This is a genomic window from Bacillus cereus group sp. MYBK14-1 (genome assembly GCF_051916885.1).
Lineage (GTDB): Bacteria > Bacillota > Bacilli > Bacillales > Bacillaceae_G > Bacillus_A > Bacillus_A cereus.
The window spans coordinates 402177-459847 of the sequence record NZ_JBQAHM010000001.1; the positions used below are offsets into that span (position 1 = coordinate 402177).

The following is a 57671-nucleotide window of genomic DNA, read 5'->3' on the forward strand; positions in this document are numbered from 1 at the left end:
TTCCCTGTCTCAATCGATCATTTCTCATTAACCCTTCGCATACAAATCCGGCACTTTCATAACTCTTTTTAGCTTTTGTATTATCTTCATCTACACGTAACCAAATTTTCTCCAATTCAAACTGAGAAAAACCTATTTGTAACATGCTGTTTAGAGCTGCCATTCCAAATCCTTTACCCCAATAGTCTTTATTTCCAATCGCAATTCCTAGTTCAGCATTTTTATTTGTTTTATCAAAATTTTTAAGGTCTACCCATCCAATATGTATACCTGTCTCAGTAACGATTGCCCTTTGTTCATAACCATTTTTTCGGCTTATACAAGCTTCAATCCAGTTTCTCGTATCTCCACGAGTGAACGGAGGATATTGATCTGGTAAAACTAAATGCTTTGTTACATCTCTATCTAATGACCATTGATAGCGATCTTCTACATCATCTAGTGTCAATTCTCTTAATTGAACATATGGTACATTCATTTTTTTCTCCTCTCTTTATTTACCAATAGAAAATCCTTCGAACACTCTTCCACCATACTGTTCTAACGTCTTTTCTATAAAATGAATTAATTCATTTTTCCCTCCCGTTTTATAAAAATGATCAAAAGCGGCTACAAATTTGTTTGCATATTGCTCATCATATCTTTTTAGCACTCTAATAAACCATTTTGAACTCCCAAGCCACTTACCATTTACTCTTAATACATATTCATGTACTAAATCGGCTAATAAATTAGCGATAAACAATTCTTCTTCTCTTTTTGTTGCACCAATAAAGTCATCTAAAGTATCCGTAATAAAATATCGCTTCTGCTTAATCGTTTCTTCGGTCCATTTAGCTGGTCCTTTATGTAGTAAATCATTCGCTTCTTTTTTTAATTTCTCAACAATTTCCTGTTCCCCTTTTAAGGCAATCCCTTCTGAAACTAATTGTGGTAACGACGGCCTCCCTCGATCACAATCCATTTTGAAAAAGGTTTTATATGTTTCGAAATTATGAACAAACACCTCAACAGGCCATCCATTACTATAGAAAGATTCTCTATAACAAGAAGTTAAACTTTGATCGACTATTACAATGTCAAGGTCAGATGTTTTCGTCGCTTCTCCTCGTGCAACGCTTCCGCCGAGTAAAGCTACATCACAATTCGGAAATTGTAATGTAATTATGTTTTGTGCTGCTTCAATTGGTTTCATAACCGATCCTCTTTTCTTATTTCACTTTCTTTTTTTCAGCTCTTTCTCTCGCTTTTTTTATATAGCTTTCTGCATCTGGTGTTTTACATGATGTTGCACCATGATCAACCTCTATTTTTCCAATTTCACTTGCAATTTCAATCGCTTGTCGCTCTAAGTCTTCATTACGAATTCCTATTGCGATTAAAGCACTATTCATCGCTTCTTTTTTTCTATTTTTTTCATTATGTATATTTTCTTTAATCTCTTCTAAGTACGGAGAGAAGAAATCATCATGTAGCGTTTTATTTTTAATCGCTATATTTGCTAATAAAGACCAGCCAGCTCTTCCAATCCATTCATCATTAGACTTTGTCCACTCTTCCATTCTTTCTATTGCAATTGGCGAAGTACATATAGATGTCATCAGAACATCCATTAAACAGTAATAATCAACATCCTGAATCCAACTATTAAGCTGTTCTGTCGTTATTTTTTTCGGGTCTAAAATATAAGTTGCTAATGTCATTGCGTCCATATTTTTCGTTTCCCACAATTCAACTGCTAAATCGTGATCTTTTTTTATCTTCTTTTTTAACAATTTTAAATTCGCAAAACTAACTCCAAATAACGGCTCTTTCGCTCCGTGGTTTTTATACGTTTTTCGATTTTGTTCTGTTCCATATTCCTCTAGTTGCTGCATTACTTCCTCAAGTAACATATACCCACCTCTTTATCTTTTATGTTGACTGTATATATGTATGTACGATATATTCTACATCACTTTTTGTTTTTCCTATATATATTTTTAAAATACGGTATGTGAAATTTCTAAACATTGCACAGCTATACCATCAAAAAACTGTACATGTTAAACATACAGTTTTTTGATGGTATCAATTTTGCGTAGAATAAGATATAAACTACGAAAGAACTTTTAATGGTCCTCTCAATCACCTATTTTTTCAACTGAATTTTTTACATCTGACCACTCTTCTATTGACCCTGCGTCCGGAAAAACTGTAACTACATTAAAATTCGCACCTTTTTCTTTCCCAATTTGTTTAGCTGCTAATAAATTCGCTGCCGCAGAAGTTCCTATTTTTATACCAGTATCTTTGTAAAAACGTGCCATTTCATACAGGGTATCTTCATATGAATAAGTCCATTGTTTTTCTATCAAATTTTCTTCCTGTTCTATGAAATGTTGTTTCCTTCCTAAGCCGAACCCACCTGATCCAGCATATTTCTTTAAATCATTTGGTGGTTGTTCCGAACCATAAGGCAATTCAGCAGGCATTACTAAATGTAGTTCAACATTTTTTGTATAATTCTTTATTGCTGTATAGACTCCCATTAGAGTTCCACCAGTACCAGCAGATGCTACCCATGCATGTATTGGTTTTCCAATCATTTGTGCAATAATTTCTCGCCCTGTACCTTCTATATGACTTACTAGATTTGCATTATTATAATGTTGGAATAAAAAATATAATTCTGGCTTTTGTTTGCTAATCTCTATTGTTTTCTCAATTACTGCGTAGAACCCTTTACATTTATCAACTAAGATTACGTTAGCACCATAACGATCAAGTTCATTTAATAGAGATTTATCGGTTCCAGAACTTAAAACTAACGTGCATTGAATCCCTAAATAATTACAAATACACCCAATTGACCTCGCTAAGCTTCCACCACTATACTCTAAAATATTTTGTTTTTTGTCCGCTTCTTGTAAATATTTATTAATCATTCCAAGTGCTGCCCTATCCTTAATCGATCCTGTAGGGTTATGCCATTCACATTTAGCATAGATAGAAAGATCCTTCGTTTCTTTGCATTCTAATTTCACGAGCGGTGTATTTCCAACATGTTTAGAAAACGCTTCAAAATGGTTTACTATCATACTTTTATACCTCCTTCATAAATTATGTTTACTACATTTGTTCTTAGCCAAAATACTTTCTACATTTTAATAACTCTCTCAATAAAAATTTCTTATATAAAAATCCCTACAAACACTGTAGGGATTTATGTCTAAATCATTTTGTTACACTCTATTTCATATGAAAATAGTTTTCTTATTCAGATGCATTCATAAGCACAATTCTCCAACCGTCTGGATCCTCTATTGTGGTTCCTTTCTCTATCCAATACGGGTTTTCAGGTTCTACCTCATGATAGCCCATATTACTTAATCGATTCACTATCTTTTCAATTTCATCTTTAATAGGCATATAAAAAACTAGTAAATTATCTTTTGTCGGTGCCGGACATGGACTTCCATTAACATGTGTAGTAAACTCCAAATGATACTCTTCATCTGGTAAGCCAAACATAACCCCATCATATCCTTCATGATTGTGAAATTCCCCTATACGTTTTAAACCTAATCCTGTTTCATAAAAACTTATCACTTCTTCAAATTTATCTGTTGGTCTTGCAATTCTAAATTGAACCCAATTCTTCATGCAAATCTCCTCCTTTTCATTTTCCAAAGCTTTATAGTAATTAGTATAGGTTACATATATTCCCTTTAACATCCCTCATTAGTGTGAACTTCCTAAGTTGAAAGACCTATTAGTTAATAAACAATAGGACTTTAGTATAAAATTCATATAAAATTAGTTATATAAATATAGAGATGAATTACAAGCTATTACGTATGAAATAGTTCTCCTTGCAGGGCCTTTATATACCGATCAGCAGATCTTTGTACAGCTTTATTCGCATCTTCCACCACACCATGAAATGCATTATATAGTCGACTAAATTGGATATCTTTTACCTTCTCTGCCATATCTCTAACTTTATTCGCTGGTAATGGAATGAGATTGGGATAACTATACATAAAACTTACCCATTTCCGATCCGAAACTACTTGTATAATATCACCTGATAACAAAATACCTTTCCCTTCATTACCGTCTTTCCAATGTATAACTGTTCCACCCTTAAAATGGCCTCCTAAGCGATGCAATGTAAGTTCTTCCGATAATATCAGATGCTCCCCAGACCAAAATTTAATTTGCTTACTCGGACGAACCACCCACTCTTTATCATCTTCATGAATATAAATAGGTACATTGAATGTTTCCGCCCATTTAACTTGTGTAGAGTAATAATGTGGATGAGAAAGTGCTATTGCTTGAATACCACCTAAATCATATATACGTTGTATCGTTTTATCATCTAAATAACTAATGCAATCCCACATAACATTTAGAGTTTTACTTTGTATTAAAAATGCTGTTTGTCCAATCGCAAATTTAAGTTTAGTAGTAATGCTATACAAACCGCTTTCTTCTTTTATTATTTCGTTTTTGTATAAATTGCTATTTTGCATCGTTTCTAATGTTGTCCATGACTGCCCAATTGGATTAACATATTGTCTTTCCTCATTACAAATTTTACAGCGAGAAGGTGCTTCTTCATTTTCGGGATACTGTACTCCACATGTAGTGCAAATATAATTATCCATATTCCCACTCCTTTTTTCATGTAATTGTTTCTTTACCAATATTTTAATAAAAAACAAAAATATTCGAATCAATAATTGGAACGAAAATGAAATGATACGAAAGTATGATTTGGTGATTGAAAGTTTAAATAATAAAGTTTAAATTCATCCTATTTTTCAAAACTGCAATTGATATAAAATCTTGCATACTTTTGAGTAAACTTTTTTACACTTGTAAAAAAGTTTTTTTGCATTTCCCTACCTATAATTGCTAATATAGTAGAGTAGAACTTTTATAGAGAGAAGGAAAATTATGCACAATGGAATTCGAATGACAACTTTAGTAAAAAGGGCTATGTTAGTTTGTGCGGGGGTATTATTCACATACGAAGTGGCTTTTGGATCAGTACATACTGCTCTAGCTAGTACAGAGGATGAAGCAAAATCTGTTCAACTTGTAAGTGAGATTCAAACATCTCTTGCTCCGAAAGAAGCTCCAAAACATTATAACGGGCAAGTTAGAAAAGTCGCTTATTTAACATTTGATGACGGTCCTGGAAAATACACAGCTGAGCTTTTAGATATGTTAAAGAAAGAAAATGCAAAAGCAACATTCTTCCTAATTGGTTCAAACGTAAAAGCTTTCCCTGATCTTGTAAAACGCGAAGATGCTGAAGGTCACTACGTTGGGATGCACAGTATGACTCATAACTACAAGAAACTTTACACTGAAGGTCATTACGTAGATGAAATGAAGGAAGACCAAGGCTTAATCGCTGGTGTTTTAGGTAAATCACCAGTATTAACTCGTCCATCTTACGGCTCTATGCCAGGATTAAACGAAGCTCTTCGCAACAAAGTTGTAGAAAATGGCTTAAAAGTTTGGGATTGGACAATTGATTCTTTAGACTGGAAATATAACAAAATGCAAGTTGATGCTGCATCTGCTAAAATTGTAGAAAACGTGTTACATGGTGCTACAAATCCAACAGAAGTTATCCTTATGCATGATATTCATCCACAATCAGTAAAAGCAGTTCCTGGAATTATTAAAGGACTGAAAGAAAAAGGATATGAATTAGAAGCATATAATGAGAACGAACACTTCCCATTAAACTTCTGGCATGATAATCGTATGTAATGAAAAGACTTGATTTCCTTTAGCTGGGAATCAAGTCTTTTTATCATTTTGGGAATTACTCCTCGTATATTCGACTCAAACTCCCCCTTCTCTAATATCAATAAAAATTCAAAATCACATGTTATACTATAATTTAGTTTAAATAAGTAGGTGTCATATGATCGTATATACAGTACAAACTGAAGAAGCATGGAAACAATTTAAGAAACTTGGTTATTTAGAAGGTAATAAAGAATTCATCGATCCAGACGATGTATATTCATATGACTGGATGGTGCGCGTCGCTAAAACAAGATTGCCTCATTACGAAGGTAACTATCCTATTTGGGTCTGGGAAGCAAATAATTACCCAAATCGAAATCATAAAGCTTGGGGTAGAACAAATTCAAAAATGGTAATTTTAACACTAGATGTACCGAAAGAATGGGTACTATGGAGCTATTTTGACTATTGGTGCTGTGCTATGACTGATGGATCAACATATTTACATACAAAAAATAAGTGTACTTTAGATGAATGGTATACATATATGGATAAAGAATACGGGATAATATTTGATTTTGACTATTTATTATCTCATCCTGATTGGTGTCTAGGTAAAGAGGATTCGTTAGAAAAACAAGGTGTTATCGGCAAAATACCCCTTTCCTTCGTGAAAAAAGTAAGACGTTTTCGTGCTAAGACAGATAAGTCTATTAGTAAAATCCGAAGTGATAACTGGGATAATAGAAAAGAAAACCGCATTAAAAAGATGAATCGAAAATTAAGAAAGCGAAACGATAAACAAAAAAGAATACAAAAGCGACTTATACGAAATTAAAACATATATCAAAATACAGTAAGAAATTATGGATTGAATATACAAATTCAATCCTATTTTTTATATTATCAACACTTTAGCACATATTACTCTTAAGGAGTGATGTGTATATGGATTTTCTTTCAGCCGAATATTTGTCCGCCCTACTTGCCATCATTGTAATTGATTTAGTGTTAGCCGGTGATAATGCCATTGTAATTGGATTAGCAGCAAGAAGATTACCGAAAGATCAGCAAAAGAAAGTTATTATATGGGGAACTATCGGGGCAATCGCGATTAGAGCCCTCGCTACCTTAGTTGTTGTTTGGTTGTTAAAAATACCAGGGCTACTTCTAATTGGTGGTGTACTCCTTATATGGATTGCTTATAAATTAATTGCTGAAGGCAAAGATCATGATATTAAGGCCGAAGAAGGATTTTGGTCTGCTATTAAAACCATTATTATTGCTGATGCGTTAATGGGCATCGATAATGTACTCGCTGTTGCAGGAGCTGCCCATGGTAACTTTTCTTTAGTAATCATCGGATTATTAGTGTCTATTCCAGTAGTCGTATGGGGCAGTACATTGATTTTAAAATGGGTAGATCGTTTTCCTGTCATCATTACGATTGGAGCAGCCGTTTTAGCTTATACTGCCGCGAAAATGATTGTAGATGAGAAATGGTTCGCTGGATTTTTCGAAAGTAACCCTTTCGTTAAATGGGCATTTATCATTATTATCATCATCGGTGTAGTTTTCTTCGGAAAGGCTAAACAAAAAGCAACAGCTGGTTCTGTCTCATAATGATGGTATATTTACAAATAAAAGGCGCTATTCATATGAATAGCGCCTTTTATTATTTATTTAGCTTCCCCTTCCGGAGTCGTTTTTACCTTCGTTTTGTTTTTATCGCGGTTGTTATAGTTATACTTCGAACGATCTACTGGAGTGAATCCTTCCGGTGTGTAGAATCGTAATAAGTCACCATTCACGACTTGGTCAGAGTATTTTAGTGAGTTTTGAACCATTTGTTCATTTTTCTTTATTTCATCTGTAAATTCTACAGGTTTTCCAGTAGTTGTATCATAGTATTTGCCGTTTAGTGCAGTAACTGTTGGGCTTACGTAGTTACCGTTACGGAACGCAACGACTTGTTTATGATCTGGTGATAATAAATCAGAACCGAATTGAACATAATTCTTTGTATCTGTACCTAGTAAGTGTAATAGCGTTGGAAGAACGTCAATTTCACCACCGTATTGATGTTGTACGCCACCTTTCACTCCTGGTACACGAACGATTAATGGTACACGTTGTAACTGTGCATTTTCAAATGAGTTCATTTCTTTACCCATTACTTTTGACATTGCTGCGTTATGATTATCTGAAATACCGTAATGGTCTCCGTACATAACAATAATTGAGTTATCATATAAACCAGATTGTTTCAAGTAATCGATGAAGCCTTTTACAGATTCATCTAAATAGCGTGCTGTTTGGAAGTACGTATCTACTGATGAATCACCTGTTGTTGCTGGTTCAATCGTTGCTTCTGCCTTATCGATTGGATAAGGGAAATGGTTCGATAACGTAATAAACTTCGTATAGAACGGTTGTTTCAACGTTTGTAATAACGGAATAGATTCATTAAAGAACGGTTTATCTTTTAACCCGTAGTTTACTACGTCTTTTTCATTCATATCGTAGTATGACGCATCAAAGAATTTATTAAAACCAAATGATTTATAAATATCGTCACGGTTCCAGAATGTTTTGTAGTTACCGTGGAATACTGCTGATGTGTATCCTTGTTGTCCTAAAATAGCTGGTGCTGATTGATACGTATTATGAGATTTCGTTGTAAAGACAGAACCTTGCGGTAAACCAAACATTGAATTCTCTAACATAAACTCCGCATCAGATGTTTTCCCTTGTCCTGTTTGATGGAAGAAGTTATCAAAATAAAGTGTATTCGCATCTTTTGTAAATGAGTTTAAGAACGGTGTAACTTCTTGACCATTTAATTTGTAATCAATTAAGAAGTTTTGGAATGACTCTAAATGAATGTAAATTACGTTCATTCCCTTTCCTTTACCGAAATACTCAGGATTTGGACTTGCATAAGTTGATGTTAAATAATTTCGTACTTCTGTCATATTATCACCATCAGCTAATGCTCGTTCTGTCGATGCTTTCGCACTTTGAATTCCATCATAAATTGTGTAGTTGTATGCACCTAAATATTTCACAATATAATTACGGTCAAACGTTCTTGTTAATAATTCAGGACGGTCAGACTCTGCAAGACCTAAGTTAACACTGAATAATAAAATACCTGCTACAAATACTAGAGATAATTTATGCTTCGCAACACGAATTGGTTTTGGATTTGCAAATTTTGTTGCGACTAACACAATTAATATAATCGTGTCTAAGAAGTATAATGGATCATAAAGATGTAGCAACGCAAGAATACTACCACCTAAATCTCCAAAGTTATTCGTTTGTGTTAATGTCGGGAACGTAATAAAGTCACTGAAAAAGCGATAGTATACTACGTTTGCGTATAAAAGAATCGACAATAACAAATTAATGATAATTAACCAAATATAAGATCGTTTCCCTTTTGCAAATAATGCAAGTCCTAAAAATAGAACTGCTGAACTAAGCGGGTTAAAAAACAGCAAGAATTTTTGAATTGTGTTTGAAATTCCTAAATTGAATTCCGTTACATAAGCTGCATATGTTTTGAGCCACAATAAAATAACGGCAAACAGAAAGAATCCAAAATGATTGCTTAACACACTTTTGCTCTTTAATAAGAACTGTTTCATTTCTCCACCTCTTTTGATCATCCAAGGCTTATTTTTTTATAAGTCTGTCTCTCTATTCAAATTTTCTTCTTCAAATAGATTATCTTTATTTAACTATATGAAGAATATTAGTAATTATAATTTGAAGCTAGTATTTATTCAACTATTTCTTTCTAGACATTTTGACCTTGGTTTCTATTTAACAAAATAAATTTGTAACATTTCCTGTTTTCTCCCAAGATTCATCCACTAATTATGACACCCCATACTATATACCTTTATAAACTCATTCGCAAACTATTCTATCTCCAAATTTGGTACATATTTCACATGACAAAATAATACGATTTGATTATATTACTCCACTTACATTTCCCTTCTTCAACTAACTCTTTAAATCTTAAAGTCATTACATCCCTTCATACATGAAAAAATTCTCCTGTTCATTAATATTATATTTGAATAATTATTCATTTGACCGACCAGCGATGTTACGTTTTCTCGACAAAAAAACTCGCTCTAAAAAGAGCGAGTTTTTTCATTATATATTATTGACCTTTGTACATTGCATCTACTTGTTTTTGAAGTTCCTCATTTTCTAAGAACTCATCATAAGTAGCCTCTTTATCGATTACACCGTTTGGTGTTACTTCGATAATGCGGTTTGCAATTGTTTGCACGAACTGATGGTCATGAGATGTGAATAAGATTGTACCTTTGAATGCAATTAAACCGTTATTTAATGCTGTGATTGACTCAAGGTCTAAGTGGTTCGTTGGATCGTCAAGTGTGATTACGTTCGCACCACTTAACATCATTTTAGATAACATACAACGAACTTTTTCGCCTCCAGATAATACAGAAACGTTCTTCTTAACTTCTTCACCTGAGAATAACATACGGCCTAAGAAACCACGTAAGAAGCTTTCAGACTCATCTTGTGGAGAGAATTGACGTAACCATTCAACTAAGTTGTAATCACTGTTCTCAAAGTACTTAGAGTTATCTCTTGGGAAGTAAGATTGAGAGGTTGTAACACCCCATTTGAATGAACCGCTATCCGGCTCCATTTCACCCATAAGAATTTTAAATAATGTTGTCATCGCAATATCGTTACGGCCGATAAATGCAACTTTATCACCTTTATTTAAAGTGAAGTACACATTATCTAACACTTTTTCACCATCAATTGTTTTAGAAAGACCTTCAACAGTTAATAAGTCATTTCCTACTTCACGCTCAGGTGTGAAGCCAACGAATGGGTAACGACGTGATGACGGTCTAATATCATCTAATGTAATTTTGTCTAATAATTTTTTACGAGAAGTTGCTTGTTTCGCTTTAGAAGCGTTTGAACTAAAGCGTGCAATGAAGTTTTGTAACTCTTTTACTTTCTCTTCTTTTTTCTTATTAGCATCTTGTGTTAATTTTAAAGCTAATTGGCTTGACTCATACCAGAAGTCATAGTTACCAACATAAAGTTGAATTTTACCGAAATCAAGGTCAGCCATGTGCGTACATACTTTATTTAAGAAGTGACGGTCATGGGATACTACGATAACTGTGTTTTCAAAGTTCATTAAGAAGTTTTCTAACCATTGAATCGCTTTTAAGTCCAAGTGGTTGGTAGGCTCATCTAATAATAGAATGTCAGGTTGACCGAATAAAGCTTGAGCAAGTAATACTTTTACTTTCTCTGCCCCAGTTAATTCTGACAATTTCTTATCATGAAGATCTTCACCAATACCTAAACCTTTAAGAAGAATTGCAGCTTCTGACTCAGCTTCCCAACCGTTAAGCTCAGCGAACTCACCTTCAAGTTCAGCAGCGCGCATTCCATCTTCATCACTAAAGTCTTCTTTCATGTAAATAGCATTTTTCTCTTGCATTACTTTGTAAAGTTGCGTGTGACCCATAATTACTGTTTCTAATACTGGGAACTCTTCATATTCGAAGTGGTTCTGTTTTAATACTGCTAGACGCTCACCTGGCGTAATATGTATGTCACCTGTTGATGGTTCAATTTCTCCAGATAAAATCTTTAGGAATGTAGATTTACCAGCACCGTTTGCTCCGATTAAACCGTAGCAGTTACCTGGCGTGAATTTTATGTTAACATCTTCAAATAATTTGCGATCCGCGAAACGCAAACTAACGTTACTTACTGTAATCATTTGTGTCCTCCTACTAATACCGCTTATTTCAGCGTTTTCTCACCGATTGTCTTAAAAAATCGCATATTACGACTCAATTATTGTAGACTATAGCTATTATATAGTAGAAGCTGGATGAATAGCAACGGTTGATTGCTATTCCTTTCTTTCCAAACTCGAATAAAACCTTTGTTTTTAATTAGATTAAAGTTACATACACGTTTTAAAGAGGATTCATTTTGAAAAAACATTTATAATTGGAGCATTATGTTTATCAATTGAAATAACACAATAATTTGTATGCATTTCGCATTATAAATAGCAAACTAAAACGCTCAGAAAATATTCTGAGCGTTTTCATTTCCTTCTCCAACTAAAGCACCAGGTAGTGTAAAAAGCTATTTCACCATTTGTATTGTTAACTTATCTTTTAACATTGACCTATATGAGTCAATTTCATATTTTGTATTATTGATTTTTTCTTTTTTCATTTTTAACATATCGAATATTTCTAACTCTAAATTCCTTCTAGCTTCAAGAACTTTTATCGCTCCTTCTACCCCTGAATGGTTATGTTCTTTCCCATAGCCTTGGTTCGTATAATAGTCGACAATTCCTGTGGACCATTCTGGATTTCTTTCTTTTAATGCCTTCCTAAATGAAAATTCAAGATCATCTTGTTCTACATAGAATAACATTGGATTTAAATTCTCTATGATTTTTGCAACTTTCATTACATAATTTATTATTTTTTCTTTTTGTTCACCGTATTTAATCATCCCAATTGTTAATGGATTTTGTATGAAACAACATTCAAAAATATAAACCTTATTATCTTCTAGAGCAATTTCAGCAAAGTCATTCCATTTGTCAGCAATTAATTCAACATTTTTATCGAATGGTAATTCATATATATCGTTTTTAAAAATATCATTACATAATTGGTCCGAAAACTGGTCACCAAACTCATTTTTTATCTTTCTGTATGGTAATAAATAATTGCTTCCTTTTTTTAAAACTCTTTTAAGAAGCACTTCTTTAAAATCTCCACTGTTAGATACTAATCTATCGAATTCAAATTTATTAAAACAAGATACACCATCATAGTCGGCGGGGTGATTCAAATTCCCCTCTAAAAATAGTTCAACTTCAATTATATTTTGGCTTAGAATTTCATTTATTAGCTTTGCAGTGGTCGATTTTCCGAATCCAGGTAAACCTTCTACTATTATTAGTTTTGTATTCATATTTATAAATCCCTTCCTTCAAAGTATTTAACCAAGATTTAAAAAATTACTTACTCCACTGCAATCACTCCTTCAAAATACGATATTCAACATTTCCTTTGAAAAATCCTTCTTAAAGTAACCTGACCGTTAGTTTAAGAACATTTTTTCACAATCTCTATCATTATTTTAACATAAATTTCCATTTACCTTTTAAAAAAGATAGTCCACCATTATTTGAGTGAACTATCTAAAGTAAATTATATTTTTTAAATCAAATACTTTGTCAGTAATCCCCAATCGTTGCGCTGGTGTTTTTACTGTTTTCTTTTTCTCTTCCTTTGCAATTTAACTATATAAAAGTACTTAAACAATGCAATAACAATTAAAAAAGGGATGCTAAATCATATGTGATTTACATCCCTAATTTGTGTGTTATTTTATATGTTCTCTCCCATAACTGAAACAGTTACTTTTAAAAGGGGATTCTTTTATTTTCTTTCACTTAATTTCTTTGCATAATTCTTCATTTTACTCGTTAACCCTATTAACGCCGGTAATAATATCGGCATCACAATTAAAGCTAATAGAAGAAGTGCAACGCCAACTACGGATGCTACTTGTATAAGCGTTAATACACCTGAAGGGATTAATGCAGCAAATGTACCACCTAAAATAAGTGCCGCTGATAATACGACTCCTCCGATATGACGAGAAGCAGTTACAATTTTCGTCGCTGGGTCCCCTTCTAACTCATTGTATCTCATCATTACAAAAATACTATAATCCACTCCTAAAGCGACAATCATTATGAAACTAAAGAATGGAACATTCCAGCTTAATGAATCTACATGTAAAATATGCGTACTAATTTGTTCACTTATCCCTAATGATGCAAAGTAAGCTAATAGTAACGATCCAATAATAAAGATGGTGTTTAATAATGAACGTGTAATCACAATTAATACAATCGCAATTCCAATTAACATAATTGTAGCTGTACGTAAGAAATCTTGCCCAGTTACTTCTTTTAAATCAACGTTTCTAGCTGTCGTTCCTCCGATTGCTGTTTTCGCATGATTTAATTCCGACCCCTTCAAAGTACCATCTATTGTGTTATTGATTTCTTGAATAATTGGCATCGCTTCTTTTGAATACGGATTTACGTCTAAAATGATTGTCATTTTAGCAGTCTTTCTATCATGTGACATGTACGTATTCAAAGCTTTTTGGAAATCTTCTCCCTCCAAAACTTCTTTTGGAATATAGAATTTCTCAGAGCTTTTTGATTCGTTCAGTTCTCCTAAATATTTCTGAGCATCCCCTAGGCCATTACTTACCTTTTCAAGGCCTTCTGTACTTTTAGTTAGTCCGGATTGTAATTGACCCATCTGTTCTTGCAAGTCTTTCAGTCCGGTTAATAGCTGACCTTGCCCATCGTTTATTTTCGTTAATCCGGTTTGTAACTCAGATGACTTGTTCGCAATTTGTTTTGAACCTGAAGCACCTTCATTTAATCCATTTTTAAGATCAGCTGCTCCTTTTTGTAACTTAGTAACTCCATTGTTCATTTCTTTTAAGCCATTATCCACTTTCAATAACGATTGATTCGCTTCTTTAAATGATCCCATCGCCGCATTATGCTGCGCTTTCAATTTATTTAATTCATTTGAAAGCCCACCTAATTGCTTTTGAGCCTCTTTAGCAATTCCTATCGTCTGCAGAATGTTAGGATCATTTGCTAATTCTGGTTTCGTTTGAATGAAATTGGTCATTAACATTTCAATTTGTTCATAACCTTTCTTCGCACCGTCAATCGCTTGAGAAATACTTCCGAAGTATTGATCGTAAGAACTTAAACCTTTTTCTAACTGTGTATAGCCAGCATGAAGTTGTGAAGTTGCTTGAGATAATACACTTATATTTTCATTTACTGAAGTTAACCCACTCTCAATTTGCCGCGCACCTTGTGCTCCGTCATTTATGCCATTGGATAGTTGATTTAAAGCTGTTCCTAATGCTGATACACCACTTTTCGCTTCATTTGTTCCATCAATTAACTTTTGAACGTTCGCAAGACTATTTGAGTCCTTATTACCCATCTTATCTTTCGCAGTAGTTAATCCATCATTAATTTCCTTTATACCACCATTGGCATCTCCTAAACCTGTATTTAGTTCACCCGCTTGTTTATTTATATATAGTTCTTTAATCCTATCACCAGTTGGACGTGTCGGTGAATATACTTCTGAAACACCTTTTACTTTCAAAATCTTATCAGTTAGTTCATCTAAAGTTTGAAGCGAACTCGCCTCATCTAACTTGTTATTCGATTGAATGACTAACGTACTTGGTGAAGAAAAACCAGGTGGAAAATGTTCTTCTATTACGTTAATCCCCATTTTCGACTCATATTTATTGTCTACTTCAAATAAATCGTTGTAATTAAGTGTATTAGAATATTTTAATATAAAAGGAATTGATATCACGAATACAATAATTAAAGCTACAAATGGTCTCACTACTGAGTTTTTCGCAAAGAATCCCCATAGACGACTGTCTTCATGACCTTTAAATGTTTTAACGGGATAAAACATCCCTTTTCCTAAAAGCACCATAAAAAACGGATTTAACGTAGTTAATACTAGTAATAAAACTGCGACACCAATTGCTACCGCTGAAGTAGATTGATATAGTTTAAAACTCGCTAAAGCAAGAGATGCAAAACCAATTAGTACTGCTATCCCGCTATATAAAACGGTTTTCCCTGCCGATTTAAATGTTTCTTTCGTAGCCAAAAATGCGTTTTCTTGTTTACTTAATTCTTCTTTAAATCTCGTAAATAATAAAATGTTATAGTCTGTTCCAACCCCAAACAGGACAACAACAACAAACACTTGTGTAAAGTTAGAAAATGGAAAATTAAATTGATCTACTAAATGAGCAATAATCCCCATTGAAACTAAATATGATACCCCAACAGTAAGAAGAGAAACAATTGGAACAATAGGTGAACGGAATACAATGATTAATATTACAAGAATGAAAATGATTGAAATAACTTCAGTCTTTTTCACTCCCTCTTGAGAAGATGTAAGGAAATCTCCTGCTATTAAATCACTTCCTGTTAAGTACGTTGTTACCCCTTTCGTTTTCACTTTATTATGAAGGTTATTTGTAACTTTCGATATTTCACCATGCTTTTTATCTATCGATATTTGCGTTAAAATAGTCGTATTATCTTTAGAAACTAATTGTTTCTCTAATTCTTTATTATCTAAATGTGAAACAACTTCTTTAATTCCTAATTGTTCTTTTTCATTTTGCAAAGCGTTGATTGTTTTTATTATTTCCTCTTTTTGCTCAGTCGTTAAAGCTGTTTTACTGTCACTATTAAAAACAACTATAATGTCATACTTTTCTGTCCCGTCTTTATCCATTTCTTTTATCATTTTGTCAGCAATACTACTTTGTTCTGTATTAGGAATCGTAATGTGCCCTTTTTCTTTCACTAATTTATCCATATTAGGCATCGTTACGATCATTGTAATGGTAATAACTATCCATAATAGAAAAGATAAACTTCTCCAATTTTTCAGCTTGCTCATTTGCATCATCTCCCGCGATTAAAATTTACGTTAGTTACGGAATGAATATTCATTCCTATTATTCTATTACATTATTTGTAAACTCTATTAAACTAGTCTTTCCGGAATGAATATTCATTCCTTTAGTTGCACAAATACCCTCTCCTACTCTCATTTTTTAATTCTATTTAGGAATGAATATTCATTCCTGTCCTTATAAAGCTATAGAATCAAATGATTCTAATAGCGTTCCAAGAGCTTTCTTCCAATTCTTTTACTAACTCTTTCGAGTATTCTAATTGCCCTGTTGCAATTACTTTCGTTAATTTTTCTAACGGTTGATATACAATAATAATTAAAGCAACTGGAGGCAATGGACGAAGCAAACCTTTTGCGATTCCATCTTCAATAATATTCATAAAGAAGCCTATAAAATCGTCAAATATTTTCTTACTCTGCTCATCAAGAAAATAACTATCACAGTGAGAATTTGTAAATAAAAAAGCATCCACATTGTTTCTCGCAAATTCAAATAAACGGTTATACGTATGACTAAACTGTTCACGAATATTTGCTTCAACAGGAAAATCCGTTTTTATCATTTCAGAAAGCTGTAACATACTTTTTGAAAATAATGAGTTAACAAGCGCCTCTTTATTTTCAAAATAGCGATAAATAGTACCCGCACCGACATTTGCTTTTTCAGCGATCATTGGAATTGTCGTACCATCGTAACCACGCTCTGCAAAAAGTTGCATCGCAGCATCAAAAATATCCTCTTGTTTGTTTTTAGCCATTTTTTCCACCTCTATTTTCAGGAATGAAAATTCATTCCGTTTTTAATTATAAATTACAGGGAATAAAAGTCAAGTGCGTGACAACGTATAGTTGCGATTCTATTCTCTTGTATGTGAATAAAATTATATCAGCGATTTTCAGGATATATCAACTTACCGACAAAAATTAATACAATGAGATGGAGCTATCCCAAAATTTTGTTCGAAACAACTCCATCTTATATGCAAATTAAAAGAAATCATAAATAAACGGCTTGCGCACTGGTACTACATTCTCAAATGCCCGTATTTCCTCTTCGCTTCCGCTAATTAATTCTAATTCATTTAGTTCTAATGGGCGTTTGTATCCAAGCAGTATTGTAGATAGTGCATTTATATCTAGGTTGATCCCTTTATCCATTGGTTCTTCTATAATTGCTATTTCATAATTTGCAAGTCTCACCGATACATTATTCCACGGTGCAAATGAATCTGTAATATGTAAAATGACTTCTTGTTGTACATTGTTCCAGTTTAACTCATACTGTTTTAAGAACTGCTCTACATCTACAATTCTTCCCATAAAATATGGTTTTATTTCTGTTTTCACACGTGGTTCTTGCAATGTATATAACAACTGTTCGTTTTCACTTACTGTCATTTCAAGCTCTTTAATCATAGAATCATGCTGGCAAATAAAATTCCATAGACCATTTCGTGCTTCATTATGCAGTGGAACAAATTCATCTACTGTCATTTTATAGTTTTCTATTTTATATAACATATAGCCGGCTGCAGTTTTATTTTCATCGTAATAAATTGCTAATGTTAAATCCTCATAAACAGCTTGTAACCACCATTTTTCATTGCGAACTAGCATACCAGAAAAACGTTCTGCAAATGTTTCATAAAGCTTCTCGACCTCTTCTGGGTGATTTTCTTTATTGAAACGTTTCACAGTACCATTCACTTGTTTTTTCATAACTAAATCACTCTTTGTCAAATGACATACGAGAAGATTCGCACAAAGTTCCCAGCCGTATTTACGGTAAAATGTAACAGCAAATGGGTGTAACATAGAGACTGTAAAGCCATCTTTTTTCATTTTTTGAAGTGAATGTTGAAGTAGCTCTTTTACATACCCACTTCTTCTGTACTCTGGATACGTCGCTACTCCTGCAACGCCACCCATTTTAAATTTTTCTTTACCTATGTAAATATGAAACGGGATGAGGTGTAGTTTTGCAGCTAAGTCCTCACCTTCCATAATACCGTATACTTCATGACTTTCCTTCATTTTTGTAAGTTGTTGCTGCATTCGTTCTTCTTCTACTTTATATTGAAAAGCGTATTCTGATAAGCGTAGTGCTTCTCTAAATTTATCTTCTTTTAATCGTATAACGTTCATATGTTTCTCCCCCCTCCTTTATTTGAATTGTACCATAATTTAAAATATTACAGTGCGGTGAATGAAATTATAATGACTTAACGACACAAATTCAATATAAAAAAGCAGATACATCCTGTATCTGCTTCTCATTACTTTATCCCGCTTTAACGGGCAGTAAGACCCCCACCTCAAAATTCAGCGAAAGCAAAGAATTTAGGTAGGGGATCAACTGCCCGTAAAAGTCCGATTGGTTCAACTAATAATCAGTGGGGGATGAAGCCCCCCCACTGATTAAAGTTTCACTTTATTTAGCTAACTTTTGAAGTTCTTCGAAGAATGCAGGATATGATACACCTACTGCTTCTGCATCTTCAATAATTGTTTTTCCTTCTGCCAGGCAACCAGCAATTGCAAGCATCATTCCGATACGGTGATCACCATAACTATTTACTGTATTGCCTTTTAGAGCTGATTTTCCGTAAATGATCATACCGTCATCAGTTGCTTCTATGCGAGCTCCTAGTTTCGTTAATTCAGCAACGACTGTATCAATACGGTTTGTTTCTTTTACTTTTAATTCGTGTGCATCTTTAATTACTGTAATTCCTTCTGCTTGCGTTGCCGCTAATGCGATTACAGGAATCTCATCGATTAATCTAGGGATAATATCTCCGCCAATTTCAATTCCTTTTAATGAAGATGTTTCGATTGTAATATTTGCAGCTGGTTCCGATGCCCCTTCGTTAATTAGATCTACAGTGAACATAGCACCCATTTTTTCTAAAACATCAATAATACCGGTACGGGTTGGATTCATCCCTACATTTTGTAATACTAGTTTACTATTTGGGATGATTGCACCTGCTACTAAGAAAAATGCTGCTGATGATACGTCACCTGGCACTTGAATGTCTGTTGCTGTTAATTTTTGTCCACCTGACAGCTTCACTGTTTTCCCTTCGCGAGTTACTTTAACACCAAATGCTTCAAGCATTCTTTCCGTATGGTCGCGGGAAATATGTGGTTCTGTAACAGCTGTTACACCTTCTGCACGAAGACCTGCAAGTAAAATAGCTGACTTTACTTGTGCACTTGCAACAGGAGAAATATATTCAATTGCTTTTAAATCTCCGCCACGTATTGTTAACGGTGTAAATGTTCCTTCTTCTCGGCCGTCTATGTTTGCGCCCATTTGTTTTAATGGGTTTGTTACACGCTTCATCGGTCTTTTTGCGATAGATTCATCACCTTGTACGCAAGAGAAAAATGGTGTGTTAGCTAATATACCTGACATTAATCGGATTGTTGTACCAGAATTACCAACATCTAATACAGCTTTCGGTTCTTGTAAACCTTCTAATCCTTTACCAACTACAGTAACCTCATCACCGTTTTGCGTAATTTCTACTCCCATTTCTTTAAAACATGAAATCGTACTTAAACAGTCTGCACCGGGCAAGAAACCTTTAATTGTTGTTTTCCCTTCTGCAATAGAACCGAACATAACAGCACGGTGTGAAATGGATTTATCACCTGGGATTGTAATATTGCCATTCAATCCGTTATTAACAGGTTGTATTGTTCTTTCTTTCACGTTTTTCACCTTCTCATTTAAATTGTTTCATAAGTTTGGTATTCTTCTTCTCCAAGCGCTAGTTTTGCTTTCATACGATCTTCTTCCCTTTGGAAGCTAATACGTAATACCCCAAGCAGTCCTTCACGCGCTTCTAATATTTGCAAGTTCGTAATACTAATTTCCTCGCGCGCCAAAATACTCGTAATATGAGCCAATGCCCCCACCTTATCTAATACATCGACGTATAAGTCGTGATAGGCAGGAATTGCCCCTCTCTTTCTTACTGGTAAAGAATCACGGTATTCTTTCGCATCTGCAAAATAGTTTTGAATCTCGCATGCATCTCCGGTAGAAACTGTTTTATATAAATCTTCCATTTCAGAGATCCACTCTTTTAATAATACCATTAAATGCTCACGATTTTGCTTTACAATATCACTCCACATTTTCGGACTACTAGATGCGATACGTGTAATGTCTTTAAACCCTCCAGCAGCTAGCTGATGAATGAGCGGATTATCTCCTGCATGTTTCTCTACTTGCTTCACTAAACCTGCTGCGATAAGGTGCGGGAAATGACTAACGATCCCTGTTACATAATCATGTTCTTCTGTATTTAAAACAAGGAAATGTGACCCCGTTCCTTTTAACCAATCTTTTAACTCTTCCACATGTTCATTTGGCACATGATGCATCGGTGTTAAAATGTAAAATGCATTTTCAAATAAATGCGCTTTTGCACTTTCAACTCCCGTTTTATGAGAACCTGCCATTGGATGTCCACCAATGAAAGATACTTCCTTTGAAAATAAAGTTTCTGCTTCATTCATAATCGTGCCTTTTGTACTACCAACATCAGTCACTATAACATCTTCTCGTAAACGGAATGACGCAAGTTTGTGTAATAGCTTCTTCGTTTCTTCAACTGGAGAAGCAAAAACAATTAAATGTGCCTTTTCACATGCAAGCTGTAAATCAACTGCTATTTCATCTACTACGTGTAATTCTTTTGCACGCTCTACCTGTTCTTGAAATATATCATAACCTGTTATCGTTACATCGTGCTCTTTCTTAATTGCTAATGCGAGAGAGCCTCCGATTAAACCAGTTCCAATTAATACTACCTTTTTACGCATTTTCCTCATCTCGAGACTTTCTTTTTTTATTTTCAAAGTGTTGTTGTAACACTGAAATCACCCCTTCATTTTGCTCCCTTGTTCCGACTGTAATACGGATACCATTCGGGAACGGACGAATAATAAATCCTGCGTGTGCACAAGCTTCATAAATCTCTCCAGCATTCTCAACTGGCAAGAAGATGAAATTTGTTTGCGATGGATAAAATGGAATATCATTTTCCCTACAAAAGCTCTCGTATTGTTGTAATCCTTCTATATTCACACGAACTATTTCTTCAATAAACTCGTCATCACCAAAAGCAATCGTCGCTGCTTTTTGCGCTAATGAAGATACGTTAAATGGCAAACGAACGACATTTAATTTTTCGATTAACTCTTCCTGTCCAACCGCATATCCAACGCGGAAAGAAGCTAATCCGTACGCTTTAGAAAATGTTCTAAGTACAAGAATATTTTTATGTTTTTCTAAAAGCGGTAATGTCTCTGGGAAATCTTTTGCTGTTACGTATTCATAGTACGCTTCATCAATGACAATTAACGTATTTTCACTAATACCTTCAATGAATTGAGTCAATTTTCGGTCATTCACATATGTGCCTGTTGGATTGTTCGGGTTACAAATCCATACAATTTTTGTATCGTTATCTACTACTGAAGAAATTTCTTCTAAGTCGTATACACCGTTATTTAACGCAATTTCCTTCACTTCGCAACCTTCTATAATGGCATGATGACGATACTGTGGGAATGTTGCACCTGCTGTTACAATGTTATCTCCCGCTCGTAATACGGCGCGGCTTATTATTTGAATGATTTCATCTAAACCACTACCACAAAGTACTTGTTCCATTTTCACATGTAACTTATCTGCGATTGTTTGACGGAGCGTTGTAGCACCTCCGTCAGGATATAAAGCATGTTCCAACCACGATTTTTGCAACTCATCTAAAACACGTGACGAACAGCCGAATGGATTTTCATTCGATGCTAATTTCACAAACGAATGATCTCCGTACACTTCTTTCATTTGTTCTGGTGATTTACCTGGTTTATATGGTTGTAATGATGATAGTTGATCTTTTACTTGCACGTTAAACCCACCTTTTTATTAAAATTCTTTTGCGTAGTTATTGTGTTGCATAATGTTTTGTTTTAATAATTCCATACGATCTTTTCCGAATTGTTCGACTAGTGCATCTGCAAGTTCCCATGCCACAACAGATTCAGCTACTACACCCGCCGCTGGTACTGCGCAACTATCAGATCTTTCAATACTCGCTTGGAATGCTTCTTTCATATCAATATCAACGCTTGCTAACGGTTTGTATAAAGTAGGAATTGGCTTCATCACGCCTCTTACGATAATTGGCATACCTGTTGTCATACCGCCTTCTAAACCGCCGGCATTATTCGTTCTTCTCGTGTATCCTTTTTCTTCATCCCACAGAATTTCATCATGCACTTTGCTTCCTGGTTGTCGTGCCGCTTCAAAACCTACGCCGATTTCAGCACCTTTAAATGCATTTATACTCATAATTGCACCAGCAAGTTTTGCATCTAATTTACGATCGTAATGGACGTAACTACCGACGCCAATCGGCATACCTTCTGCAATGACTTCCACAATACCACCGATTGAATCTCCACTACTTTTTGCGTTGTCAATCGCATTCATCATTTCTTGCTCTACTTCTTTATCTAAACATCGAACTGGTGAGTTTTCAGTAATTGTTTGAATTTCTTCAATTGATAAGTTTGAAATATGTTTTGCTTTTACTCCACCAATTTCAAGAACATGTCCTGCAATTTCCACGCCTAATTCGCTTAAAATTTGTTTTGCAACTGCTCCAGCAGCTACACGAACTGTCGTTTCTCTTGCAGATGACCGCTCTAATACGTTTCTTATATCACGATGACCATATTTAATTGCTCCATTTAAATCTGCATGTCCGGGACGTGGTTTTGTAATTGTACGTTTCATGTCTTTACTTTCTTTTTCCGAAATTGGCTCTGCACCCATTACTTTCGTCCAATGTTTGAAATCATCATTTTTTACAATTAACGTAATCGGTGATCCAAGTGTCATCCCGTGACGAACACCACTTACAATTTCAACTGTATCTGTTTCAATTTGCATACGTCTTCCGCGTCCATGGCCTTTTTGTCTTCTTAATAATTCTTTATTAATATGTTCCGCCGTAAGTGTCAAACCTGCTGGTACACCTTCTAAAATAACTGTTAACTGCGGTCCATGTGATTCTCCAGCTGTAATGTATCTCATTTCTCTTGCCCCTTTACTATTTTTTTGTACAAAAAAGTCCCTACTGAGCGCTCAGTAGGGACGATGTTTATCGCGGTACCACCCTAGTTGTAGACTTCTTTCGTCTACCTCTCTTCTTCTTTAACGATCGTTTGACCGTCTTCCCCTCCAAAAGTTGTCGGGAAAGATGCTCCAAGGCTGTAATTCATGCTTACCTTTGTACTGATTCACACCGACCATCAGCTCTCTTTAACAGTGAGATAAGCACTACTGTTTCCTCTTCAACGCATATATGATATGGAATTAAGATAATTTATTTTTGAAACCTTTTAACTCATCCATGAATCTATGGAATTCTGGAATGTCCATTTGTTGTGCAGAATCTGATAATGCAACTGCTGGATCTGGATGAACTTCAGCCATTACTGCATCTGCGCCAATTGCAAGTGCCGCTTTCGCTGTTGGTAATAATAAATCTCTGCGTCCAGTTGAATGTGTTACATCAACGATAACTGGTAAATGTGTTTCTTTCTTTAAAATTGGTACTGCAGAAATGTCTAATGTGTTACGTGTTGCTCTTTCGTATGTGCGGATACCGCGCTCACAAAGAATAATTTGATCGTTACCTTGCGCAATAATGTATTCCGCTGCGTTAATGAACTCATCAATTGTTGCTGCTAATCCACGTTTTAATAATACTGGTTTGTTAACTTTACCTACAGCTCGTAATAAATCGAAGTTTTGCATGTTACGTGCGCCAACTTGAATTACATCAACGTAGTCTAATGCCATTTCAACATCGTTCGGATTTAAAATTTCACTAATAATTGCTAAGTCAAACTCGTCTGCTACTTGACGTAAAATTTGAAGTCCTTCTACTCCTAAACCTTGGAAATCATATGGAGAAGTTCTCGGTTTGAATGCACCACCGCGCATTAATTTTAAGCCTTGGTCTTTCATCGCTTGCCCTACTTGACGAACTTGTTCTAAACTTTCTACTGCACAAGGTCCCATGATGAACGTTTGTGTTCCGTTTCCAATCAATTCACCTTTTACATCAACGATTGTATTTTCTTGTTTCTTTTTACGTGATACTAGTAACGCTTTACGGTTATCATCTTCTTGTAACTCTAAGCTTGCTTTGAAAATCGTTTTGAAAATATGTTGAACTGTTGATGTTTCGAATGGTCCTTCGTTATGCTCTGCGATCATATCAAGTACTTCACGCTCACGTACTGGATCAAAGCGTTTCGTGCCTTGTACTTGCTTTTGCTCTCCAATTTTTTGAACAATTTCACCACGTTTGTTTAAAAGGTGTAATAGTTGTAAGTTAATTTCATCTACCTGTTTACGTAATTGATCTAATTCATGATTTGCCATTTGGAAATCCTCCTCTAATGTTTTAAAAGTATAGTAAGAGAATAAAAAATTCTCTATTTTCTGAACTGACTAATTATACAAATTTATAGTGGAATCGATACCTCTTCTTATTTTAAACTAATAATTCGTACACAGACATAAACTACTAGTTAAAAATCCACTTTTTTGTACAAAAAAGCCCTACTGATCCAATCAGTAGGGACGATATTTATCGCGGTACCACCCTAGTTGTAGACTTCTTTCGTCTACCTCTCTTCATTGTTAACGATCATCTGACCGTCTTTCCCTTCATAAAGACAATACTATCTTTACTACGAAAAAGATGCTCTAGGACTGTAATTCGCTCTTGTTTATGTACTGGTTCGCACCAACCACCAGCTCTCTGTTACAGGGAAACAACAACTACTGCTTTTCCTTTCAATGCATGACTATTTAATTTTCAAGTTGGACCACTAAAATACAAAAAGTCCCTACTGAATAAATCAGTAGGGACGATATTTATCGCGGTACCACCCTAGTTGTAGACTAACTTTCCGTCTACCTCTCTTCACTGTTAACGATCAATTGACCGCTTTTTCCTCATAAAGAAAAACTATCTTTATTACGAAAAAGATGCTCCAAGACTGTAATTCATGATTATCCCTGTACTGGTTCACACCAACCACCAGCTCTCTGTTACAGTAAGACTAACCACTACTGTGATCTCTTCATTGCACTTTGTTTATTCAAATGTTTTTGAAATTGAATAAGTATGATTCGTATTATAGAACGCTTTTCAAAACACTGTCAACAACTTTTTATATATTTTTTAAAATTCCACTTTCGTTCTATAATTCTTTTTGTAAATCACCCATTACAATTCCTATGCGAATTATTTCATTTTCTAGTAAATGTAAAACATATTCCTCTACTTCATACTGAACTAATAATTCTTTTATTTTTATGATTTCTTTTTCAAATAAAACGGCTTCGTGACATGTTTGTAGTAAAATAAAAAACACATTTGCAAACATTTCTTTATGCGCTTTCATACTTTCTTTTTTATGAAGCATTTCAATCAATAACCGCTTCATTTCCTCACCTGTACATTTACCATGTACACTTGAAAATGTACGAGACATAATACATAATCCTTTTTCTAATATTTCATCCATGTATAAAATAATACGTAAAAGCATTACATATTCTCTCGCAGTTATCTCACCCATTTTTGGTCGTTCTCGCAAAAATACACTGAGCCAAGCTGTCCAAAATTTTTGTTGTTCTTTTACGCTTAATGTTTTGACGTAATAGCATAAAAACTGCATAAACTTAATTTTATTTTCTTCATTTTCTAGTATGAGTAACGGGTATAACCAATCTGTTTTTTGCTCCCAATATAGTACACATTTAATAAATACAAAGCTAAGCCACTTCAAGAAAGCTTCTCTCGTATGCGGATGTAATACTTCCAAATGTTCTACCGCATACTTAATAAATCGCTTCATTTCTGTAAATAAAGGTAAATTTATTTGCGTGTAACATAAGCCGGCCCATGCATATTCCGTAATCTCATTTTGTTTTTTTAAATCTAAGTATGGTAACAAATATTTTCGGCACCATTGTTTTTCAATATGATATAGAAATGTAATATCTGCTATTAAACGAGCAAACATAAAGTTTGTTCGTTCCGAATTAACTCTTACTTGTTCTTCAAATAAAAATAAATATTCATATACATTACGATCGTATAAATGATCATATGATAACAACTTTAATAATACAGCTGTCATTTTTCCAACTGGATGCTGAATTGATTCATTGTAAAAATCTTGTTTCCCAAGCTTAAAGTCTGTATCACTCTTCATAACTTGAGGAAACACTGAAAAAGCAAATCGTTTTACAACACGTATACTATTCTCTTCTAACTCTTCTAGTCGATTACTAATTTCATATAGAAAACTACTAATTAACCAATGAAAAGCAGTATTTCTAACAAATTTCTGCAATAGCGGAATAATTTTTTGGATTTGATCATTTGTCAATCCTCGATTATTTCGCCATTCTCTAATACAAACAAACCATACTTCATTACTTATTTCTTGCACTCCTACTAATTGGTATGCAAATGAAATACTCCACTCTGTATTTAATTTACATGCTTTTGATAACATCTCTAAAAAATGGCGTTGTTCAAAAACACAATCTTGCGAAAATTGCTGAACTTGCTTCATAATTTCAACATCTTTCAGTTGCAATAATCCGTCAGCAGTTACATTACAAGTAATACTTTGCTCTGTATCCTCTTTCTTTTGTACACTGTATCGTTCGGAATGAAAATGAGGATGCTTTTGCTTCATTAACTCATACCCATTTGCCGTAGATGGACTATTTGAATCGCACTTGAATAATATGTCTAATACGAGACATGCATCAAATACCCTCTCTTCTGTAAGATGCTTTATTACAGTTCGAGTGACTTCTTCTTTTGTTTTTTCTAAACAATGTGCATAATGCCTTTTTAAAAGTTGAAAAACTTCGTGTTTATAAGTGAAATCTAAAAGAAGTCCTTCATGTAACAACCATTTCATTTTGTCATCTACACGAACAAAAATATTTTTATTCATCGCATCAATTGCAATTTGCTTTTGAAGTACACTATTTGCTTCTATCATTTCTGTAATATAATAATCCGCTTTTTTCTCATTGTTTTCGCATAAATAAGTTAGACACTCTTTTACAATTCGTATTAAAAATGCAAGGTCATTTTGATGAAACTCTTTCTCTACATTTTCCTTATTTCTTTTTTTCAGTGCCGTTTGTCTTAACGACAACATTCTCAATTTTTCTAATCCAATCATCATAATTGGAACAGCATAATAAGCGATATATGGCCTCATCTTTTCGTTCCAAATTTGCTCCACATGAGAAAATGTAGATACTGGTAAGCGACTCGATTCCTCGAGTTCTATTGATTCTTGCGTATCATTTCCCCATTTCCTTACACGTTTCAACTTCAGTTTTCCGTCTAAAATAAAAGTTAGTAACAATAAGGCAATTTCTTTATGCTCAGGAAAAGAACATTTTTGCAGTAACTTAGAAATCTTTTCTATAGAGCTACTATCTTTTTCAGCTGTTTCTAATAAAAGGAGTGTCCACCTTGCAAACAACAACGGGTCCATCTTACTCTTCGTTTCGTTTAAGTAGTTACAAATTGTTCTCCATAATAACGGTGATATTTTAGAATAGTTTTTATAAATTAATTGAAATAATTCTTTCTGATGACTAAAAAGAAATTGTTCCACTAACCATTCTGCAAGTAATTCATCTACTTCATTATAGTTTGGCGTAAGCATAAACAAATTTTGTAATTTACCTTCTGCTTCTAACCATTCGACCCATTCATAATCATGAGCAAATTCCACAAAGTAACGTACTGTTTCAATTTTTTTAATTGATTGCTTTATGTATGATAATTGTTCCTGTTCTACTGACGGGGGAACCGTTACAATATCCCGAATACGCATTCTTTTCGTAATATAATTATCACCCATTAATTCAGCCCAGCGTTTTACCGCTTTTACAAGGGATTGATGATTATTCACCTTATTCGGATACACAATTGGTCTTATCCCTAAATGTTCCCAGTGGTATGTATTTTCTCCTTGTGCGACAAAAGCAAATCGTCTTGTACTTGGCGGTAAACCAGTTGCTAAATATTTCATTACTGGGTCATTATGACTATATCCAACGAATAAAACGGTGTAATTTGAGAATAGATCAACTAAAAACCTTCTCGCCCACCCTTCCGTTAAGTAAGCCCTTCCAAAATCACCATCTGTTAAAATTAAAGCCTCTTTCTCCTGTTCTACATTACCATGTATGTAAGCAAGACCTTTAAAAGCTCTTCCAGTCGGTAAAGCTGGAGCGTAATAAACATTGATATCTCTATTTATTTCTTTAATTGCAGTTGTAAAATGTTGATCAAAATTTGTTGTTACAATGCGGATATCTGTATCTAAAGGAAATAACCTTGGAATTGCATAATGCAATGGATTCGGTTTTGATTTCTCTATATGAACGAGATCTCTTGCGACTTGATGTACATCTTTTGTTTTCGCAATTTTGCCAAGATAATAATCATGTGGCTCTGTTATTTCACGTTTTTCGACATATAACGTTTTTGCAATTTCATCAACTAAATCATCAAAATTCGGTAAGTTTGATTTCCCTTTCATAGAAACTCCCGCTCCAACAAATAACACTAACTTTCCTTGCTCAAGGTGATCAATTAACTCATCTGGAATTTCTACTTCTGAAGTAATCCACATCTTGGATTCCCCCTTACCTAAAAATGTCATACACTCTCATTTTACTATAACATTTTTTCATTGTTTTTATAATATTTAGACTAAATTCCGAACATGAAAAAGTTTTATGTAAATAAATCCGTTACAATGTATGAACTCCAGAATTTATTGAAAAACTATGTATAAATCGGAGGTGTAAATTTTGAATGATTTCACAGTAGTGCTTATCAAGTTTATATCGTGCATTATTGCATTTAGCATTGGGCTTGCTTTATTTTTCCCTGCAACGTTTGTTCAAATTATTTCATTCAGTCTCTTTGTTACAATCGTATCCTACATGTTCGTTGATAAAATTATTTTAAATCGAATTGGCAATACTGGTGCCATTATGTCGGATTTCTTATTAACATATTTAAGCGTATGGATTTTCGGTAATATTTTATTAGACAACTATATGCAAATTGCATGGGGCAGTATCCTTTCTGCCATCGTCTTCACTTTATCTGAAGTAATCGTTCATCGCTTCTCTAACTCTCATACAAGGCACAACAATGATAACATTCGTATTAATCGCCGCTTTGCATATGGTACAGAGTTTGCTGAAGAACAAAATATATTGGATAAAGATAAGAAAAAGTAACATTTTAATGCAGGAGCGCCCTTTTTAATTATGTGGTGCTCCTTTTTTGTATTTTTTCATTATGGTACGTGAAATTATATAAGTGATTATTTCAAAATACCGACTTACTAACAATATTTGACGCTATTTTTTCTAATAAAAAACTGCCTCTTATTTAGAGGCAGCCACTTTTAAGTCTTTTACTGCAACAACATCCGCAAACGCTCCCAATACTGCGTTATGATGTTTCACAATATCTTCAGCACGTAACACTTCTGTATTAAATGTACTATGCGCATCACTCACTAACGTTACTTTATACCCTTCACTACATGCTCTGCGCGTTGTCGTATCTACACAATACTCTGTTTGCATTCCCGAAAGAATAACGTGTTCAATTCCTTTCTCTTGTAACACTTCGCTTAAGTTTGTATTATGGAATGAATCTGGAGTCGTCTTTTCAACTATATTATCTCCTTCTTGCGGAGCGATGGCCGCATGGATTCGCCATCCATCCGTACCTTTTTCTAACGGATGGTCTTTAGGACCGTTATGTTGGATATAAATAACTGGAATATCATTTGAACGACATTCCCTAATAAGCTCTTGCAATGTTTGTAAAAACTTTCCCCCATTATGTACTGGCATTCCAGCTGTATACATACCCGCTTGCACATCAATTACGATTAATGCTTTTTTCATTTCACACATCCCCCTTTATTTGTATAAGCCATTATTATTGTTTATATTCCATCATCCAACAATCTTCTAATTTCCCCTCATGCAACTCATGTTCCTTTAAAATCTTTACTTTTTTAAATCCACTTTTTTCATAACACTTTATTGCTCGTTCATTATTTACTTTCGGATCCATTGCAATTGCTTCTGCTCCCATTTCACCCATAATATATGTAATTGCTGCCTGAACGAGTTTTGTTCCAATTCCCTTTCCCCAATAGGCTGGTTCACCGATAAATTGGTCCATACCCCATACATTTTGTGATTCTTTATAGCCATATAACGCTTTCCACTCTGAATCCACTGGGTACATTTGTATGTAACCAATCGGAATGGTATCAAATTCTATTAAACATCTTTTTTCATTACTGTTTGGACTATGTATAAAATGATCAAGCACCTTTTCTACAGATTGCGGATTATCTCGTCCTTCGTAATACCGCAGGACTGCTGGGTCCGTTAACCATTTAGAAATGATAGATGCATCATCTTCCATTACGTATCTAATCAATAAACCTTCTTTTTGAAAAAGCATATTATACCTCTATTATTTCTTTATATTTTTTCTTGCTGTTACATCTTTCATTGCACCTACTAATGCATATGGTAGTAATGTAATCGCAAAAAATGCTGTAAATACGTTAAATTGCGGGATTGTATAGAGTGTGAACCATTCAGTGAAAATTTGAGAATTTAATATTCTATTAAAAAACTCTCCGCCTGGCCTAAAGTTTGGCGCCCACGCAGTGATTTCACACAAAATAAAGTGAAACTTTAATCAGTGGGGGTTTTGTTCATCCCCCACTGATTATTAGTTGAACCAATCGGGCTTTTACGGGCAGTTGATCCCCCCACCTAACTTCTTCGCTTTCGCTGAATTTTGAGGTGGGGGTCTTACTGCCCTTTAATGCGGGGTAAACAGTAACTGAACAAAAAAAAATGCCCCTAGATAACGAAACCAAGTCCGTTTCCATATAGGTTGTGCATTTTTTAATATATCTCCCATCTTACCCCCTCCTTAAATATCCATCATATTAATTATACACTTTCCTCACTTTATTTGTTAAAATTTTCTATATAATTAATGCTGTTGGGGGGAAATACATTATGTCTAATCCTATACTTACATCCACTTTAATCATTCTTAGAGGAAACTCCGCAAGTGGTAAAACAACGATTGCAAAACAACTACAAGAACATTTCGGACAAGGAACACTTTTAGTATCACAGGATGTTGTACGTAGAGATATGCTTAGAGTACACGACACAATGGGTAATTTATCACATGATTTACTATTTGAAATTACGAAGTACGGAAAAGGAAAATGTGAATTTGTTATTTTAGAAGGTATATTGAACAGTCATAGGTATGGTGAGATGTTAAAAGAATTAATTCGTTATTTTGATGAAGATGCATTTGCATATTACTTTGATTTATCATTAGAGGAAACTATTAGACGACATAACACAAGGGACAAACGATATGAATTTGGTGAAGATTCCCTCCAAAAATGGTATAATCCGCACGATACAATTGAGGTTGCCAGAGAAACTATTTTTACAGATAACTTTAAGCAAAAAGATATATTTGATGCGATTCTTAATGATGTTGCGATACAAAAACAAGACTAATATAATATGTTAGTCTTGTTATGTACTTTGTGTTTCCGTTTTTATAATTGAACAATCTTTACATAAATAATAGTATATATTCATTTCCCCAAACTGGAAATCAACTACTGAAATAAGTTCACGTTCCTCGATATCTTGTGTAATTGTAGCAACATACTTCATCTCTTTAGAACAAGTTGGACACGCCAAATGCTCTGGAAGATCCGCATATAATGGTGCCCCTAATAATCTACATACATATTCAGAACCGAACAAGTCAAAAGCTTCCCAGTAACTATCTTCATCTGTAGGTATATCTTCATTTTTCATATTTATAAGCTTTACCGTTGTTTTTGGTAATGAAACTGGTAACTTATCTTCCTCTTCCATTATCCATTCTTCTGTATTTTGCTGCTTTATGATTTGAACTGTTTTACCTCCATCACTTAACTGAAAATATTGCGGTTCCCACACCATCGCACAGTTCAAGCATGAAACGAATGGTAAAATATTTAGTTCATTACTTTTAAGTTCAGCAAGTCTCCCATCTTTTAAATCAAAACAGAGAATTTGATGCATCTTCTCACCGCATAACTTACATACTGGCAAATTACAATCTTGACCGCCAAAGTAATGATTATATGAACCTCTTCCTTCAATTACTCTATACCCTTTCCGCTCATTACAATGTGCGCCATATAATTCTATTGTCATATTCTATCCTCGCCTTTTATAAGAATGATTCACAAAATGATAATAATTAAGACTAAAAAACATCGTCTTCCTGAATAGTTTCCATAATAAATTCTTTTAAACTCGGAGATATTTCTTCCATTTCGTCATCCGCGTGATACCAAATATATATTTTATCATCCATTTTTCCATTATTTATTTTAAAGCACAATTTATCCCCTGAACCATCGTCACCAATTATGATAAGATTTTCTGGTATAGACTCATCTCTCATGTCAATATTTTGTCTAACAATATCATCCCAAGTTTTCGTTACATTTCTATTATCTTTAATCGGATATAGTATCCATTTCCCTATTTCAGCATTATTAACTAATTTAATAAGATCCCTATATTGATTTGGGAAAGCAGCACCTAGCTTTTCTTCCGTTTCTTTTATTTGCAACTCCAATACACCTTGTTTCTTTGTTTCAATATATTCTCTTACTTCTTTCATGAAATACACCTATCCTTTGAACTTAATTACACTATTATGAGTGAAAGTGTTTAGTAAACGATTTGATCCGATTTATATATTTCATTATACGTTAACCCTTCGTTTTCAACATACTATTCTTCTCTACTTCTCAATAACCTTCTGTTCTACTTCCTTACCTCATTCTTAATAGTTTTTCTAAACATGAGACAATTTTTATGTTTTATTACAGGTTTATTAATAAGTCATTTAAAAATCCTATTATCCTTCTACTAAAAAAATAAAAGCCAGCCTCAATAAAGAGAACTGACTTCTATTTGGATAATTATTGTTATTATAAAATTTTCACTTTAACAGTTTGTCTTCCCCAATTCATAGCTTTACTTTTTGAACCCATTAAAACATCAATACGATTACCTTTAATTGCACTTCCAGTATCACCAGCGATCGCTTCTCCATAGCCTTCTACCCATACTTTAGATCCTAATGGGATTACTTTCGGGTCAACTGCGATAATTCTCATATTCGGATTTGCCGTTAAATCATGCCCCATCGCAGTTAAAACGCGTCCACCATATGTACCATTTTCACTTGGATCAGCAGTATACGCTGTCGCTACTACCGTTAATTCACGTTTAGCAGACTGTATGTTGTTTTTAGATGCTTCTTTCGCTCTCTCTTCTTCTTTAGCCTTTGCTATTTCTCTTGCTTTCTCTTCTTCTTTAGCTTTTGCTATTTCTTGCGCTTTTTCTTCTTCTTTAGCCTTTGCTATTTCTTGCACTTTCTCTTCTTCTTTAACTTTTACTTCTTCTTTGATTTTTGCCTCTTCTTTAGGCTTTACTATTTCTTGCGCTTTTTCTTCTTCTTTAACTTTTACTTCTTCTTTGACTTTTGCCTCTTCTTTAGGTTTTACTATTTCTTGCGCTTTCCCTTCTTCTTTAGGTTTTACTATTTCTTGCGCTTTCCCTTCTTCTTTAACTTTTACTACTTTTGCCTCTTCTTTAGGCTTTACTATTTCTTGTGCTTTCGTTGTTTCTTTCGCTTTTGCTACTTTCTGCGTCTTTACTTCTTTCTTTTCTTTAACTGATTTTTGTACTTTCGCTACTTGCTTCGTTTTCTCTTCAGTTTTCTTTTCAGTTGGTGCTGTACTTGATAGGAAAGAAACGTTTGCATAAGCAGTTTTTCCTTTATACTCAAATTGCAACCATCCGTCTTTTACTTGATGCGTTGATTCAATTACATCATCTTTTTTTAGTCTGCCAAGAATTTCTGAATCTGTGTTTGCTTCAGTACGTACATTTAACAAATTCGCCGTTACATGATATACATCTTTTGTAAACTCCGAACTTACAAACACTTCTTTACCATTCAACTCAATTTTTGACCAGCCATCTTCGGTATTTATGACTTTTAACTCTTGCCCATTCTTTACTTTTTCGACCACTTTTGATTCTGTAGTCGGTTTTTCACGTACGTTAAGTACATCTGCTGTTACGATTGTTTCTGCGGTAGCAGTTGTGGTAAACGCTCCCAATCCAAAAACAGTTGCTGTTGCTGCGCCAATTACTTTTTTCATATTAGCCTCCATTAAATTTTTTTGAATTTTATCAAATGCCTCCGTAAAATCGTATAATTTTACATAATATCAAAACATTTGCAACAGTATATTAATATTGTTTAATATACTGTTATTAAAACTCCTTACTCCAATACTATCAAATTCTCATTTCTAATTCTATATATTATAAATCTCCTTATCTTTTATAAAAGCTCCATGCCCTTCTTCACACTAAATAGTTGTGGCAATTCCCGCCAAAAATAAACTTACGATTGCTAAAATTTGAGTAGCGACAATAGCCCCTCTTAAATGAAACTTATAATCTTTATATCCTTTCATACCTTCCGTACTAGGAATCACAACAAACCTTGGAGTAATCCAGCAAAAAATTAGCCAATCAATTATAAGTAAATCTACTAAATTGAAAATCATTAAAATACCAAAAGTGTGTAAATAGGCATCCATATACATTAACTTTTCATGCTTATGTAGTATATATGTAGAAACGAAAGGAGTACCGAAAAGAATAGTATTATATACAATATTAAAATAAATGGTTTGCTTTTTTTCATGAATCGATTTTGGAAAAACTACCTTTTGAATATCTTTCGGATAATCAGTTAACGAAAGTCGAGGATTATAATATAAGGACCCTAAAATCATTACGGATAGTACAATAGACATGATGACACCAACGTACATCATTTGCTCAAATTGATTCATATGCTTCATTCACCCTTTTCTGTAATTACTATGATGGTCATTCACTTAATTACATATTGTATGTACGTACATAATCAAAAATTAACAACTAGCTTTAATAGCGAAGCAAAATTGTTGCAATGCAAATGCAAATTTAATACAGTGGAAGCCTAATTGATACAGATAGGATTGGTGAAACCTATGAAAATTGAACATATTGCAATTTGGGTAAATGACTTAGAATGTATGCGTGATTTTTATATGAAATACTTTAATGGTAAAGCAAACTCTTTATATCATAATAAAACGAAACAATTTGAATCTTATTTTATTACGTTCGAATCTGGAGCAAGACTTGAACTTATGCGTAAAAAAGGGATTGAAAATAAGCCTAATTTAAACATAACCGGCTATACTCATATGGCTTTTTCTGTCGGTAGTGAAGAACGTGTGAATGAACTAACAAAGGTGATAAAAGATGCTGGTTATCCTTTATTAAATGGACCACGTTTTACTGGAGATGGCTATTATGAAAGTGTAATAGGCGATCCAGAAGGCAATCAAATAGAAATTACGATTTAACTTACCCTTTTCCACCACCTCCGTATTTTTCCACAGATTAGGCGGTGCTGTTGTTGAGGTGCCAAATGAGGCAACTGCTTACTTTTACCGAAAAGCACTATCAAACATGCCAATATTCGCTACTTGGGAACAGCCAGAAGGTGCTGGTGGAAGTATTCGATGGGTTGAAGACTTCCGCTTAGCAATGCTTCCATTTACAAAAGGTGTCTATGTTAATACTCCTGACCTATCCATTAAAAATTGGCCAGATGCATACTTCAGTTGCAACTTTGACCGATTAATGGAAGTAAAAGCGGAATACTTTGCGAAAAATGTCTTTAACTTTCCGCAAAGTATTCCGCTTTTTTAAACTATATATTCCACCTAATATATCAAAATATAAAACATCCATTTTTTTATGGGTGTTTTACAAAAAGAGTTTACATAATATAATTATTAGTTGCTTCTTTTACTAAATATCTATTCAGCAATCGAAAGTAACACTTTCTCAAGGTCTTTTTTAGATAACATACTTTCGTTTATATAGCCATTCTTTTAATTGTAATTCATCCAAAGCTCCGTTCCCCTCTCATGATCCTTCACACTATATTCGCTCGTTTTTCACAAAAGGTTCATTTTACATGAAAATTTATTTATTACAATAAAAATATAAGGTATATTTTTATGAAAAGGAGGAATTCAATAATGAATACAGAGGATAAAATTCACGCTGAAAAAGTGTTAAAAAATCTATTCATCGGATCACAAGTTGATGGATTACAATTTGGTATTTCTCCAGGCGCTATAAAGATTCATTTCACAAACTTTCACGACTCAGTTTATTATGACGGACAATTATATATCAATATCGAATCCAAATGGTGTTTATTTAATAAACCTCAAAAAAGCTACCCATTAAATGAAGATGAATTTGAAGTTTATTCTGAGAAAGAAGAATATGAAAGAATATGTAAGATAAGAAGACAAAAAGTTACCGATATACAACTTGGCTTAGAAAGCCCTCATTTAATTATTACATTAGAGAGTGGACAAATTATTTTTTTAAATGGTTTTCATGATTATTATGAATGTTGGCAAGCTGGTGTCCTATGTGAGCAATGGCTTGTAGTCGCTGCACCTGGGAATGAAATCGCCACTTGGGCTCCCGATGAGTTTACCGATAAGTAAACTGTCTTCACGAAGAAGAAACGAAGATATTTTATGAAGTACTATACTAATGAACTACATAATCATTTCTATTACACGTAAACAAAATGACGATTTTACTTTAATAGAACTCACTTTATTAAAGTTGAAAGGATGATAATGATGGCATGTGTCCATGATTTTGGAATAATTGACGATTTTACTTCTCAAAAAAATTACGAAGATTATACACCAGAGAAATATCATTGTATATCTGTTGATGATGATATTATCAGTAGTTTAAATCAAAATTTATCAATTATGAAAACCTACTTCCATACAGTCAAAAATCAGAAATACGGTTTAGCTTATTGTGGTATTACAATTATCCCGCCTGAATCATTAGCAATTTTCTATGAAACAGTTACATCCTCAAAGTTCTTCAGAAAATCTGATGAGCTGAATGAGTTAGCTTCAAAAATTGTACAAGCTGCAGCAGAACAGAAGTACATGATCCATTATGGGGTTTAAATGTAATTCAAAAAATGCTTAGGATTTCTCCGAAGCATTTTTTGTATGTTACTAATACATTTATTCCTTAACCATTTAGTCAATGCTTGAGCCTATGGCCCCATCTTTTACAAGTGAGGGCGCCCCTATTAATCTAAATAAGCGTCTCATTTCCAATCTTCCAGCTAAACCATCTCCCGTGCCCTTCTGTTTCTCCAACCGTTTCACGATATTCATTTCCGTTAATATAATAATCAATATGAAGGTCACGATCCCACATGTTGTTATACAGGTGGAATACATCACGTTTTGCGCCAATTTCTTGTATTTGTTTTTCTAACTTATGTTTTACTTGTTCTGGCATTTGATTTGCAACATGTGTATGGAAAATACAAATAACAGCTTCTTCACTTATTTGTTCAATAATAGATGATAATAGCTCTACACCGTCTCCTTCTATTAATTGGACAGATTCATTTTTCACTAAAGATGCAGCTTGATCAAACATCTCAAGCCTTTCTTTATGTTCTGGCCAAATTAAAGCACGTAACCATAAATAATCTTCCTCATTATGTAAATCATTCACATGTAAGTCCAGTCCAATTCTTTCTACGACAGATGGGCTTTCTTTTAGAAAATGCGGCACATTTTCCCCTCTTATTTCAGAAGTTACATGCACATTTGAATTTATATTTCCGTACATTTCATCCGTCCCGTACGAATAACTATATTGGTCCCAGAACAGTTGCAACCCAGAACTTGTCCCAATTTCAATTAACGCTAACGGCTTCTTCACTTTGTTAAATATGTAGCAGAAACTTGGGTATAAGTATGCGCACCGTCTTACTTCACTTGTTTGAACGAGTTTCGTTTGTAACAAAGTAATGATTTCTTCTCGGTACTCTTTACAGAAATCTTTAAAATGATTAAAAGCTTTATCTAAATTTGTATCAGCATTTTCAACTAAACTACTATAATACGTTTTTAAATGATGTTCTTTCCCTGCTAGCAATAAATAATGTACTGCACCTAATAGTAAGTTTGGGACTGGTTGACCTACCTGAGCATAGGACGATAGTGTAAGTACTTCCTCATCTTCAGCAATTTTCATTGATAAATATTCATATAAATCACTTGACCCTTTACATTCCTTTATTGAAAAGTTTCGAAATAAGTTTGAAATTTGTTCTTTTGTACACATTAGAGTCCCTCCTTTTTATTTTTCAGAATAATCTTACCATTACAGAAAGAATAATCCTATAAAAAGGTACTCGATTTAGTCACTTAAGGATACGTAAGCTTTTTCGAGATAATTTCAAACTGTAATTTTTTTCCGTTTATCACCTTAAAAGAGCTTGTTAAATAAGATTTTTAGCGAATAAAACGTTAAATAGTTTAAAATTATCAGATAACACTAGATATTTTAGTCTATTAATTATTATAATAGAGTATGAGATGGTTATATAATTGAGACAAAAAAGGTATACACCTAGGTGGGGCCTAGGCGGTGTTTCTCTTTTACGGCTTAGACATAGAAAACACCTACACTTTTTTGCCAATATAGGGGATGGAGAGATTATCATGAGCAACATGCAGCAAAAAACAGACGTTATCTTAATTGGTGCAGGAATTATGAGTGCAACGTTAGGCTCATTACTAAAAGAATTAGCACCAGAATGGGAAATTAAAGTTTTTGAAAAACTCGCAAGTGCCGGGGAAGAAAGCTCTAACGAATGGAATAATGCAGGTACAGGGCATTCTGCGCTATGCGAACTGAACTATACTTCCGAAAAAGCTGACGGATCTATAGATATTAGTAAGGCTGTAAAAGTGAATGAGCAATTCCAGCTTTCAAGACAATTTTGGGCATATCTTGTAAAGAGCAAATTAATTCGTAATCCACAAGATTTTATTATGCCACTACCTCATATGAGTTTAGTACAAGGGGAAAAAAATGTTGAGTTTCTAAAAAACCGTTTTGAAGCGCTTTCAAAAAACCCACTGTTTCAAGGAATGGAATTTTCTGATGCTCCTGAAACATTAAAAAAATGGCTTCCACTCATTATGGAAGGCCGCACATCTAATGAACCGATGGCGGCAACGAAGATTGACTCTGGAACAGATGTTAACTTCGGTGCATTAACACGTATGTTGTTTGATTACTTAAAAACAAAAAATGTCGAGCTAAACTACAAGCATAGTGTCGAAAATATTAAGCGCACGAAAAATGGTTTGTGGGAAGTAAAAGTACACGATATGAATAGTGGTAAAATTGAGCATCATACTGCTAAATTCGTCTTTATTGGCGGCGGTGGCGGTAGCCTACCTCTACTTCAAAAGACTGGTATCCCTGAATCAAAACATATCGGTGGATTCCCGGTAAGTGGACTATTTATGGTATGTAAAAACCAAAAAGTTGTAGAGCAACATCATGCGAAAGTGTACGGTAAAGCTAAGGTTGGTGCTCCGCCAATGTCTGTACCTCATCTAGATACGAGATATATAGACAATAAAAAAGCTTTACTGTTTGGACCATTCGCAGGCTTCTCACCTAAATTCTTAAAAACAGGTTCAAATCTTGACTTAATCGGTTCTGTAAAACCGAATAACGTCTTAACGATGTTAGCCGCTGGTGTAAAAGAAATGGGACTTACAAAATACTTAATTCAGCAAGTTATGTTATCACATGAAAAACGTATGGAAGAATTACGCGAATTCATTCCGAACGCGAAAAGTGAAGATTGGGATATTGTAGTTGCTGGGCAACGTGTACAAGTAATTAAAGATACTGATGCTGGCGGTAAAGGGACACTTCAATTTGGTACAGAAGTAGTAAGTGCAGCTGACGGCTCAATCGCCGCATTACTAGGCGCATCACCAGGTGCTTCTACTGCTGTTCACGTCATGCTTGAAGTATTAGAAAAATGTTTCCCAAGCCGCATGGTAGAATGGGAAGAAAAAATAAAAGAAATGATTCCTTCATATGGCATTTCACTAACTGAAAATCCAAGATTGTTCCAAGATCTTCACACTTCTACTGGTCGTACACTTGGATTAAACGAAAAAGAAACTGTTCATAATTAATGAAGAAATAAAAAAACGTCCGATATATTCGGACGTTTTTTTGTCTACTAAAAATTATACTTATCAATATTGTCTTTCGTAAATACAACTCGTTCTGGTAATACGATAATTCCATTCCCTTCTGCCTCATAATCATATCCTTGAATGGAGTTTGGCTCTACCTTCACTTTTCCAATTCCTTTTACTTCGAAGCTATCCCCTACTTTTAACTTCTTCCCTTTTACAACAATTTCATTTGCTACATACGTTGCGAGAGCACCTTGTTGTTTTACATCCCATAAACCAAATTGTGCTACTGTTCCTCGTTTTACGTAATCACGCATAACGTTTGGTGTAGAGAAGCCAGTTACGACAACCTTTTTATCCATTTTTAAATTTTCAGCTGCTTGTGCCATTGCCGGAAGTGCCGTTGCATCTGGACAAATGACTGCATTAATATCAGGATACGTTTTTAAAATATTCTCTCCTACTGACAAAGACTTTTGCGCATTATTTTCACCGTACTGCGTCGTTACAATTTCCCAGTTCGGATATTTCTTTTTAATAATTTCTTTCGCTTTCGTTACCCATTGGTTTTGATCCGTTACTGTCGGGCTAGAATAAAAGAAGGCTACTTTTCCTTTATCTCCAATTTGCTTTGAAGTCATTTCTATTAATAAATTAGCAAGTTGGTCTGGTGTTCCTTGGCTGATATAAAAGGAACGGTCTTTCGGATTCACATCAGAATCCCATGTTAACACCGTCATCCCTTTTTTCTTAGCACGTTGCAGTGATTGCGATAACCCATCCACTGACGTAGATGAAACCATAATCGCATCATAGTTTTGATTAATGAAATTGTTTATATATTTAACTTGCCCTGAAACACTCGCTTCAGACGGTCCATCATACTTCACTTGCACGCCTAACTTATCTCCCATCTCTTTTGCCCCTTCACCACCCGATGTGAAGAAACCAACTCCTGTTAATTTCGGAATAAATGCAAATTTCACATCATCAACCTTTTTCTTATCTGCCGTTTGGCTAGAACACGCAATTAAACCGATTAAACAAATACATACAATCAATACAATCCCCAGTTTTCTCTTCATGACATTTCCCCCTTATGCAAATTCTTTCTTTTCTCCGCTAAGAATTGATGTAATTTGAAATGTCTCATAATAACTGAAAGAATAAGGATAATACCTATTACTACATTGGATTGTTCATTTGTTAAACCCGTCATTTGCAAGCCATACTGCATGAGCCCAATGAAAATACTCGCCAGTACAGTACCAATAATGCTTCCTTTTCCGCCTGTAATAAGTGTACCGCCTAAGACGACTGCTGTAATGATTGGTAAAATTGTTTCACTTCCCATATCAGCACGTGCGGAACCGAAGTAGGCAGTTAAGAAAGCGCCTCCTAATCCACCTCCTAACCCTGAAAGTATGTAAGCAATAATGACTACTTTTTTCGTTTTAATCCCGGTGTATTTTGCTGTATTTTCGTTCGCACCTGTTAATTTTACATGGCGCCCGTATATAGTTCGGTGAAATAATACAGTACATAAAACTGTTAATACGATCAGTAGCCATAATAAATTCGGTATTCCTATAAAACTACCGTTTGCCAGTTGTACAAATGTGTCAGGTAAACCGCTTATTCCTTCGTACCCAGAAGCACCTGCCCCTCCTGAAATGACGAGGGCAATTCCCCCGTATAAAAACATCGTTCCGAGTGTAACGACGAGTGGTTCTACATCCGTCATTTTTATAATGAGTCCGTTTAAAGCGCCTGCTAAACAACTAATTATTAGGGCGATTATAACAGCAAACAAAATAGGTATTCCGTTCATCCAAAGTACACCGATTAAGATTGAAGTGAGCCCCATTATTGAGCCGATCGATACATCAATTCCTCCTGTTACTATAACAAAAGTCATTGGTATCGCCGCAATTGCGATAAATAGGAAATCATTTGTACTAAAAAGGAGATTACTAATATTTAAGAAATCACTATTTATTAAACTAAAAAGGATGAATTCTACAAGAAGTAATACAATTAGAACCCCTTCCCATCTATATACATACTTCATAGATTCATCCTCCTTTCTGCCTTCCACTTTTTCATAACACTATCTAATATGATGATAAGTAATAATAAAAAACCTGAAATAGCATTATTCCAAAATGCTGGTATTTTTAAAAAGACGAGTGAGCTACTTATTGTTTCTAAAAATAACGCTCCTAATGCAGCTCCAAATAAAGATCCTGTTCCTCCTTTTAAATGAATTCCTCCTAGTACAGCGGCTGCGATTACTTGTAATTCTAATCCTGTACCTGTTTGATTTGGCACGAAACCGATATTCATAACAAATATGCAACCAGCGAGCGCAGCGCTTATGCCTGAAATCATAAACGCATATATCTTCACTTTATTTACAGGTATACCAATAAGCCTCGCGCCATCTTCATTATCACCTACCGCATAAAAGTATCTTCCCAATGGCACTTTTCTTAAAAAGAAGTATAGTAGTAGTAAAATAATAAGAACGAACCATACAGTTATAGGTAAACCAAGAATGATGATAGATGACAGCTGCTTAAAATCGTTTGGAATATCTTCAATCCACTTCCCGCCTGTGAAAATTAACATTGTACCTCTAATAATTCCTAACATGCCTAATGTCATAATAATGGCTGGTACCCGAAACTTCGCAACTCCAATACCATTTACGAAACCGATAATGGCTCCAAGTATAATAGCTACAAATATCGACAAGAATGCACTATACCCATTCGTTAACATCATTCCGCAAACTGCTGCACTTAGCCCCATGCTTGAACCAACTGATACATCTATATTTTTCGTAAATAAGACGAACGATTGACCGATTGCTAGCACGACTAAAATAACGCTTGATTTCATCAGTAAAGATAACGAGTTAAATTGAATAAAACTAGGGTTTATCATTCCTACAATAGCTATATAAATTAGTAGTAACAGTATGATAGACGTTTCATGCATTTTTAACATATGTTTCATTCCGCTACACCTCCGTATGCAAGGCGTGTAACTTCATTCACACTCAGTTGTTCTTTTTCCATATGAGAAACAAATCGCCCATTTCTCATTACATATACACGGTTTACTAATTGGACAATTTCTTCAACATCTGAAGAGATTAATAAAATTGCGAGTCCTTCCCTTTTCATTTTTTTTATCGTCTCATACACTTCAAGCCTTGCTTTCGCATCAATTCCGCGAGTCGGCTCATCAAGAATAATAATTTTAGGATTACATGCAAGATACTTCGCAAGCACGACCTTCTGCTGATTACCTCCTGATAAAGATGCCAGTTCTTTATTCATATTCTGTACAACAATTCGGAACTGTTCTATAAACGAATTAACTAAAGCGCTTTCTTTTTCTTGATTTATAAAAAAGCGATTATTTTGATATAAACTTGCTGCTGCAATATTTTCTTTAACAGAAGCAATTGAGAAAATTCCATTCCTCGCCCTATCCTCTGGCACATAAACTAGTCCTTCGTCTAGCCTTTTATGCAAAGAACACGTATCAATTGATTTTCCACCCAATAAGATAGACCCTGATTTTATAGTTTTCAATCCAAATATCGCTTCTGCTAATTCCGTTCTGCCAGATCCTATAATGCCAGCAACACCTACAACCTCACCCGCATGTACAGTGAATGATATATTTTCGAATGCGTGACCATTTATATCAACCACTTCTAATATTTTTTTCGTCTTTACTGTCTCTTGAACTACTTCTATTTTCTCTTTCTGTTTATATCCTTTTGGCAATAGTCCCTCCATCAGCATGTCATATGTATAGTCACATACATCACCTTGGCTTACAACCATTCCATCACGTAGTATTGCTACTTTGTTGGCAATTTCAAAGATTTCTGGAAAACGATGCGTAATATAAATCATCCCAATTCCTTTTTCTTGTAAACTTTTCATCAACACAAAAAGACTCTTAATTTCGTGTGTTGTTAATGTCGATGTTGGCTCATCTAGAATAAGAATCTCAGCTTCTCTTATTAATCCTCTAACGATTTCTACTAACTGTTGTTGCGCAATCGATAATGTTCCTCCTAGTTTATTAAGGTCAATATCCCATCCTAAGCTGCTAATCAATTGCTGAATCTGTACTTTTAGTTTCTTTTTCTTTTCTTTTAACCCGATACATATATTTTCTTCAATAGTCATATGCGGAAAAATGAGTGGTTCTTGCGGTATTAAATAAATACCTTTTCGGTGTGCTTCTGATGGATTTGAAAACTGTTGCTTCCTTCCTTTTACATACATCTCTCCATCATCATACGAATATAACCCCGTTAATATTTTCATTAATGTTGATTTCCCGGCGCCATTTCCCCCCACTAAAGCGTATATATCTCCGCGCTCTACTTGTAAGTTCACTTCTTTTAATACAAGTTGATTTAAAAACGCCTTACTCATTTTCTTTACTTGTAATAAAGGTACGTTCTCCACATGATGTCACCTGCCTTTATCCAGAACATTTTTTGAGAAAATGATTATTTGTTCTACTTGTTTTGTAGCATTGTATATTCCTTTTTTTATATCTAGAACACTTTTTTCTACGTACTATTAATCGTTTCAACTGGAATAAACAAAATATATGGTACATATGTTTAAGCTGTGGTCAATTGTTGAAAGGGATGAAGAGTATGACTCAGCTGAACTTTGAAGAAAATTTATTAACTAAAGTAGCTTGGTACTATTATAAAGACCAATTAACACAACAGGAGATCGCGTCACTTCTTCATATTTCAAGAAATAAAGTCGTCCGGTTATTAGATAAAGCGCGGAGTGAAGGTATCGTTACATTTCACGTAAAAGGGACTGGTTTGCACTGTTTAAGTATTGAGCGTGACCTAATGAAAAAATTCCACTTAAAAGATGCTTTTATTATCCCTACCCCAGTAAACAATTATCACGCTTCTCTCGGAAAAGCTGCTGCACAATATTTAGAAACTCATCTCCAGCAAGGCGATTTACTCGGTATTGGCTGGGGAGAAACAATTAGCAAAATGCTAGAAAACATTCATTTTGAAAGTTCTATCAACCTTTCAATCGTAACGCTCACAGGCGGGGTAAATCACTATCTCCCGAGAAAACAAAACTATTTACACTACATGCAAGGCGAACTTCACATTATCCCTACGCCGTTTCTAGCGTCTACAACCGAAATGGCACAAAGTATTCTATCAGAACCGAGTGTAAAAGATATGCTTCAAGTCGCTTCACTTGCTCATACGGCTGTTGTCGGTATTGGGGGATTATCTCAAGACGCTACGATTGTAAAAGAAGAAAAATTAACACTACGTGAGATGACATATATTCGTAGTCAAAACGGTGCTGGCGATATTTTAGGACAGTTTTATAATACAAATGGCGATTTATTAGAACTCTCGCATCACAATCGTCTAATTGGCACGCCCCTCTCTATTTTGCGCAATATGAAGCATGTCGTCGGTGTTGCTGGAGGTACTGAAAAGATAGATGCAATTTATGGTGCCTTAAAAGGAAAGTTTATTCATTCATTAATTACCGATGAGGAAACTGCCCTCTCCTTATTACGAAAGGATGGTGATTGTTAATGTCCCATTTATTAGCTTTCGATGCTGGTACAGGGAGCATTCGAGCAGTTCTTTTTGATTTACATGGTAATCAAATTGCAGTAAGTCAAAAAGAATGGATTCACAAATCTGACCTTCGTTATCCAGGCTCTATGAACTTTGATGTAGTAGAAAATTGGAAGCTAGTACAAGAATGTACGAAAGAGGTGCTTCAAAAAAGCAACACTCCTGCCTCTTCTATTCTTGCTATTAGCGCTACAAGTATGCGAGAAGGATTTGTTTTATATGATCAAGATGGGCAAGAAATATGGGCGTGTGCAAATGTTGATGGGCGCGCATCCGTCGAAGTTAGTGAATTAAAAGAAATTCGGTCACATCTTGAAAAAGATTTATATACAAAGTCTGGTCAAACTTTTTCATTAGGTGCTTTACCACGCCTACTCTGGATAAAAAAACATGAACCCGACGTCTATAATAATATTTACTCTTTTACAATGTTAAACGATTGGATTTTATATAAACTAAGCGGCGTACTACAAATTGATCCCTCAAACGGATGCACGTCAGGTATTTTTGACTTACAAAATAGAGTGTGGGATAACGATGTCGCTAAGGAGTGCGGTCTATCTTTGCCATTTTCACCAACAGTAAATGAAGCTGGTACAGTAATTGGCAACGTTACAAAAGAGTGTGCAGCATTAACTGGATTACGTGAAGGGATTCCTGTCGTCGCCGGGGGTGGAGATGCTCAAATGGCATCGCTCGGAACAGGAATCGTGAAACCGAATCAAACGTTAATATGCGGGGGTAGCTTTTGGCAACAAGAAGTGAATGTTACTGAGCCAATAACAGATCCACATGCTGCGATTCGAGTAAATTGTCACGTCGTTCCGAACCTATGGCAATATGAAACAATCGCCTTTTTCCCAGGTCTCGTTATGCGCTGGTTTCGAGACGCTTTTTGCCAAGAAGAAAAGAAACTTGCTGATAAACTCGGTGTAGATGCTTATGAATTACTAGAAGAACAAGCGAAAGACGTACCTGTCGGTTCATATGGTATTATCCCTACTTTTTCAAACGTTATGAACTACATTTCTTGGCGTCATGCCGCACCTTCATTCTTAAATTTAAGTTTAGACGCTGACAAATGCGGAAAAAAGGAAATGTTCCGTGCTATTGAAGAAAATGCGGCCTTCGTTACACTTGGAAACTTAAAACTAATTGAAAATCTTACTGGTACATTCCCTTCTGAAGTCATTTTTGCTGGCGGTGCCGCTAAAGGGAAACTATGGCCACAAATTCTATCAGACGTACTCGGCATTCCTGTAAAAGTACCAGTTGTGAAAGAAGCAGCTGCTTTAGGAACTGCAATTGCTGCTGGAGTTGGCGCTGGCATATATTCATCTATGGAAGAGACTGCCGAACAATTTGTACAGTGGGAAAATACATTTGAACCAATCACTGAAAATCACGAGCTATACAAAGAATTCTATGAAACATGGAAAACCGTATATAGCAGTCAGCTCGCTTTAGCTGATAAAGGACTTACAACACATATGTGGATTGCACCTGGTGCACTGTAACACATTACATAAAGGAGTGAACTGTATGTTAAAAGCGAATGAAAATGACTTCTCCTATCGCTTCGGTGATAACGGGCCGAAATATTTAATACAAGGGCCAAATATTGATCTTGGCCTTGTTGTCATTCAACCGGGCCAGGAGTTTCAAAACCATTATCATACGACGTGCGAAGAGGTCTTTTATGCATTAGAAGGTGAAATAGATTTCTATGTAAATAACGAAAGAGTTCCGATTAAACAAGGTGATGTCCTGCAAGTTCGCCCTCATGAATCTCACTATCTGATTAACCATTCTGACAAACCTTTTAAAGCTGTTTTTATAAAGTCACCACATTTACCAAATAAAGATACGGTACAAACGGAAAATCCAACATTAACGAAGGAGTGATTTTGAATGACTTGGGGATTTAAAAATCGATTAAATACAATTTTACCTGATGGTAGAGCGGTTATGTTAGCAATAGATCACGGCTACTTTTTAGGGCCAATTCACGGGCTAGAACAACCACTTGAAACAGTTAAAAACTTACTTCCGTATACAGACTCCCTCTTTTTAACACGCGGTGTACTTAGTTCCTGCATTCCTGAAAACTGCAGCACACCGATGGTTATGCGTGTATCTGGCGGCGCTACTGTCGTCGGTAAAGATTTAGCGAATGAAACAATTGTTACACCTGTAAAAGAAGCAGTGAAGCAAAACGCAATTGGCGTTGGCGTTTCTGTTTTTGTCGGATCAGACTATGAAACACAAACTGTTACAAATCTCGCAAATGTAGTTTCTGAAGCTCATGATTACGGCCTACCAGTACTCGGCATTACCGCAGTCGCAAAGGAATTACAAAAACGTGAAGCTCGCTTTCTAGCACTTGCTTCCCGCGTATGTGTTGAAATGGGTGCTGATATTATTAAAACGTATTACTGCGAAGGATTCGAAAAAATAACGAGCACATGCCCTGCCCCAGTCGTCATCGCGGGCGGCCCAAAACTAGATTCAATTGAAGACGCATTAAACATTACGTACAATGCATTGCAAGAAGGAGCAATTGGAGTAGACATGGGCCGAAACATATGGCAATCCGAGCACCCAGCTGCGATGATCCAAACAATACATGGCATTGTGAAAAATGGATTGAATGTGAAAGAGGCACTTGAACTTTATGATGATGTGAAGAATTAATGTGAAAAGACAGACTATTTATTAGTCTGTCTTTTTTACTTTACAGTGAAACTTTCATAATCCGTCTTCTAATATGATACATACTTAAATTTTATACATTTTCAAATAATTACTCTTGTTGATCGCTATTAAGCTTTGAAACTTTCTTACCTTCTCTATAATCAAGACAAGACACTTCAATTAATAAGCCATTAAATACTGTAAAATAAAAACCATAACTACTACCTCGCATCGAATAAGGTTCCTTATCTATTTCAATGCCGCCTGCTACTAAACGATTATACGCTTGATCAACTTCATTTGAAGTATCCACTAAAAAACCAATATGAAAAGCTTCAGGATACATCACTTCCTTATTCCCCTTAAATGCTTTGGGGTCGCTTAGCACCAGTATAAATCCACTCTCATCACTCATTACTAATAATGCCTTTCCCTTTTGCTCTAAAAATTGAAAATCAAAAAATGTTTCAAAGAAATGTCTCGCTTCTGATAAGTCATCAACACATAAATTTAAATGATTCAGCTTCATGTACTCATCTCCTTTTAAAAAGAAGGGATATAGACTCATTTTCATAACCCTTAAATATGTAAGGCAAGATATTCAAGCGTTCCATCTAAGACTATGCTTTATAAGTCTAATACTTTTCTCCATAGCCTAGAACGTTTTTTATGACTGCAATTATATAAACTGTTCGACGTGAAATATTAATGTACCTATATAAAATAGTCTCATTATTTATTTTCCAGATTGTGTAGAACCCACTCAACCAGGAAAATTGCTGAAGGGATGCGCTCTGTTGTATCGCCTAAAAATAGCTTATTAAGTAACTCATCTAAATGAATTGGCTTATTCGGCAACGTTTGAATATACCTTAAAGCAGATCCCGCTGGCGGTACTGGCTTATTATTAATAGCCCATATCCCTTCTAACAATGTCCAAGTTGACGTATGAACTAAGTATGAAGCTTTTAACTCATCATTTGCTTTTAAAGCAGATTGAATTTTAATAAGCGAACTATGCAACCAATGAGAAATGCCCTTCATTTTGTCGCTTGAAACACGATAGTTTTCAAATTCATATGTAGCTATTTCCTTTAACTTTTTTAACTCACCGCTTTTATCAAACAAAATTTTCCCTTCTAGAAATGAATATAGTTCCATCGGATTGTTTTTAAAGTTTACTTGAATTTGATTAAAATCTGCACCCTTATATTCAACTAAAATATCTTCTCTCATTTCAGAATGAAATTTCTTCTTTTGTCCGTCTTCTAAAAGAATATAGAAGTCTAAATCAGATTCAGGATATGCATCGCCTCTTGCAACAGATCCAATTAGCATGAATCCATTTACCTTTTCCATAGATAAGACTTCCGCTACTATTGTTTGCACTAATTTTTTATGTTGTTCATATGTAATGAATGCAAGTTTTTCTATCATTCCCATCCCCCCAGTCATAAAAAAGAGGATACATGATTGCTTCTACAACATGTATCCTCTACTTATATATTACGACTGTTGATAAGCCGATTTCGATGATTTCACATAATAAACTGCATGATCCACATTAATAATATGATCTGGCTTTGGTTTACCACGGCCCGCTCTATGTCCAGCTAAGTGTTCTTCACTTGTTTCCCAGTTTTTCCATGCTTCTTCAGATTCCCAGCGAATCATTACGACAACTTCTTCGTCGCCGCGTCTTACTTTTTTCACGAGAACACTTAAATCGATGAAGCCTTCAAATTTTTCAATAATACCTTCTCCAGTGAAACGTTCTACAACTATATTTGATGTACCTTCTTTTACTGTAAATGTTTTCGTTTCGATAAACATATATCCCACTCCCTCTTTGTTATACGAATACTAGTATTCTTCTATTATAATTGATTATGATAATTATTTTCAATTGTAAAGTTTTAATTTTTTGAATTATGCTGATTTCTTTTCTATCGCCTCATCTAAAAATTTGAAATATGGAAGTAACATCCCTATTAAAGATGTAACACATATAATTGCACCGATGATTACATATAGCGCTCTTACTCCCCACATTTCACTCAATATCCCCCCTACTAACACACCTAATGGCATAGCGGATCGTATAAAAAATAAACGCACTGAAAATACTTGTCCTATCATATTATTTGGGACGGTTTGTTGGCATATTGTCGTGTTATGAACATTGAAAAATGCAATACAAATCCCTGCTATTACTTCAATTATTATTGCAATGATAATACTATGATTGAATCCTAATGAAATGTATGTGAGTCCCCCTATAAACAATCCTCCAAGCATAAGTATACGCCGGCTTTTATATGTTACTTTTCCGACTAATACTGAGCCAATTACGTAGCCAAGTGGAAAACCTGCCATGAAATAACCGTACTCTGCATATCCCGCTGACAGCTCGTCTTTTATATAAGGAAGATTTGTGACCATCGTTACCCCTACTCCAAACTGCACGAAAGTAAGAAATATACCGAGCCAAACGATGATTGGTTTTGTGAAAAAATATGTAAAACCGTGAAAAAACTGTTCTAGCCACGTTTTCCGAATAGGTTGCGACGTTCTATTTTCTTTTATATAAAATAAGAAAGTGCCACTAACAAATAAACATATGCATACGAAAGATAATGTAAGTTCTGTTCCAATCAAATGAATGACTACTCCGCCTAATACTGGCGCAAGAAACATCATAAGGCGAGTCATTCCATCAATGTACGCATTTGCATCTTGAAGTTGTTCTTTCCCTACAATGCTCGGTGTAATTGCTTGACTTGCAGGTGTATAAAGTGGTGTAATAAGTCCCACTACAATTTGAACAACATAAATGTGCCAAACTTCTATACTACCCGAAACTAGCATCACCAAAGGTAATAAAAATACGGACGCTCGTATCCATTGTGAAAATATCATAATCCACTTCCGGCTCCATTTATCAATAAATGGGCCACTTATTAATTGTAATATGAGTGATGGGATGAAATATAATAACCACATACTACTTAAAGCCATTTCTGATCCTGTTAACTCATATACTAGAATTGAATTACATAACGTTCCGAAAGCCCCTCCTAATTCAGAGATTGCACTACCAATCCACATAAAAAAGAACGAACGATTTTTCAATACACTCTTCATTATAGCTCACCAACTTTTCTCTTAAATTCCTCCCTTTATGTACATTCTTGTTGCATATTATCTACTCAAAAACGCTTCTAATTCTTTCGCTAACGACTGCACTGCTTTCTTCCTTAATACATACTTTCCATCATGTATATCAACTAACTTCGCTGCACGTAACAATTTCAAATGATGGTGTACTGTCGATTTACCAAGCTGCAATCTTTCCGTTATTTCCTGTAATGTACGTTCTTTTTCAAACAACATTTTTACAATTCGCAATCTCGCCTCATCCCCAAGAGCCTTATGTTTTTGAACTAAAAAATAATTCGGTTCATACGGATCTTCAGGATGAATGCTTTCATTCGCAACTGGATAATGAAATACTTTCGTATCATCAATATCTGCTTCAATATTCCACGGTCTGTACGTCATTTGCGGAATAAGAAGTACGTGATGAACACTTGGCTCTGGCATATAGTTCACGCCACCAGTCGCCCACTCGACAAACTCTTCCGGCTTCATCTTTTTATTCATTTCATTTTTTGCTTCATAATCTCGTTTTAATATAGAAAGTATTTCTTCTTCCTCACTCTTAATTACACTCTCATACCAACCTGTCATTACAGCGATTAAATGAGATTTCAGCACTTGTACATCTACATCACATATAAAGCGAATATACGTAGAGAAAAACTGATGATCATGTGTTAATTCCTTTAGTTCATGTATTGCAGTTCCATCTCTACTTGCGGCTAAACGTCTTTTTTTCTCATATTTCTCCCCTAAAAACGGTAAACATATATACTTCAAATCTTCTTCTGAAAGTGAATCGATTTTAACATGAAACTGTGATACATCCTGTATGTCTTCTTCATACAACAACTGAAGCAATGCTTTCCACGTATTATTTTCTTCGACAAATTGTAAGTGCTCTCTCATTTCTTCTGTTAATGATTTCTTAATTTCTTCCCATTCATTTTGACTCTTTTCAAGTGTATCAATTAACCTCTTATGAGTAATTGCTGCAATGCCAAGCGCACATTCGAAAAGTATCGAATATTTCACTTGAACGTTATAAGTTTCCCTCTTTCTACTCGTTATGTGATAGACCTCCATTTTTATCCCCTCCTTGTTTGCTATATATCAAATTCTATTTTTATCGAATTTAACCTTCTATATTTTTAGAATTATTTTGCAACTTCAAAAAAACTCTAATCCATGAGCAAATAGAGAAAGGTTTATACTCTTTTTCATTCTGACTCAATTAAAGCCTTGATTATTAAGTATCATATTAAAAAGAAGTTTTTTAATGGCTCTGTTATAAGTTGTCTTTCACCCTCTTGTGCAACTATAGAAAAGGTTTATTGAAGAGAAAAGAGAATTGGTTTTATTAAGAAAAATGAACAGGAGGCTATACGAATGGGAAGAAAAGAAATGTTGCAAAATGGAGTCCAACAAGTTTTTTACGAAGAAGAATGGTACCCACCAATATCAGAAGCGTTAAAGAATCTTACGGTTGAACAAGCATGTTGGCAACCAGAAGGTGCTGCCAGTAATACGATTTGGGAAAATGTGAACCATTTATTAATCTTTAAAGAACGCCTACTTTCCCGCTTACATGAAGACGACACATTTGTTGCTCCACAAAATAATGATGAGACGTTTATCCAAGGTGGACCTAATGATGATGCCGCTTGGAAGCAAACCGTAAAGCGAACGCTTCAAGTACATGATGCCTTACAATCTTCATTAACCGCCCTTCAAGAAGCAGAACTAGATCAACTAAGTCCTTCTCTACCAGTTTGGCAACAATATATGAATATCCTTTTGCATGATGCTTATCATACAGGACAAATTATACAGCTTCGGAAACTTCAAGGTTCATGGCCAACTCACCGTTCTTATTTATAAAGTGAAATTTTAATCAGCTCTTACCAATCGGGATTTTGCGGGCAGCCCATCCCCACCTCACTTCTTTGCTTTCCTTGAATTTTGAGGTAAAAATCTTACTGTCCGTTAATCCGGAATAAACGATGTTTAAAATCGCATACGTTTAATATCCAACAAAACAATTGAAAACAGCTAATTGTTCGATAATTACTGCGATTGCTCAAAATAAAGCAAATTAAAATACATTGATTCCTAACATAACTTACATGCTTCATAACTTCTAATCATAATCCAAATTTGGAAGAATAGATGCTTTTTTATATACAAATAATAACTCTCAAGGAGTTGTTGACATGTATTTCATATTGAATATGTTAGGGATTTTCGTTGTCATATTAATCATTTTCTTATGTTCGCCTAATAAAAAACATATAAAATGGAGACCAATTGTAATTCTCATCCTATTGGAGCTTTTTATTACGTGGTTTATGTTAGGCACAAAGCTCGGCAGTATTATCATTAATAAAATTGCGTCATTTTTCAGTTGGCTACTAGCATGTGCGAATGAAGGTATTCGATTTGCATTTCCTTCAGCTATGGAAAGTCAGCACATTGATTTCTTCTTTAGTGCGTTACTTCCTATCATTTTTGTTATTACTTTTTTCGATATTCTTTCTTATTTCGGAATCTTAACTTGGATTATTGATAAAGTAGGTGCAGTTATTTCAAAGATTTCTCGTTTACCAAAGTTAGAAAGTTTCTTTTCGATTCAAATGATGTTTTTAGGAAACACCGAAGCACTTGCGGTTGTTCGTGATCAATTATCTGTTTTAAAAGAAAATCGATTATTAACTTTTGGAATTATGAGTATGAGTAGCGTTAGCGGATCCATTCTTGGTGCTTATTTATCAATGGTTCCAGCAACATATATTTTCAGCGCAATCCCATTAAACTGTATTAACGCATTAATTTTAGCCAATGTATTAAATCCTGTGGAAGTTTCGAAAGAAGAAGACGTTGTTTACACACCTTCAAAACATGAAAAAAAGGATTTCTTTTCTACTATTTCAAACAGTATGTTAGTTGGGATGAATATGGTTATCGTTATTTTAGCTATGGTAATTGGTTATGTAGCTTTAACAGCATGTTTAAATGGGATTTTAGGATTTTTTGTAACGGGGTTAACAATTCAAAAAATCTTCTCCATTATCTTTAGTCCTTTTGCATTTTTACTCGGTTTATCAGGCAGTGATGCTATGTATGTAGCTGAATTAATGGGGATCAAAATAACGACGAATGAATTTGTTGCAATGATGGATTTAAAATCAAACTTAAAGTCGCTACAACCGCATACGGTTGCGGTTGCAACGACATTTCTAGCTTCTTTTGCTAACTTTAGTACAGTAGGTATGATTTACGGAACTTACAATTCATTATTTGGCGGAGAAAAATCATCAGTCATCGGTAAAAATGTTTGGAAGCTTCTTGTTAGCGGGATGGCTGTTTCTTTATTAAGTGCTATGCTCGTTGGGCTATTTGTATGGTAATTAATTTTTATAATAAAAGACACCCAAGCCAATTGAGTGTCTTTTATTATTATTTTCGAATTTGTCCATTTCCACGAATCACATATTTTGTAGAAGTTAATGCTGGAAGCCCCATTGGTCCTCTTACGTGTAACTTTTGTGTACTGATACCAATTTCCGCTCCGAATCCAAATTCGGATCCATCTGTAAAACGAGTCGATGCATTATGATAAAGTGCCGCGGCATCTACAGAAGTAAAAAACTTGCTGACGTTTTCCTCGTTTTCAGTAATAATTGCTTCAGAATGCATAGATCCATACGTATTTATATGATGAATCGCTTCTTCAACAGTGGAAACCATTTTCACTGCTAGTGTGAGAGATAAAAACTCAGTTTCCCAGTCTTCTTCTGTCGCAAGTAAGATAGAAGAATCAATCGCCACTGCTTTATTATCACCACGTAGCTCCACTCCTCTTTCCTTCAAGGAAGAAAACAACTCGCTACCATATTGCTCTGCCCAATTCTCATGAAGTACAATCGTCTCAATTGCATTACATACAGATGGGCGCTGTGTTTTTGCATTTATAATAATATTAAACGCCATTTGTTTATCTGCTGTTTCATCAATGAATATATGACAATTTCCCGCACCTGTTTCAAGTACTGGAACAGACGCTTCTCTCACAACAGTATCGATTAATTGTTTGCCACCTCTTGGTATAAGAACATCCAAGTACTCGTTCAATGTAAACAACTGTTTTGCACTATCTCTCGTTGTATCTTCTATGAGCTGTACACTTTCTGAAGGCAAGCTAGTTTGCTTAAGCGCCCGGTGAATAACGCTAACGATGGCTTTGTTAGAATGGATAGCAGAAGAACTACCACGTAGTATTACTGCGTTTCCTGTTTTTAAACAAATTGTAGCAGCATCAACAGTTACATTCGGTCTTGCCTCATAAATCATCCCGACAACACCAAGTGGTACGCGCATCTCCTGAATAGATAGTCCATTTGGCCTTTCCCATGCACTTACACATTCTCCTACAGGATCACGTAATTCAATTAGCTGCTTAATCCCCTCTGTCATATCAATAATACGATTTTCAGTTAGCAGAAGACGATCAAGGAGTGAATCAGAAAATCCTTTTGCCTTACCTTCTTCAATATCCCTCTTGTTTTCTTCTAAAATATAAGCTGTTTCTAATATTAACTGATCAGCTATTGCGGAAAGTGCTTCGTTTTTTTGCTCTGTAGATTTAAGCACAAGCTCTCTAGCAACCTCTTTTGCTTTTATCCCCTTTGCCAACACTTCATTCATTTTTATTTCCTCCTTTTTAAAGTGAAACCCAATGATCCCTATGGATGACTTCATAACTATGTCTCTCGCCTCTTACTTGAATATCTTGGCTTTGCATACCTTTTACATCTATTAGTTCCTCTGCACTATATGTGCATTGTCCTTTTCCTATTACGCGCCCTTGTTGCGTTACAACCTCTACAACTTCACCCACTTGGAAAAATCCTGATACATTCGTAACACCAGCTGGAAGTAAACTCTTACCATGCTGAATGATGGCAGTAGCTGCCCCAGCATCTACTTCAATTTGTCCGCTAACAAGCGAATGTAAGGCAATCCATTGCTTGTTCATCTTCATTTCTTTTTGAGGAGCATTACCAACATACGTTCCATCACCCTTACCCTTCAAAACATCTACAAACTTTTCCTGTCCACGTCCTGTTCCGATAAATACACTCACACCAAGAGAGAGCGCTGTCTTTGCAGCGTCGATTTTTGATTTCATACCGCCAGTCCCAAGTTTTGAGCCAGCATCTCCTGCAAGAGAAGAAATTTCTTCCGTAACTTCAGGAAGAAAATAATATTTTTTTGCA

51 protein-coding genes, 2 pseudogenes and 3 other annotated features (2 of these 56 cut by a window edge) are annotated in these 57671 nt (G+C 34.8%); of the genes and pseudogenes, 16 read left to right on the forward strand and 37 right to left on the reverse strand.

Going from position 1 to position 57671, the window contains the following annotated elements; genetic code table 11:
- The 6 genes and pseudogenes from ACTFR3_RS02150 to ACTFR3_RS02175 all read right to left on the reverse strand — a co-directional run.
- Positions 1-478, reverse strand: partial view of a GNAT family N-acetyltransferase gene (locus ACTFR3_RS02150; RefSeq protein ID WP_001102491.1) — the 5' portion only. 59 nt of this gene lie to the left of the window's left edge; the window shows 478 of its 537 coding nt (coding positions 1-478); its start codon is at positions 476-478; the stop codon falls past the left edge of the window.
- Positions 435-1195, reverse strand: a pseudogene (locus ACTFR3_RS02155) (nucleotidyltransferase domain-containing protein). The gene ACTFR3_RS02150 and the pseudogene ACTFR3_RS02155 overlap by 44 nt, the downstream one beginning before the upstream one ends.
- 16 nt (positions 1196-1211) lie before the next feature.
- A complete protein-coding gene (locus ACTFR3_RS02160) occupies positions 1212-1895 on the reverse strand; it encodes a DNA alkylation repair protein (protein WP_000923449.1) in 684 nt (227 codons plus the stop codon).
- Between the two features lie 228 nt (positions 1896-2123).
- Positions 2124-3080, reverse strand: a complete 957-nt coding sequence (locus ACTFR3_RS02165; protein WP_017656505.1) for a PLP-dependent cysteine synthase family protein — start codon at positions 3078-3080, stop codon at positions 2124-2126.
- A 175-nt stretch (positions 3081-3255) separates the two neighbouring features.
- Positions 3256-3645: a VOC family protein gene (locus ACTFR3_RS02170; protein WP_000800667.1), complete on the reverse strand. Its 390-nt coding sequence runs from the start codon at positions 3643-3645 to the stop codon at positions 3256-3258.
- Positions 3646-3833: 188 nt separating this feature from the next.
- On the reverse strand, positions 3834-4655 hold the full coding sequence (locus ACTFR3_RS02175; protein ID WP_119683562.1) for an MBL fold metallo-hydrolase: 822 nt from the start codon (positions 4653-4655) through the stop codon (positions 3834-3836).
- Between the two features lie 292 nt (positions 4656-4947).
- On the opposite strand from ACTFR3_RS02175, the gene ACTFR3_RS02180 reads away from it, so the two are divergent.
- The 3 genes from ACTFR3_RS02180 (at position 4948) to ACTFR3_RS02190 (ending at position 7380) form a co-directional block, all read left to right on the forward strand.
- Positions 4948-5775, forward strand: a complete 828-nt coding sequence (locus ACTFR3_RS02180) for a peptidoglycan-N-acetylglucosamine deacetylase (RefSeq protein ID WP_000551452.1) — start codon at positions 4948-4950, stop codon at positions 5773-5775.
- A 157-nt stretch (positions 5776-5932) separates the two neighbouring features.
- Positions 5933-6595 carry a DUF3841 domain-containing protein gene (locus ACTFR3_RS02185; RefSeq protein WP_000637704.1) on the forward strand — a complete coding sequence of 221 codons (663 nt, stop codon included), beginning with the start codon at positions 5933-5935 and terminating at the stop codon, positions 6593-6595.
- Between the two features lie 110 nt (positions 6596-6705).
- Positions 6706-7380, forward strand: coding sequence for a TerC family protein (locus tag ACTFR3_RS02190; RefSeq protein WP_000346930.1), 675 nt, complete (start codon positions 6706-6708; stop codon positions 7378-7380).
- Positions 7381-7436: 56 nt separating this feature from the next.
- Here the strand turns inward: ACTFR3_RS02190 and ACTFR3_RS02195 are convergent, their stop codons facing one another.
- The 12 genes from ACTFR3_RS02195 to ACTFR3_RS02250 all read right to left on the reverse strand — a co-directional run bounded on the left by ACTFR3_RS02195 (position 7437) and on the right by ACTFR3_RS02250 (position 29186).
- Positions 7437-9410 carry an LTA synthase family protein gene (locus ACTFR3_RS02195; RefSeq protein ID WP_000808770.1) on the reverse strand — a complete coding sequence of 658 codons (1974 nt, stop codon included), beginning with the start codon at positions 9408-9410 and terminating at the stop codon, positions 7437-7439.
- A gap of 527 nt (positions 9411-9937) precedes the next feature.
- Complete coding sequence (locus tag ACTFR3_RS02200; protein ID WP_000633864.1) at positions 9938-11563, reverse strand: ABC-F family ATP-binding cassette domain-containing protein; 1626 nt, start codon at positions 11561-11563, stop codon at positions 9938-9940.
- 377 nt (positions 11564-11940) lie between these two features.
- Positions 11941-12789 (reverse strand): hypothetical protein, encoded by an 849-nt coding sequence (locus ACTFR3_RS02205; protein ID WP_098214057.1) that lies wholly within the window; start codon positions 12787-12789, stop codon positions 11941-11943.
- A gap of 470 nt (positions 12790-13259) precedes the next feature.
- The gene (locus ACTFR3_RS02210; protein WP_119683563.1) at positions 13260-16376 is read right to left on the reverse strand and encodes an MMPL family transporter; all 3117 of its coding nucleotides are present in this window, start codon (positions 16374-16376) and stop codon (positions 13260-13262) included.
- Between the two features lie 209 nt (positions 16377-16585).
- The gene (locus tag ACTFR3_RS02215; protein WP_001107309.1) at positions 16586-17152 is read right to left on the reverse strand and encodes a TetR/AcrR family transcriptional regulator; all 567 of its coding nucleotides are present in this window, start codon (positions 17150-17152) and stop codon (positions 16586-16588) included.
- 229 nt (positions 17153-17381) lie between these two features.
- Positions 17382-18539 (reverse strand): GNAT family N-acetyltransferase, encoded by a 1158-nt coding sequence (locus tag ACTFR3_RS02220; RefSeq protein WP_440041246.1) that lies wholly within the window; start codon positions 18537-18539, stop codon positions 17382-17384.
- Between the two features lie 286 nt (positions 18540-18825).
- Positions 18826-20115 (reverse strand): 3-phosphoshikimate 1-carboxyvinyltransferase, encoded by a 1290-nt coding sequence (gene aroA, locus ACTFR3_RS02225; protein WP_440041245.1) that lies wholly within the window; start codon positions 20113-20115, stop codon positions 18826-18828.
- Between the two features lie 17 nt (positions 20116-20132).
- Positions 20133-21233: a prephenate dehydrogenase gene (tyrA, locus tag ACTFR3_RS02230; RefSeq protein WP_001228140.1), complete on the reverse strand. Its 1101-nt coding sequence runs from the start codon at positions 21231-21233 to the stop codon at positions 20133-20135.
- Entirely contained in the window at positions 21226-22326 is a 1101-nt protein-coding gene (gene hisC / locus ACTFR3_RS02235; protein ID WP_440044117.1) for a histidinol-phosphate transaminase, read from the reverse strand. Before hisC ends, tyrA begins: the two co-directional genes overlap by 8 nt.
- A gap of 18 nt (positions 22327-22344) precedes the next feature.
- Entirely contained in the window at positions 22345-23517 is a 1173-nt protein-coding gene (gene aroC / locus ACTFR3_RS02240) for a chorismate synthase (RefSeq protein ID WP_440044119.1), read from the reverse strand.
- Between the two features lie 53 nt (positions 23518-23570).
- Positions 23571-23790 (reverse strand) — a binding site (T-box leader).
- Positions 23791-23799: 9 nt separating this feature from the next.
- Positions 23800-24876 carry a bifunctional 3-deoxy-7-phosphoheptulonate synthase/chorismate mutase gene (locus tag ACTFR3_RS02245; RefSeq protein WP_001273575.1) on the reverse strand — a complete coding sequence of 359 codons (1077 nt, stop codon included), beginning with the start codon at positions 24874-24876 and terminating at the stop codon, positions 23800-23802.
- A gap of 194 nt (positions 24877-25070) precedes the next feature.
- Positions 25071-25306: a binding site (T-box leader), on the reverse strand.
- 54 nt (positions 25307-25360) lie between these two features.
- Positions 25361-25596 (reverse strand) — a binding site (T-box leader).
- Between the two features lie 107 nt (positions 25597-25703).
- A complete protein-coding gene (locus ACTFR3_RS02250) occupies positions 25704-29186 on the reverse strand; it encodes a DUF4020 domain-containing protein (protein ID WP_440041242.1) in 3483 nt (1160 codons plus the stop codon).
- A 181-nt stretch (positions 29187-29367) separates the two neighbouring features.
- On the opposite strand from ACTFR3_RS02250, the gene ACTFR3_RS02255 reads away from it, so the two are divergent.
- Positions 29368-29805: a YndM family protein gene (locus ACTFR3_RS02255; RefSeq protein ID WP_000997702.1), complete on the forward strand. Its 438-nt coding sequence runs from the start codon at positions 29368-29370 to the stop codon at positions 29803-29805.
- Between the two features lie 150 nt (positions 29806-29955).
- On the opposite strand, the gene ACTFR3_RS02260 is transcribed toward ACTFR3_RS02255, so the two are convergent.
- From ACTFR3_RS02260 to ACTFR3_RS02270, 3 genes and pseudogenes are all read right to left on the reverse strand, one after another.
- On the reverse strand, positions 29956-30486 hold the full coding sequence (locus ACTFR3_RS02260) for a cysteine hydrolase family protein (protein ID WP_000709539.1): 531 nt from the start codon (positions 30484-30486) through the stop codon (positions 29956-29958).
- 34 nt (positions 30487-30520) lie between these two features.
- Positions 30521-31057: a GNAT family N-acetyltransferase gene (locus ACTFR3_RS02265; RefSeq protein WP_000898772.1), complete on the reverse strand. Its 537-nt coding sequence runs from the start codon at positions 31055-31057 to the stop codon at positions 30521-30523.
- A 12-nt stretch (positions 31058-31069) separates the two neighbouring features.
- Positions 31070-31288: pseudogene (locus ACTFR3_RS02270) on the reverse strand (YfzA family protein); the annotation flags it as partial.
- Between the two features lie 341 nt (positions 31289-31629).
- Here ACTFR3_RS02270 and ACTFR3_RS02275 point away from each other — a divergent pair.
- Positions 31630-32154, forward strand: a complete 525-nt coding sequence (locus ACTFR3_RS02275) for a kinase (protein WP_440044120.1) — start codon at positions 31630-31632, stop codon at positions 32152-32154.
- Between the two features lie 18 nt (positions 32155-32172).
- On the opposite strand, the gene ACTFR3_RS02280 is transcribed toward ACTFR3_RS02275, so the two are convergent.
- From ACTFR3_RS02280 to ACTFR3_RS02295, 4 genes are all read right to left on the reverse strand, one after another.
- Positions 32173-32847 carry a hypothetical protein gene (locus ACTFR3_RS02280; protein ID WP_000151352.1) on the reverse strand — a complete coding sequence of 225 codons (675 nt, stop codon included), beginning with the start codon at positions 32845-32847 and terminating at the stop codon, positions 32173-32175.
- A 52-nt stretch (positions 32848-32899) separates the two neighbouring features.
- Complete coding sequence (locus tag ACTFR3_RS02285; protein WP_006928545.1) at positions 32900-33322, reverse strand: SMI1/KNR4 family protein; 423 nt, start codon at positions 33320-33322, stop codon at positions 32900-32902.
- A 313-nt stretch (positions 33323-33635) separates the two neighbouring features.
- On the reverse strand, positions 33636-34877 hold the full coding sequence (gene entB, locus ACTFR3_RS02290; RefSeq protein WP_440044121.1) for a cell wall-binding protein EntB: 1242 nt from the start codon (positions 34875-34877) through the stop codon (positions 33636-33638).
- 213 nt (positions 34878-35090) lie between these two features.
- Positions 35091-35582, reverse strand: a complete 492-nt coding sequence (locus ACTFR3_RS02295; protein ID WP_001071244.1) for a hypothetical protein — start codon at positions 35580-35582, stop codon at positions 35091-35093.
- 180 nt (positions 35583-35762) lie between these two features.
- Between ACTFR3_RS02295 and ACTFR3_RS02300 the strand changes: the two genes are divergently transcribed.
- The 4 genes from ACTFR3_RS02300 to ACTFR3_RS02315 all read left to right on the forward strand — a co-directional run bounded on the left by ACTFR3_RS02300 (position 35763) and on the right by ACTFR3_RS02315 (position 37799).
- The gene (locus tag ACTFR3_RS02300) at positions 35763-36143 is read left to right on the forward strand and encodes a VOC family protein (RefSeq protein ID WP_000687535.1); all 381 of its coding nucleotides are present in this window, start codon (positions 35763-35765) and stop codon (positions 36141-36143) included.
- Positions 36144-36201: 58 nt separating this feature from the next.
- A complete protein-coding gene (locus tag ACTFR3_RS02305) occupies positions 36202-36492 on the forward strand; it encodes a BBE domain-containing protein (protein ID WP_002041349.1) in 291 nt (96 codons plus the stop codon).
- Positions 36493-36827: 335 nt separating this feature from the next.
- Positions 36828-37310: a hypothetical protein gene (locus tag ACTFR3_RS02310; RefSeq protein WP_400154791.1), complete on the forward strand. Its 483-nt coding sequence runs from the start codon at positions 36828-36830 to the stop codon at positions 37308-37310.
- A gap of 138 nt (positions 37311-37448) precedes the next feature.
- Complete coding sequence (locus ACTFR3_RS02315) at positions 37449-37799, forward strand: hypothetical protein (protein WP_001999997.1); 351 nt, start codon at positions 37449-37451, stop codon at positions 37797-37799.
- 133 nt (positions 37800-37932) lie between these two features.
- Here ACTFR3_RS02315 and ACTFR3_RS02320 read toward each other — a convergent pair whose 3' ends face one another.
- Positions 37933-38979 carry a DUF2332 domain-containing protein gene (locus ACTFR3_RS02320; protein WP_440044122.1) on the reverse strand — a complete coding sequence of 349 codons (1047 nt, stop codon included), beginning with the start codon at positions 38977-38979 and terminating at the stop codon, positions 37933-37935.
- A gap of 380 nt (positions 38980-39359) precedes the next feature.
- Between ACTFR3_RS02320 and ACTFR3_RS02325 the strand changes: the two genes are divergently transcribed.
- Entirely contained in the window at positions 39360-40862 is a 1503-nt protein-coding gene (locus ACTFR3_RS02325; protein WP_000069138.1) for a malate:quinone oxidoreductase, read from the forward strand.
- A gap of 47 nt (positions 40863-40909) precedes the next feature.
- Here the strand turns inward: ACTFR3_RS02325 and lsrB are convergent, their stop codons facing one another.
- Genes lsrB through ACTFR3_RS02345 form a run of 4 tightly spaced genes read right to left on the reverse strand, consistent with a single transcriptional unit; the run spans position 40910 to position 45367 of the window.
- The gene (lsrB, locus tag ACTFR3_RS02330; protein WP_000823660.1) at positions 40910-41953 is read right to left on the reverse strand and encodes an autoinducer 2 ABC transporter substrate-binding protein LsrB; all 1044 of its coding nucleotides are present in this window, start codon (positions 41951-41953) and stop codon (positions 40910-40912) included.
- Complete coding sequence (locus tag ACTFR3_RS02335; protein ID WP_000878521.1) at positions 41950-42939, reverse strand: ABC transporter permease; 990 nt, start codon at positions 42937-42939, stop codon at positions 41950-41952. Before ACTFR3_RS02335 ends, lsrB begins: the two co-directional genes overlap by 4 nt.
- Positions 42936-43889, reverse strand: coding sequence for an ABC transporter permease subunit (locus ACTFR3_RS02340; RefSeq protein ID WP_000682144.1), 954 nt, complete (start codon positions 43887-43889; stop codon positions 42936-42938). The genes ACTFR3_RS02335 and ACTFR3_RS02340 overlap by 4 nt, the downstream gene beginning before the upstream one ends.
- Complete coding sequence (locus ACTFR3_RS02345) at positions 43886-45367, reverse strand: sugar ABC transporter ATP-binding protein (protein ID WP_000432617.1); 1482 nt, start codon at positions 45365-45367, stop codon at positions 43886-43888. Before ACTFR3_RS02345 ends, ACTFR3_RS02340 begins: the two co-directional genes overlap by 4 nt.
- 197 nt (positions 45368-45564) lie before the next feature.
- Between ACTFR3_RS02345 and ACTFR3_RS02350 the strand changes: the two genes are divergently transcribed.
- The 4 genes from ACTFR3_RS02350 to lsrF are packed head-to-tail and all read left to right on the forward strand — an operon-like array spanning position 45565 to position 49236.
- Positions 45565-46497 carry a sugar-binding transcriptional regulator gene (locus ACTFR3_RS02350; protein ID WP_000192709.1) on the forward strand — a complete coding sequence of 311 codons (933 nt, stop codon included), beginning with the start codon at positions 45565-45567 and terminating at the stop codon, positions 46495-46497.
- Complete coding sequence (gene lsrK / locus ACTFR3_RS02355; protein WP_000018816.1) at positions 46497-48059, forward strand: autoinducer-2 kinase; 1563 nt, start codon at positions 46497-46499, stop codon at positions 48057-48059. Before ACTFR3_RS02350 ends, lsrK begins: the two co-directional genes overlap by 1 nt.
- Before the next feature lie 25 nt (positions 48060-48084).
- A complete protein-coding gene (locus tag ACTFR3_RS02360) occupies positions 48085-48447 on the forward strand; it encodes a cupin domain-containing protein (protein ID WP_000909986.1) in 363 nt (120 codons plus the stop codon).
- Positions 48448-48453: 6 nt separating this feature from the next.
- A complete protein-coding gene (gene lsrF / locus ACTFR3_RS02365) occupies positions 48454-49236 on the forward strand; it encodes a 3-hydroxy-5-phosphonooxypentane-2,4-dione thiolase (protein WP_440044123.1) in 783 nt (260 codons plus the stop codon).
- 109 nt (positions 49237-49345) lie between these two features.
- On the opposite strand, the gene ACTFR3_RS02370 is transcribed toward lsrF, so the two are convergent.
- From ACTFR3_RS02370 to ACTFR3_RS02390, 5 genes are all read right to left on the reverse strand, one after another.
- On the reverse strand, positions 49346-49765 hold the full coding sequence (locus ACTFR3_RS02370; RefSeq protein WP_000773073.1) for a VOC family protein: 420 nt from the start codon (positions 49763-49765) through the stop codon (positions 49346-49348).
- Between the two features lie 203 nt (positions 49766-49968).
- Entirely contained in the window at positions 49969-50673 is a 705-nt protein-coding gene (locus tag ACTFR3_RS02375; protein ID WP_000570640.1) for a nucleotidyltransferase family protein, read from the reverse strand.
- Between the two features lie 69 nt (positions 50674-50742).
- Positions 50743-51069 (reverse strand): heme-degrading monooxygenase HmoA, encoded by a 327-nt coding sequence (hmoA, locus tag ACTFR3_RS02380; protein WP_000469498.1) that lies wholly within the window; start codon positions 51067-51069, stop codon positions 50743-50745.
- Positions 51070-51165: 96 nt separating this feature from the next.
- Positions 51166-52380: an MFS transporter gene (locus tag ACTFR3_RS02385; protein WP_065224541.1), complete on the reverse strand. Its 1215-nt coding sequence runs from the start codon at positions 52378-52380 to the stop codon at positions 51166-51168.
- A 57-nt stretch (positions 52381-52437) separates the two neighbouring features.
- Positions 52438-53481: an ArsR/SmtB family transcription factor gene (locus ACTFR3_RS02390; protein WP_025687459.1), complete on the reverse strand. Its 1044-nt coding sequence runs from the start codon at positions 53479-53481 to the stop codon at positions 52438-52440.
- Positions 53482-53784: 303 nt separating this feature from the next.
- Between ACTFR3_RS02390 and ACTFR3_RS02395 the strand changes: the two genes are divergently transcribed.
- Both ACTFR3_RS02395 and ACTFR3_RS02400 read left to right on the forward strand, forming a co-directional pair.
- Positions 53785-54276 carry a DinB family protein gene (locus ACTFR3_RS02395; protein WP_400154793.1) on the forward strand — a complete coding sequence of 164 codons (492 nt, stop codon included), beginning with the start codon at positions 53785-53787 and terminating at the stop codon, positions 54274-54276.
- Between the two features lie 332 nt (positions 54277-54608).
- Positions 54609-55802, forward strand: coding sequence for a NupC/NupG family nucleoside CNT transporter (locus ACTFR3_RS02400; RefSeq protein WP_000273596.1), 1194 nt, complete (start codon positions 54609-54611; stop codon positions 55800-55802).
- A gap of 49 nt (positions 55803-55851) precedes the next feature.
- Here the strand turns inward: ACTFR3_RS02400 and ACTFR3_RS02405 are convergent, their stop codons facing one another.
- Positions 55852-57099: a glutamate-5-semialdehyde dehydrogenase gene (locus tag ACTFR3_RS02405; protein WP_400154794.1), complete on the reverse strand. Its 1248-nt coding sequence runs from the start codon at positions 57097-57099 to the stop codon at positions 55852-55854.
- 16 nt (positions 57100-57115) lie between these two features.
- Positions 57116-57671: the 3' portion of a glutamate 5-kinase gene (gene proB / locus ACTFR3_RS02410; protein WP_000744803.1), read on the reverse strand. Its footprint extends 548 nt past the window's final position; only the last 556 of its 1104 coding nucleotides appear in the window; its start codon lies off the right edge, out of view — the gene reads right to left on this strand; the stop codon is at positions 57116-57118.

Bases quoted from the DNA above. Each gene is read 5' to 3' on its own strand.
- ACTFR3_RS02160 (WP_000923449.1), bottom strand. From the start codon at position 1,895: ATGTTACTTGAGGAAGTAATGCAGCAACTAGAGGAATATGGAACAGAA.
- ACTFR3_RS02165 (WP_017656505.1), bottom strand. From the start codon at position 3,080: ATGATAGTAAACCATTTTGAAGCGTTTTCTAAACATGTTGGAAATACA.
- ACTFR3_RS02170 (WP_000800667.1), bottom strand. From the start codon at position 3,645: ATGAAGAATTGGGTTCAATTTAGAATTGCAAGACCAACAGATAAATTT.
- ACTFR3_RS02175 (WP_119683562.1), bottom strand. From the start codon at position 4,655: ATGGATAATTATATTTGCACTACATGTGGAGTACAGTATCCCGAAAAT.
- ACTFR3_RS02180 (WP_000551452.1), top strand. From the start codon at position 4,948: ATGCACAATGGAATTCGAATGACAACTTTAGTAAAAAGGGCTATGTTA.
- ACTFR3_RS02185 (WP_000637704.1), top strand. From the start codon at position 5,933: ATGATCGTATATACAGTACAAACTGAAGAAGCATGGAAACAATTTAAG.
- ACTFR3_RS02190 (WP_000346930.1), top strand. From the start codon at position 6,706: ATGGATTTTCTTTCAGCCGAATATTTGTCCGCCCTACTTGCCATCATT.
- ACTFR3_RS02195 (WP_000808770.1), bottom strand. From the start codon at position 9,410: ATGAAACAGTTCTTATTAAAGAGCAAAAGTGTGTTAAGCAATCATTTT.
- ACTFR3_RS02200 (WP_000633864.1), bottom strand. From the start codon at position 11,563: ATGATTACAGTAAGTAACGTTAGTTTGCGTTTCGCGGATCGCAAATTA.
- ACTFR3_RS02205 (WP_098214057.1), bottom strand. From the start codon at position 12,789: ATGAATACAAAACTAATAATAGTAGAAGGTTTACCTGGATTCGGAAAA.
- ACTFR3_RS02210 (WP_119683563.1), bottom strand. From the start codon at position 16,376: ATGAGCAAGCTGAAAAATTGGAGAAGTTTATCTTTTCTATTATGGATA.
- ACTFR3_RS02215 (WP_001107309.1), bottom strand. From the start codon at position 17,152: ATGGCTAAAAACAAACAAGAGGATATTTTTGATGCTGCGATGCAACTT.
- ACTFR3_RS02220 (WP_440041246.1), bottom strand. From the start codon at position 18,539: ATGAACGTTATACGATTAAAAGAAGATAAATTTAGAGAAGCACTACGC.
- tyrA (WP_001228140.1), bottom strand. From the start codon at position 21,233: ATGCGTAAAAAGGTAGTATTAATTGGAACTGGTTTAATCGGAGGCTCT.
- aroC (WP_440044119.1), bottom strand. From the start codon at position 23,517: ATGAGATACATTACAGCTGGAGAATCACATGGACCGCAGTTAACAGTT.
- ACTFR3_RS02245 (WP_001273575.1), bottom strand. From the start codon at position 24,876: ATGGCAAATCATGAATTAGATCAATTACGTAAACAGGTAGATGAAATT.
- ACTFR3_RS02250 (WP_440041242.1), bottom strand. From the start codon at position 29,186: ATGTGGATTACTTCAGAAGTAGAAATTCCAGATGAGTTAATTGATCAC.
- ACTFR3_RS02260 (WP_000709539.1), bottom strand. From the start codon at position 30,486: ATGAAAAAAGCATTAATCGTAATTGATGTGCAAGCGGGTATGTATACA.
- ACTFR3_RS02265 (WP_000898772.1), bottom strand. From the start codon at position 31,057: ATGCTTTTTCAAAAAGAAGGTTTATTGATTAGATACGTAATGGAAGAT.
- ACTFR3_RS02275 (WP_440044120.1), top strand. From the start codon at position 31,630: ATGTCTAATCCTATACTTACATCCACTTTAATCATTCTTAGAGGAAAC.
- ACTFR3_RS02280 (WP_000151352.1), bottom strand. From the start codon at position 32,847: ATGACAATAGAATTATATGGCGCACATTGTAATGAGCGGAAAGGGTAT.
- ACTFR3_RS02285 (WP_006928545.1), bottom strand. From the start codon at position 33,322: ATGAAAGAAGTAAGAGAATATATTGAAACAAAGAAACAAGGTGTATTG.
- entB (WP_440044121.1), bottom strand. From the start codon at position 34,877: ATGAAAAAAGTAATTGGCGCAGCAACAGCAACTGTTTTTGGATTGGGA.
- ACTFR3_RS02295 (WP_001071244.1), bottom strand. From the start codon at position 35,582: ATGAATCAATTTGAGCAAATGATGTACGTTGGTGTCATCATGTCTATT.
- ACTFR3_RS02300 (WP_000687535.1), top strand. From the start codon at position 35,763: ATGAAAATTGAACATATTGCAATTTGGGTAAATGACTTAGAATGTATG.
- ACTFR3_RS02310 (WP_400154791.1), top strand. From the start codon at position 36,828: ATGAATACAGAGGATAAAATTCACGCTGAAAAAGTGTTAAAAAATCTA.
- ACTFR3_RS02315 (WP_001999997.1), top strand. From the start codon at position 37,449: ATGATGGCATGTGTCCATGATTTTGGAATAATTGACGATTTTACTTCT.
- ACTFR3_RS02320 (WP_440044122.1), bottom strand. From the start codon at position 38,979: ATGTGTACAAAAGAACAAATTTCAAACTTATTTCGAAACTTTTCAATA.
- ACTFR3_RS02325 (WP_000069138.1), top strand. From the start codon at position 39,360: ATGAGCAACATGCAGCAAAAAACAGACGTTATCTTAATTGGTGCAGGA.
- lsrB (WP_000823660.1), bottom strand. From the start codon at position 41,953: ATGAAGAGAAAACTGGGGATTGTATTGATTGTATGTATTTGTTTAATC.
- ACTFR3_RS02335 (WP_000878521.1), bottom strand. From the start codon at position 42,939: ATGAAGTATGTATATAGATGGGAAGGGGTTCTAATTGTATTACTTCTT.
- ACTFR3_RS02340 (WP_000682144.1), bottom strand. From the start codon at position 43,889: ATGAAACATATGTTAAAAATGCATGAAACGTCTATCATACTGTTACTA.
- ACTFR3_RS02350 (WP_000192709.1), top strand. From the start codon at position 45,565: ATGACTCAGCTGAACTTTGAAGAAAATTTATTAACTAAAGTAGCTTGG.
- lsrK (WP_000018816.1), top strand. From the start codon at position 46,497: ATGTCCCATTTATTAGCTTTCGATGCTGGTACAGGGAGCATTCGAGCA.
- ACTFR3_RS02360 (WP_000909986.1), top strand. From the start codon at position 48,085: ATGTTAAAAGCGAATGAAAATGACTTCTCCTATCGCTTCGGTGATAAC.
- lsrF (WP_440044123.1), top strand. From the start codon at position 48,454: ATGACTTGGGGATTTAAAAATCGATTAAATACAATTTTACCTGATGGT.
- ACTFR3_RS02370 (WP_000773073.1), bottom strand. From the start codon at position 49,765: ATGAAGCTGAATCATTTAAATTTATGTGTTGATGACTTATCAGAAGCG.
- ACTFR3_RS02375 (WP_000570640.1), bottom strand. From the start codon at position 50,673: ATGATAGAAAAACTTGCATTCATTACATATGAACAACATAAAAAATTA.
- hmoA (WP_000469498.1), bottom strand. From the start codon at position 51,069: ATGTTTATCGAAACGAAAACATTTACAGTAAAAGAAGGTACATCAAAT.
- ACTFR3_RS02385 (WP_065224541.1), bottom strand. From the start codon at position 52,380: ATGAAGAGTGTATTGAAAAATCGTTCGTTCTTTTTTATGTGGATTGGT.
- ACTFR3_RS02390 (WP_025687459.1), bottom strand. From the start codon at position 53,481: ATGGAGGTCTATCACATAACGAGTAGAAAGAGGGAAACTTATAACGTT.
- ACTFR3_RS02395 (WP_400154793.1), top strand. From the start codon at position 53,785: ATGGGAAGAAAAGAAATGTTGCAAAATGGAGTCCAACAAGTTTTTTAC.
- ACTFR3_RS02400 (WP_000273596.1), top strand. From the start codon at position 54,609: ATGTATTTCATATTGAATATGTTAGGGATTTTCGTTGTCATATTAATC.
- ACTFR3_RS02405 (WP_400154794.1), bottom strand. From the start codon at position 57,099: ATGAATGAAGTGTTGGCAAAGGGGATAAAAGCAAAAGAGGTTGCTAGA.